The organism is Streptomyces sp. NRRL F-6492, assembly GCF_001280125.1.
Classification (GTDB): Bacteria; Actinomycetota; Actinomycetes; order Streptomycetales; family Streptomycetaceae; genus Streptomyces.
Genome location: NZ_LGEG01000002.1, coordinates 1 through 56,262 on the forward strand (window position 1 = coordinate 1; position 56,262 = coordinate 56,262).

53 protein-coding genes (1 of these 53 only partly in view) are annotated in these 56,262 nt (G+C 74.0%); 41 read left to right on the forward strand and 12 right to left on the reverse strand.

What is annotated here, in order from left to right; all coding sequences use genetic code 11:
• Window positions 1-290: 290 nt before the first annotated feature.
• Entirely contained in the window at window positions 291-1,127 is an 837-nt protein-coding gene (locus ADL08_RS01165) for an ABC transporter ATP-binding protein (protein ID WP_053640115.1), read from the forward strand.
• Here ADL08_RS01165 and ADL08_RS01170 read toward each other — a convergent pair.
• Entirely contained in the window at window positions 1,116-1,463 is a 348-nt protein-coding gene (locus ADL08_RS01170; RefSeq protein ID WP_053640116.1) for an SCP2 sterol-binding domain-containing protein, read from the reverse strand. The two genes, ADL08_RS01165 and ADL08_RS01170, sit on opposite strands and share 12 nt — an antisense overlap.
• 42 nt (window positions 1,464-1,505) lie before the next feature.
• On the opposite strand from ADL08_RS01170, the gene ADL08_RS37815 reads away from it, so the two are divergent.
• The 5 genes from ADL08_RS37815 (at window position 1,506) to ADL08_RS01195 (ending at window position 6,813) form a co-directional block, all read left to right on the forward strand.
• Window positions 1,506-1,889: a hypothetical protein gene (locus ADL08_RS37815; protein ID WP_078967907.1), complete on the forward strand. Its 384-nt coding sequence runs from the start codon at window positions 1,506-1,508 to the stop codon at window positions 1,887-1,889.
• Complete coding sequence (locus ADL08_RS01180; protein ID WP_053640117.1) at window positions 1,805-2,620, forward strand: TlyA family RNA methyltransferase; 816 nt, start codon at window positions 1,805-1,807, stop codon at window positions 2,618-2,620. Before ADL08_RS37815 ends, ADL08_RS01180 begins: the two co-directional genes overlap by 85 nt.
• Window positions 2,617-3,540, forward strand: coding sequence for an NAD kinase (locus tag ADL08_RS01185; RefSeq protein ID WP_053640118.1), 924 nt, complete (start codon window positions 2,617-2,619; stop codon window positions 3,538-3,540). The genes ADL08_RS01180 and ADL08_RS01185 overlap by 4 nt, the downstream gene beginning before the upstream one ends.
• A gap of 111 nt (window positions 3,541-3,651) precedes the next feature.
• Window positions 3,652-5,400, forward strand: coding sequence for a DNA repair protein RecN (recN, locus tag ADL08_RS01190; protein WP_053640119.1), 1,749 nt, complete (start codon window positions 3,652-3,654; stop codon window positions 5,398-5,400).
• Between the two features lie 333 nt (window positions 5,401-5,733).
• Window positions 5,734-6,813, forward strand: coding sequence for a glycosyltransferase family 4 protein (locus ADL08_RS01195; RefSeq protein ID WP_078967908.1), 1,080 nt, complete (start codon window positions 5,734-5,736; stop codon window positions 6,811-6,813).
• Window positions 6,814-6,820: 7 nt separating this feature from the next.
• Here the strand turns inward: ADL08_RS01195 and ADL08_RS01200 are convergent, their stop codons facing one another.
• The 3 genes from ADL08_RS01200 to ADL08_RS01210 all read right to left on the reverse strand — a co-directional run bounded on the left by ADL08_RS01200 (window position 6,821) and on the right by ADL08_RS01210 (window position 11,966).
• Entirely contained in the window at window positions 6,821-8,449 is a 1,629-nt protein-coding gene (locus ADL08_RS01200; RefSeq protein ID WP_053640120.1) for a PucR family transcriptional regulator, read from the reverse strand.
• A 172-nt stretch (window positions 8,450-8,621) separates the two neighbouring features.
• Complete coding sequence (locus ADL08_RS01205; RefSeq protein ID WP_053640121.1) at window positions 8,622-10,013, reverse strand: FAD-binding oxidoreductase; 1,392 nt, start codon at window positions 10,011-10,013, stop codon at window positions 8,622-8,624.
• 150 nt (window positions 10,014-10,163) lie between these two features.
• Window positions 10,164-11,966, reverse strand: a complete 1,803-nt coding sequence (locus tag ADL08_RS01210; RefSeq protein WP_053640122.1) for a glycoside hydrolase family 15 protein — start codon at window positions 11,964-11,966, stop codon at window positions 10,164-10,166.
• Window positions 11,967-12,479: 513 nt separating this feature from the next.
• Here ADL08_RS01210 and ADL08_RS01215 point away from each other — a divergent pair.
• From ADL08_RS01215 to ADL08_RS01280, 14 genes are all read left to right on the forward strand, one after another.
• Window positions 12,480-14,129, forward strand: a complete 1,650-nt coding sequence (locus ADL08_RS01215; RefSeq protein WP_053640123.1) for a CTP synthase — start codon at window positions 12,480-12,482, stop codon at window positions 14,127-14,129.
• Window positions 14,130-14,222: 93 nt separating this feature from the next.
• Window positions 14,223-14,849 (forward strand): NUDIX domain-containing protein, encoded by a 627-nt coding sequence (locus tag ADL08_RS01220; RefSeq protein ID WP_053640124.1) that lies wholly within the window; start codon window positions 14,223-14,225, stop codon window positions 14,847-14,849.
• A 202-nt stretch (window positions 14,850-15,051) separates the two neighbouring features.
• Complete coding sequence (locus tag ADL08_RS01225) at window positions 15,052-17,037, forward strand: tetratricopeptide repeat protein (RefSeq protein WP_053640125.1); 1,986 nt, start codon at window positions 15,052-15,054, stop codon at window positions 17,035-17,037.
• Window positions 17,038-17,185: 148 nt separating this feature from the next.
• Window positions 17,186-18,301, forward strand: a complete 1,116-nt coding sequence (gene ald, locus ADL08_RS01230) for an alanine dehydrogenase (RefSeq protein WP_053640126.1) — start codon at window positions 17,186-17,188, stop codon at window positions 18,299-18,301.
• A 449-nt stretch (window positions 18,302-18,750) separates the two neighbouring features.
• Window positions 18,751-19,776: a ParA family protein gene (locus tag ADL08_RS01235; protein WP_030212665.1), complete on the forward strand. Its 1,026-nt coding sequence runs from the start codon at window positions 18,751-18,753 to the stop codon at window positions 19,774-19,776.
• Window positions 19,761-20,258 carry a hypothetical protein gene (locus ADL08_RS01240; protein ID WP_199836926.1) on the forward strand — a complete coding sequence of 166 codons (498 nt, stop codon included), beginning with the start codon at window positions 19,761-19,763 and terminating at the stop codon, window positions 20,256-20,258. The genes ADL08_RS01235 and ADL08_RS01240 overlap by 16 nt, the downstream gene beginning before the upstream one ends.
• 45 nt (window positions 20,259-20,303) lie before the next feature.
• A complete protein-coding gene (locus tag ADL08_RS34965; protein ID WP_078967909.1) occupies window positions 20,304-21,572 on the forward strand; it encodes a segregation and condensation protein A in 1,269 nt (422 codons plus the stop codon).
• A complete protein-coding gene (gene scpB, locus ADL08_RS01250; protein ID WP_078967910.1) occupies window positions 21,569-22,186 on the forward strand; it encodes an SMC-Scp complex subunit ScpB in 618 nt (205 codons plus the stop codon). The genes ADL08_RS34965 and scpB overlap by 4 nt, the downstream gene beginning before the upstream one ends.
• Window positions 22,186-23,478 (forward strand): pseudouridine synthase, encoded by a 1,293-nt coding sequence (locus ADL08_RS01255; RefSeq protein WP_053640129.1) that lies wholly within the window; start codon window positions 22,186-22,188, stop codon window positions 23,476-23,478. The genes scpB and ADL08_RS01255 overlap by 1 nt, the downstream gene beginning before the upstream one ends.
• A gap of 132 nt (window positions 23,479-23,610) precedes the next feature.
• The gene (gene pnuC, locus ADL08_RS01260; RefSeq protein WP_053640130.1) at window positions 23,611-24,261 is read left to right on the forward strand and encodes a nicotinamide riboside transporter PnuC; all 651 of its coding nucleotides are present in this window, start codon (window positions 23,611-23,613) and stop codon (window positions 24,259-24,261) included.
• Window positions 24,258-25,337 (forward strand): AAA family ATPase, encoded by a 1,080-nt coding sequence (locus ADL08_RS01265; RefSeq protein WP_053640131.1) that lies wholly within the window; start codon window positions 24,258-24,260, stop codon window positions 25,335-25,337. Before pnuC ends, ADL08_RS01265 begins: the two co-directional genes overlap by 4 nt.
• Window positions 25,334-26,071: an NUDIX hydrolase gene (locus ADL08_RS01270; RefSeq protein WP_053640132.1), complete on the forward strand. Its 738-nt coding sequence runs from the start codon at window positions 25,334-25,336 to the stop codon at window positions 26,069-26,071. The genes ADL08_RS01265 and ADL08_RS01270 overlap by 4 nt, the downstream gene beginning before the upstream one ends.
• Entirely contained in the window at window positions 26,068-27,099 is a 1,032-nt protein-coding gene (locus ADL08_RS01275) for an ADP-ribosylglycohydrolase family protein (RefSeq protein WP_053640133.1), read from the forward strand. Before ADL08_RS01270 ends, ADL08_RS01275 begins: the two co-directional genes overlap by 4 nt.
• 3 nt (window positions 27,100-27,102) lie before the next feature.
• Window positions 27,103-27,738 (forward strand): S1 RNA-binding domain-containing protein, encoded by a 636-nt coding sequence (locus ADL08_RS01280; RefSeq protein WP_063885207.1) that lies wholly within the window; start codon window positions 27,103-27,105, stop codon window positions 27,736-27,738.
• Here the strand turns inward: ADL08_RS01280 and ADL08_RS01285 are convergent.
• Window positions 27,735-28,424, reverse strand: a complete 690-nt coding sequence (locus ADL08_RS01285) for a DNA polymerase beta superfamily protein (protein WP_053640134.1) — start codon at window positions 28,422-28,424, stop codon at window positions 27,735-27,737. The two genes, ADL08_RS01280 and ADL08_RS01285, sit on opposite strands and share 4 nt — an antisense overlap.
• Before the next feature lie 10 nt (window positions 28,425-28,434).
• Window positions 28,435-28,878 carry a Rieske (2Fe-2S) protein gene (locus tag ADL08_RS01290; protein ID WP_053640135.1) on the reverse strand — a complete coding sequence of 148 codons (444 nt, stop codon included), beginning with the start codon at window positions 28,876-28,878 and terminating at the stop codon, window positions 28,435-28,437.
• A gap of 233 nt (window positions 28,879-29,111) precedes the next feature.
• Between ADL08_RS01290 and aroH the strand changes: the two genes are divergently transcribed.
• The 5 genes from aroH (at window position 29,112) to der (ending at window position 33,550) form a co-directional block, all read left to right on the forward strand.
• Entirely contained in the window at window positions 29,112-29,474 is a 363-nt protein-coding gene (gene aroH / locus ADL08_RS01295) for a chorismate mutase (RefSeq protein ID WP_053640136.1), read from the forward strand.
• Window positions 29,471-30,559: a prephenate dehydrogenase gene (locus ADL08_RS01300; RefSeq protein ID WP_053640137.1), complete on the forward strand. Its 1,089-nt coding sequence runs from the start codon at window positions 29,471-29,473 to the stop codon at window positions 30,557-30,559. The genes aroH and ADL08_RS01300 overlap by 4 nt, the downstream gene beginning before the upstream one ends.
• A gap of 157 nt (window positions 30,560-30,716) precedes the next feature.
• Window positions 30,717-31,391, forward strand: coding sequence for a (d)CMP kinase (gene cmk / locus ADL08_RS01305; protein WP_053640138.1), 675 nt, complete (start codon window positions 30,717-30,719; stop codon window positions 31,389-31,391).
• Window positions 31,388-32,032 (forward strand): lysophospholipid acyltransferase family protein, encoded by a 645-nt coding sequence (locus ADL08_RS01310; protein WP_199836927.1) that lies wholly within the window; start codon window positions 31,388-31,390, stop codon window positions 32,030-32,032. The genes cmk and ADL08_RS01310 overlap by 4 nt, the downstream gene beginning before the upstream one ends.
• Before the next feature lie 69 nt (window positions 32,033-32,101).
• Window positions 32,102-33,550, forward strand: a complete 1,449-nt coding sequence (gene der, locus ADL08_RS01315) for a ribosome biogenesis GTPase Der (RefSeq protein ID WP_053640139.1) — start codon at window positions 32,102-32,104, stop codon at window positions 33,548-33,550.
• A 76-nt stretch (window positions 33,551-33,626) separates the two neighbouring features.
• On the opposite strand, the gene ADL08_RS39135 is transcribed toward der, so the two are convergent.
• Entirely contained in the window at window positions 33,627-33,908 is a 282-nt protein-coding gene (locus ADL08_RS39135) for a hypothetical protein (protein WP_107093245.1), read from the reverse strand.
• Between the two features lie 227 nt (window positions 33,909-34,135).
• Window positions 34,136-34,918 carry a hypothetical protein gene (locus tag ADL08_RS01320; protein ID WP_053640140.1) on the reverse strand — a complete coding sequence of 261 codons (783 nt, stop codon included), beginning with the start codon at window positions 34,916-34,918 and terminating at the stop codon, window positions 34,136-34,138.
• Between the two features lie 216 nt (window positions 34,919-35,134).
• Here ADL08_RS01320 and ADL08_RS01325 point away from each other — a divergent pair, with 216 nt between their 5' ends.
• The 4 genes from ADL08_RS01325 (at window position 35,135) to ADL08_RS01340 (ending at window position 38,667) form a co-directional block, all read left to right on the forward strand.
• Window positions 35,135-35,725 (forward strand): transglycosylase family protein, encoded by a 591-nt coding sequence (locus tag ADL08_RS01325; RefSeq protein ID WP_053640141.1) that lies wholly within the window; start codon window positions 35,135-35,137, stop codon window positions 35,723-35,725.
• A 124-nt stretch (window positions 35,726-35,849) separates the two neighbouring features.
• Window positions 35,850-37,124: a glycosyltransferase family 4 protein gene (locus ADL08_RS01330; RefSeq protein ID WP_053640142.1), complete on the forward strand. Its 1,275-nt coding sequence runs from the start codon at window positions 35,850-35,852 to the stop codon at window positions 37,122-37,124.
• Window positions 37,125-37,224: 100 nt separating this feature from the next.
• Window positions 37,225-38,193: a helix-turn-helix transcriptional regulator gene (locus ADL08_RS01335; protein ID WP_053640143.1), complete on the forward strand. Its 969-nt coding sequence runs from the start codon at window positions 37,225-37,227 to the stop codon at window positions 38,191-38,193.
• 258 nt (window positions 38,194-38,451) lie between these two features.
• A complete protein-coding gene (locus ADL08_RS01340; RefSeq protein WP_053640144.1) occupies window positions 38,452-38,667 on the forward strand; it encodes an I78 family peptidase inhibitor in 216 nt (71 codons plus the stop codon).
• Between the two features lie 79 nt (window positions 38,668-38,746).
• On the opposite strand, the gene ADL08_RS01345 is transcribed toward ADL08_RS01340, so the two are convergent.
• Window positions 38,747-39,631: a phosphatase PAP2 family protein gene (locus tag ADL08_RS01345; RefSeq protein ID WP_053640145.1), complete on the reverse strand. Its 885-nt coding sequence runs from the start codon at window positions 39,629-39,631 to the stop codon at window positions 38,747-38,749.
• 405 nt (window positions 39,632-40,036) lie between these two features.
• On the opposite strand from ADL08_RS01345, the gene ADL08_RS01350 reads away from it, so the two are divergent.
• On the forward strand, window positions 40,037-41,809 hold the full coding sequence (locus tag ADL08_RS01350) for an MFS transporter (RefSeq protein WP_053640146.1): 1,773 nt from the start codon (window positions 40,037-40,039) through the stop codon (window positions 41,807-41,809).
• Between the two features lie 37 nt (window positions 41,810-41,846).
• On the opposite strand, the gene ADL08_RS01355 is transcribed toward ADL08_RS01350, so the two are convergent.
• Window positions 41,847-42,278, reverse strand: coding sequence for a cell division protein SepF (locus ADL08_RS01355; protein WP_053640147.1), 432 nt, complete (start codon window positions 42,276-42,278; stop codon window positions 41,847-41,849).
• A gap of 370 nt (window positions 42,279-42,648) precedes the next feature.
• On the opposite strand from ADL08_RS01355, the gene ADL08_RS01360 reads away from it, so the two are divergent.
• Window positions 42,649-43,920, forward strand: coding sequence for a DUF5685 family protein (locus ADL08_RS01360; protein WP_078967911.1), 1,272 nt, complete (start codon window positions 42,649-42,651; stop codon window positions 43,918-43,920).
• A 37-nt stretch (window positions 43,921-43,957) separates the two neighbouring features.
• Here the strand turns inward: ADL08_RS01360 and ADL08_RS01365 are convergent, their stop codons facing one another.
• Window positions 43,958-44,926 carry an ABC transporter substrate-binding protein gene (locus ADL08_RS01365; RefSeq protein WP_053640148.1) on the reverse strand — a complete coding sequence of 323 codons (969 nt, stop codon included), beginning with the start codon at window positions 44,924-44,926 and terminating at the stop codon, window positions 43,958-43,960.
• Entirely contained in the window at window positions 44,923-45,420 is a 498-nt protein-coding gene (locus tag ADL08_RS01370; protein ID WP_053640149.1) for a GNAT family N-acetyltransferase, read from the reverse strand. The genes ADL08_RS01365 and ADL08_RS01370 overlap by 4 nt, the downstream gene beginning before the upstream one ends.
• Window positions 45,421-45,973: 553 nt before the next feature.
• On the opposite strand from ADL08_RS01370, the gene ADL08_RS01375 reads away from it, so the two are divergent.
• The 10 genes from ADL08_RS01375 to ADL08_RS01420 all read left to right on the forward strand — a co-directional run.
• A complete protein-coding gene (locus ADL08_RS01375) occupies window positions 45,974-46,831 on the forward strand; it encodes an amino acid ABC transporter permease (RefSeq protein ID WP_053640150.1) in 858 nt (285 codons plus the stop codon).
• Window positions 46,828-48,633, forward strand: coding sequence for an FAD/NAD(P)-binding protein (locus ADL08_RS01380; protein ID WP_053640151.1), 1,806 nt, complete (start codon window positions 46,828-46,830; stop codon window positions 48,631-48,633). The genes ADL08_RS01375 and ADL08_RS01380 overlap by 4 nt, the downstream gene beginning before the upstream one ends.
• 51 nt (window positions 48,634-48,684) lie before the next feature.
• Complete coding sequence (locus ADL08_RS01385; protein WP_053640152.1) at window positions 48,685-49,581, forward strand: amino acid ABC transporter permease; 897 nt, start codon at window positions 48,685-48,687, stop codon at window positions 49,579-49,581.
• On the forward strand, window positions 49,578-50,378 hold the full coding sequence (locus ADL08_RS01390; protein ID WP_053640153.1) for an amino acid ABC transporter ATP-binding protein: 801 nt from the start codon (window positions 49,578-49,580) through the stop codon (window positions 50,376-50,378). The genes ADL08_RS01385 and ADL08_RS01390 overlap by 4 nt, the downstream gene beginning before the upstream one ends.
• 44 nt (window positions 50,379-50,422) lie before the next feature.
• Complete coding sequence (locus ADL08_RS01395) at window positions 50,423-51,397, forward strand: ABC transporter substrate-binding protein (RefSeq protein WP_053640154.1); 975 nt, start codon at window positions 50,423-50,425, stop codon at window positions 51,395-51,397.
• A gap of 203 nt (window positions 51,398-51,600) precedes the next feature.
• A complete protein-coding gene (locus ADL08_RS01400; protein WP_053640155.1) occupies window positions 51,601-52,638 on the forward strand; it encodes an LLM class flavin-dependent oxidoreductase in 1,038 nt (345 codons plus the stop codon).
• A complete protein-coding gene (locus tag ADL08_RS01405; RefSeq protein ID WP_053640156.1) occupies window positions 52,635-53,942 on the forward strand; it encodes an NtaA/DmoA family FMN-dependent monooxygenase in 1,308 nt (435 codons plus the stop codon). The genes ADL08_RS01400 and ADL08_RS01405 overlap by 4 nt, the downstream gene beginning before the upstream one ends.
• A 6-nt stretch (window positions 53,943-53,948) precedes the next feature.
• Window positions 53,949-54,737 (forward strand): DUF1684 domain-containing protein, encoded by a 789-nt coding sequence (locus tag ADL08_RS01410; protein WP_053640157.1) that lies wholly within the window; start codon window positions 53,949-53,951, stop codon window positions 54,735-54,737.
• Between the two features lie 181 nt (window positions 54,738-54,918).
• The gene (locus tag ADL08_RS01415; protein ID WP_199836928.1) at window positions 54,919-55,821 is read left to right on the forward strand and encodes a S1 family peptidase; all 903 of its coding nucleotides are present in this window, start codon (window positions 54,919-54,921) and stop codon (window positions 55,819-55,821) included.
• Between the two features lie 266 nt (window positions 55,822-56,087).
• Window positions 56,088-56,262 carry the start of an esterase/lipase family protein gene (locus ADL08_RS01420; RefSeq protein ID WP_053640159.1) on the forward strand. 707 nt of this gene lie beyond the right edge of the window, so only the first 175 of its 882 coding nucleotides appear in the window; its start codon is at window positions 56,088-56,090; its stop codon lies off the right edge, out of view.

Sequence of the window (56,262 nt, forward strand, 5' to 3'; positions counted from 1 at the left end):
CCCCGGCCCGGCCGGTGGGGGTGGGGAAGGGCCCGGCAGATGGGAACGGTGAGGAGTCCGGCTGATGGGAACGGTGAGGGGTCCGGCTGATGGGAGCGGTGAGGGGTCCGGCCGGTGGGGGCGGTGAGGGGTCCGGCCGGTGGGGGCGGTGAGGGGTCCGGCCGGTGGGGGCGGTGAGGAGTCCGGCCGCCGGACGGCTCAAGAAGTTGGGTAGGCTAACCTAACTCCGCTTGGGTCGTGGTCGTCATCGTCCACCACGGTCACGGACGAGGACGACGGGAGTCGCGGGTATGGACGGTCGGCAGAAGCAGCGCCTGAGCGCGGAGGCGGTCACCCTGGCGTACGAGCAGCGGGTCATCGCCCGCGACCTGTCCGTCGAGATCCCCGACAACTCCTTCACCGTCATCGTCGGGCCGAACGCCTGCGGCAAGTCCACCCTGCTGCGCGCCCTCTCCCGGATGCTGAAGCCGGCCGAGGGGCACGTCCTGCTCGACGGGCAGTCGATCCAGAGCATGCCCGCCAAGAAGGTCGCCAAGACCCTCGGGCTGCTGCCCCAGACCTCCCTGGCCCCCGACGGCATCACCGTCTCCGACCTCGTCGCCCGCGGCCGCTACCCGCACCAGGGGCTGCTGCGGCAGTGGTCCCCGGAGGACGAGCGGATCACCCGGGAGTCGATGGAGGCGACCGGCGTCGCCGAGCTGGCCGGCCGGTACGTGGACGAGCTCTCCGGCGGTCAGCGCCAGCGCGTCTGGATCGCCATGGCGCTCGCCCAGCAGACCCCGCTGCTCCTGCTCGACGAGCCGACGACGTACCTCGACATCCAGCACCAGATCGACGTCCTCGACCTGTGCGCCGAGCTGCACGAGACGCAGGGGCGCACGCTCGTCGCCGTCCTGCACGACCTCAACCACGCGGCCCGGTACGCGACCCACCTCATAGCCGTCCGGGCCGGCGAGGTGGTCGCCGAGGGGCCGCCGTCCGAGGTCGTGACCGCCGAGCTGGTCGAGCGGGTCTTCGGGCTCCGCTGCCAGGTCATCGAGGACCCGGAGACGGGGACGCCGCTCGTCGTGCCCGCCGGGCGCAGGACGCGCACCGCCGCCGGGGCGCGGCCCGCGCTACAGAAGTGAGCGGAGCCGCAGGAGGTCGCGGAAGCCGGCCTCCAGTCTGACCCGGCCCGAGGCCCAGGCCTTCGCGAAGTTCAGCCGGCCGTCCACCATCGCCACCAGGTCGTCACCGGTCATCGCGAGCCGGATCTGCGCCTTGGCCGGCGGCGGGCCCTCCACCGTGGAGTCCACCCGGATCCGGCCGTCCGCGAGACGGCCCGTGAAGGTCGTGTCCAGGTCGGTGACGTGGCAGCTCAGGGTGCGGTCGAGCGCGGCCGCGCCGCGCACGCCGCCGTCGGCCCGCGCGAGATTGTCGGAAAGTCTGTCCAGTGCGCCGCGGCACTCCGTGATCGTCGCCATCGCCGTCGACGGTACCCCAGGGCTTCGCGGTAGCGTCGGGGCATGAGCGACGCGACGCCGGAACCGGTGGTGGACGACCAGACCGACGAAGCGGCCGGAGAGGCCTCCGGGGGAGCGTCCGGCGAGCCCGCCGCGGCCGCGCCGCTCGGGGTCGCCCGGGAGCTCACCGGCCACCCCGGCGTCGACGCCCGCCTCGCGCGCCTCACCGAGGTCGACGCCCTCCCGGCGGACGGGCACCCGGAGGTGTACGAGGATGTACACCGTGGCCTGCGCGACGAGCTGACCTCGCTCGACGCGCACCCCGCCCCCCCGTCCGTACGACAACAGGAGCTGAACAGAACGTGGCAGGAGTGGCACGCCGCCGCCTCGACGCCGAGCTGGTCCGGCGCAAGCTCGCGCGCTCGCGGGAGCACGCCGGCCAGCTGATCGCCGCGGGCCGGGTGACCGTCGGCAAGACCGTCGCCACCAAGTCCGCCACCCAGGTCGAGACCGCCGCGGCCATCGTCGTCGTCCAGGACGACTCCGACCCCGACTACGTCTCGCGCGGCGGCCACAAGCTCGCCGGGGCCTTCGAGGCCTTCGTACCGCGGGGGCTCGTGGTCGGGGGGCGGCGCGCCCTCGACGCCGGGGCCTCCACCGGCGGCTTCACCGACGTCCTGCTGCGGGCGGGCGCGGCCCACGTCGTCGCCGTCGACGTCGGCTACGGGCAGCTCGCCTGGTCGCTGCAGAGCGACGAGCGGGTCACCGTGAAGGACCGTACGAACGTACGCGAGTTGACATTGGACGCGCTCGACGGCGTTCCCGTCGACCTGGTCGTCGGGGACCTGTCCTTCATCCCGCTCGGCCTCGTCCTGCCCGCCCTCGCGTCCTGCACGGCGCCCGGCGCCGACCTCGTCCTCATGGTGAAACCGCAGTTCGAGGTGGGCAAGGAGCGGCTCGGCACGGGCGGAGTCGTCCGCTCCGCCGAACTCCGCGCCGACGCCGTGAAGAACGTGGCCCGGCGGGCCGCCGAGCTCGGACTCGGCGTCCTCGGCGTCACCGCCAGCCCGCTGCCCGGCCCCTCCGGCAACGTCGAGTACTTTCTGTGGCTGCGGGCAGGGGCGCCCGCGCTGGATCCGGCGGACGTCGACCGCGCCGTGGCGGAGGGACCTCGTTGAGCTCAACGGAAGCACCACCAGAGACCGCACCCCGCACCGTCTTCCTGCTCGCGCACACCGGCCGGCCGGCCGCCGTGCGCAGCGCCGAACTGGTCGTCCTGGGGCTGCTGCGCGCCGGGCTCGGCGTCCGCGTCCTGGAGGCCGAGGCGGCGGACCTGCCGCTGCCGTCCTCCGTGGAGAAGGTCCCGGAGGCCTGCTCGGAGGCGATCGACGACTGCGAACTCCTCGTCGTCCTCGGCGGCGACGGCACCCTGCTGCGCGGCGCGGAGTTCTCCCGCGCCTCCGGGGTGCCGATGCTCGGCGTCAACCTGGGGCGGGTCGGCTTCCTCGCGGAGGCCGAGCGCGACGACCTCGACAAGGTCGTCGACCGGGTCGTCACCCGGGCGTACGAGGTCGAGGAGCGGATGACCCTCGACGTCACCGTGTACCAGAACGGCGACGTCCTGCACCGGGACTGGGCGCTCAACGAGGCGGCCGTGCAGAAGGTGTCACCGGAGCGGATGCTGGAGGTCGTGCTCGCGATCGACGGACGGCCCGTGACCGGCTTCGGCTGCGACGGGGTGATCTGCGCGACACCGACGGGCTCCACCGCGTACGCCTTCTCGGCGGGCGGGCCGGTGATCTGGCCCGAGGTCGAGGCGCTGCTCATGGTCCCGATCGGGGCCCACGCCCTCTTCGCCAAGCCGCTGGTGACCACCCCCGAGTCGGTGCTCGCGGTCGAGGTCGAGCCGCACACCCCGCACGGGGTGCTGTGGTGCGACGGACGGCGGACGGTGGAGCTCCCGGCGGGCGCGCGGGTCGAGGTCCGGCGGGGCGCCGTCCCGGTCCGGCTCGCCCGGCTGCACCACGCCTCCTTCACGGACCGGCTCGTCGCCAAGTTCGCCCTCCCCGTGTCGGGCTGGCGGGGCGCCCCCCGCTGACCGGCCCCTCCCCGCCGACCGGCCCCTCCACGCCGCCTCCGGTGCGGGAACGAGCGGCGCGCCGGAGGGTTACGGCCGGGCCGATGTCGCATCGGACCAGGGAAACCTCGTATGGTCTGGGGCGTGCTGGAGGAGATGCGGATACGGTCGCTCGGGGTCATCGACGACGCTGTGGTCGAGTTGTCGCCCGGCTTCACCGCGGTGACCGGTGAGACCGGTGCGGGCAAGACCATGGTCGTGACCAGTCTGGGGCTGCTGCTCGGCGGACGGGCCGACCCGGCGCTCGTGCGGATCGGCGCGGCGTCGGCCGTCGTCGAGGGGCGGATCAGCGTGCCCCCGGGCGCGCCCGCCGCCGTGCGCGCCGAGGAGGCCGGGGCCGAGCTGGACGAGGGGGTGCTGCTCGTCAGCCGCACCGTCTCGGCCGAGGGGCGCTCGCGAGCCCACCTCGGCGGGCGTTCCGTGCCCGTCGGGCTGCTCGCCGAACTCGCCGACGAACTCGTCGCCGTCCACGGCCAGACCGACCAGCAGGGCCTGCTCAAGCCCGCCCGGCAGCGCGGCGCGCTCGACCGGTACGCGGGCGAGGCCGTCTCGGTGCCGCTCGTCGCCTACGGCGAGGCGTACCGGCGGCTGCGGGCCGTCACCACGGAGCTGGACGAGATCACCACCCGGGCCAGGGAACGCGCCCAGGAGGCCGATCTGCTGCGCTTCGGGCTCGACGAGGTCGAGGCCGTCGCCCCGCTGCCCGGCGAGGACGCCGAACTCGCCGCCGAGGCCGAGCGGCTCGGGCACGCCGAGGCCCTCGCCTCGGCCGCCGCGCTCGCGCACTCCGCGCTCGCGGGCTCGCCCGAGGACCCCGAGTCCGTCGACGCGACCACGCTCGTCGCGGGTGCGAGCCGGGCGCTGGAGGCCGTGCGCTCGCACGATCCGGCGCTCGCCGCGCTCGCCGACCGGATGGGGGAGATCTCCATCCTGCTCGCCGACGTGGCCACCGAGCTGGCCGGGTACGCCGACGACCTGGACGCCGACCCGCTGCGGCTCGCCGCCGTCGAGGAGCGGCGCGCGGCCCTCACCCAGCTCGTCCGCAAGTACGGGGACGGGGAGGGCGTCGGCGCGGTCCTGGCCTGGTCGGAGGAGAGCGCGGCCCGGCTCGGCGAGCTGGACAACGACGACGACCGCGTCGAGGAGCTGACCGCCGAGCGGGACCGGCTGCGCGACGAGCTGTCGGCGCTCGCGCAGCGGCTCACCGACGCGCGCACGGAGGCGGCGGACCGGTTCGCCGCCGCCGTCACCGCCGAACTCGCCTCGCTCGCCATGCCGCACGCGCGCGTGTCCTTCTCCCTCGCGCAGACCGAGGACCCCGAGGGGGTCGAGGTCGGCGGTCGGCGGGTCGCGTACGGCCCGTCCGGGGCCGACGAGGTCGAGCTGCTGCTCGCCCCGCACCCCGGCGCCCCGCCGCGGCCGATCGCCAAGGGCGCGTCCGGCGGTGAGCTGTCCCGGGTGATGCTGGCCGTCGAGGTCGTCTTCGCCGGGGTCGACCCGGTGCCCACGTACCTCTTCGACGAGGTCGACGCGGGCGTCGGCGGCAAGGCGGCCGTGGAGATCGGCCGCCGCCTCGCCAAGCTCGCCAGGACCGCGCAGGTCGTCGTCGTCACCCACCTCCCGCAGGTCGCGGCCTTCGCCGACCGCCAGCTGCTCGTGGAGAAGACCAACGACGGCTCCGTGACCCGTTCCGGCGTCACCGTCCTGGAGGGCGAGGAGCGGGTCCGCGAGCTGTCCCGGATGCTCGCGGGCCAGGAGGACTCCGAGACGGCCCGGGCCCACGCGGAGGAGCTCCTCGCGACGGCTCGGGCGGACGGCTGAGCGCGGCGGACCGTCCTGGTGGTCCCCCTCGTCGGTGGCGGCCGCGGGGGTGACCCCGGCCGCGCACGAGGGGCCGCGGAGGCTCCCGGGCGGCGCGCCCGGCGCGTCGGCCGTGCTCGCGGCCCCGACCGGGCGGCTCGTACGCGCGGCACGCGCGGCCGGGCACGGCGCCGCCCCGCAGGGGGGAGCGCGCGAATTCCTCACGCGCTCGCCCGTGTGAGTGAACCCGTGGGGCGGGCCCCGGCGTCGGGCGCCCTCCGTGCAGGGGAACGACTCCATTTCGGTGCCGGAACGTGCGTACGGTCGAAGGTCCGGACTGGCATCCTTGGGCGCGTGACACAGCTCCGTACGGTCCAAGTGCTGGGCGGCGGCAGCGCGGGCAGCAGCGCTCACGTCCGATCACTCGCCTCGGGGCTGGTGGCGAGGGGCGTGCGGGTGACCGTGTGCGCCCCTCCCGAACTCGACCACGCCTACGACTACCTCGGCGCCGGCGCGCGCTTCGTGCCCCTGCCGCGCCTCGGCGACCCCGCCGCCGTCACCGCGCTGCGCAACACCTGCATCGGCGCGGACGTCGTCCACGCGCACGGCCTCCAGGCCTCCGTACGGGCCGCGCTCGCGCTGTCCGGCGGGGCGCCGGCCCCGCTCGTGACGACCTGGCACACCCGGAGCCACGCGGAGGGCGCGCGGGGCGGGGTGCTCCGGCTCCTCGAACGCCGGACCGTACGGGCCGCGAGCGTCGTCCTCGCCACCTCCTCCGAGCTGGTCGACCGGGCCCGGCGGCGCGGCGCGCGCGACGCCCGGCTCGCCCCCGTCACCGTGCCCGCCGCCCACGGACCGGTCTGCCTCCACGACGGCAAGGCGCGCGCCGAACTCGGCGCCGTCGACCGCCCGTTGCTGATGGCCGTCGGCGCGCTCGAACGCGGCCGGGGCTACCGGACCCTGCTCGACGCGGCCCGGCGGTGGCGGGACCTCGACCCGCAGCCGCTCCTCGTGATCGCCGGCGAGGGGCGCGAGCGGGCCCTCCTCCAGCGGCGGATCACCGACGAGGACCTGCCGGTCCGGCTGGTCGGGAGCCGCGAGGACGTCGCCGAACTGCTCGCGGCGGCGGACGTCGCCGTCCTCCCGTCCCGCTGGGAGGCCCGCTCCCCGCTCGCCCAGGAGGCGCTCCGGCTCGGCGTGCCGCTCGTCGCGACGGCGGTCGGCGGAGTGCCGGAACTCGTCGGCGACGCCGCCGAACTGGTGCCGTACGGCGACTCCGCGGCCCTCGCGGCGGCGGTGCGGGGCCTGCTGGAGGACGCCGACCGGCGGATGGACCTGGCGGCCGCGGGCCGGGTCCAGGCCGGGACGTGGCCGACCGAGGACGACACGGTGGCCCACGTGCTCAGCGTGTACGACGAGCTGGTGGGCCGCTGAGGACGGGTCACGGCGTGTGGCGGCGGGCCCTGAGGGCGAGCGAGAGGGCCAGGACCGTCTGGGGGTCGTCCAGGTCCGTGCCCAGCAGCTCCGAGACGCGGGCAAGCCGGTTGTAGAGGGTCTGGCGGTTGAGGTGCAGTTCGCGGGCCGTCTCCGCCTTGCGGCCCGCGTGGGCCAGATACGTCTCCAGGGTGGGGAGCAGCGGCGGCCGGGAGGTGCGGTCGTGCTCCTGGAGGGGGCCGATCGCGCGGTCCACGAAGGCCGCGAGCACCGTGTCCCCGTGGAAGTGCAGCCGCCACAGGAGCAGGTCGATGTCCAGGCGCCGCGCGTCGTACCAGGGCAGGTCCGACAGGCCCTGCGCCGCCGTCGCCGTCTCCGCCGCGTGCCGCAGGCCCGCCGAGGCCGCCGCCCAGCCGCCCGCGACGCCCACCACGATCATCGGCGGCTGCGTGCCCGCGCGCTCCAGGCCGGCCCGCTCCACACCCGCCCGCAGGGCCGCCGCGACCCGGTCCGCGACCGCCGTGCGCTCGGTCTCCGAGCGCAGGCCGAGCAGGAGCGGGACCCGGCCCTCGACCGGGCGGACGCCGAGCAGCACGGGGACGCCGACGGAGGAGAGCTCCTCCAGGACCGCCCGGGCGAGCAGCGCCCAGTTCCCCGAGGGGGACAGCTCCGGGGCGAGGCGCATCACCACCGGCAGGAGCGGGCCGTCGCCCGGCTTGAAGCCGAGCACCCGGGCCTGCGCCGGGGCGTCCTCGGCGGTGATCCTGCCCTCCGCCAGGTCCGTCAGGAAGTCGCCCCGGCCGCGCGCGGCCAGCTCCTCCTCCTGCCGCGCCTGCATGAGGACGACCGCGAGGAGCCCGGCCGCCCGCTCGGCCGCCATCCGGTGGACGGGGGAGAGGGCGCCGGAGACCGCCAGGAGCACCAGTCGGGCCCGCACCGACCCCGTACCGGGGCCGCCGCCGGGGACGTCGACCAGGACCGTGCCGGTGGGCGGGCCCGACTCGCGGGCCGCCCGGCCGCCGCGCAGCCCGTCCCACACCTGGAGCGGGTCGGCGGGCGCGGACGCGGTGCCCGCCGCGTACAGGAGCTGTCCGTCGGGGGTCTCCAGGAAGACCGGGTTGGCGGCGAAGTCGGAGAGGATCCGCAGCACCTGCGGGACCCCGCCGCCGCCGAGCAGGGCCTCCGTGCACTGCCGGTGGACCTCCTCGGCCCGCCGCTGGAGGGCGTAGTGGCCGTTGACGATCTCGGTGTGGATCTCCTCCGTGACCGTCACGAACGGCACCTCGCGGTGCAGCTGCACCAGCGGCAGGCCCGCCGCCCGCGCGGTCTCCACGATCGTCGCCGGGAGGCGGGCGAAGCGCGGCCCCAGCTCCACCACGAGCGCCGCGATGCCCCGGTCGGCGAGCCGCCGCACGAAGGCCCGCTGCTCGGCCGGCCGGGTCCCGAGGCCGAGGCCCGTGGTGAGCAGCAGTTCGCCGCCCTTGAGCAGCGACGCGATGTTCGGCACCTCGCCCGCGTGCACCCAGCGCACCGTCCGGTGCAGCCGGTCCGCGCCGGCGACCACCTCCGGGAGCCCGCCGCGCAGGCCGGGGAGTTCGAGGGCCCGCTGCACGGTGATTCCGCCCTGGTTGTCCATGGGCCGGGACGCTACCCGCGTCCGTGTTCCGGCGACATCACCCCACGGTCACGGCACCGGACACTTCGTACACCGACCCGACAACTCGTCGTCCCCCGAGGGGCATTGCGCGATCATGTGTCGAGTGTGTCCTGCGTCACCCGCGGAGGGGGCCGGAACGGGCGGGCGGTCCTCAGGCCGCCGGAGCGATGTTGTGGTTGAAGCGGAACACGTTCTCGGGGTCGTACGCCGCCTTCACCGCGGCCAGTCGCCGCACGTTCTCCGCGCCGAAGCCCGCCGCCACCCGGTCCGTGCCCTCGGAGCCGATGAAGTTCAGGTAGACGGCGCCGATCGCCCACGGCCGCATGTCGGCCCGGACCTCCCGCACCCAGCGGATCACCCGCTCGTCGTCGGCCGGGTCCTCCCACACCCCGAAGGGATGGACGCCCCACGGAGCCGTGCGCCACGGCAGCGGGTGGTCGGAGGGCCCGGCCGCCACCCGCCCGCCCATCGGGAACACCAGGTGCTGGGTGCCGGTGGGCACCGGCATGTCCTCCTCGCGCGCGCAGAAGCGGTCCACGGCCTCGTCGGGGAAGGCGTCCAGGTACTCGGCCGACCAGTAGTTCCGCTGTCCCGGCGGGTCGTCCAGCATGCACTGGAAGTCGGCGTACGGGATCTCCGTCACCACCGTCGCCGCCGGGCCGAGCGCGAGCAGCGGCGCCACCGCCTCCCGCAGCTCCGCCTCCGGCCCGGCGTACGTGGTGAGCAGGGCGTAGACCGGCGTCCCCACCAGCTCCGGCGGCACGAAGTCCTCCGGCGGGGCCGTCAGGCAGAGCACCGCGCCGCCCGCCGCGTCGGGCGCCGGAGCGTCGAACACGTCCCGGTACGCGCGGACCGCCGCGGGCCCCGCCTCCGGGGTGAACAGCAGCAGCGCGAAGGAGAACTCCGGCAGTTCGTGCACCCGCAGCGTCAGCGAGGTCACCACCCCGAAGTTCCCGCCGCCGCCGTGCAGCGCCCAGAACAGCTCCGGGTTCTCCCCGGCGTCCGCGTGGACGTGCCGGCCCTCGGCGGTGACCAGCTCCGCGGAGAGCAGGTTGTCGCAGGCGAGGCCGAAGCGCCGCTCCAGCCAGCCCGAACCGCCGCCGAGCGTGAATCCGCCGACCCCGGTCGTGGACGCCCGCCCACCGGTCACCGCCAGGTGGAACGGCTGGCAGGCGCGGTCCAGGTGCGCCATGGTCGCCCCGCCCCCGACCCGCACCGTCATGCCCTCGGGGTCCGCGACCACCGCGTGCATCCGGCGCAGGTCCACCACCAGGCCGCCGTCGTTGAGCGCCGTGCCGGCGACGGCGTGGCCGCCGCCGCGCACCGCGACCGGCAGGCCGGCCTCCCGGCCGAAGAGCACCGCGTTGGAGACGTCCTCGGGGGTCGCGCACTGGGCGACGACGGCCGGGCGCCGGTCGATCATGCCGTTGAAGACGGTCCTCGCCGCGTCGTAGCCGGGGTCGTCCGGCACGAGGACCTCACCCGCCAGATCCTCCCGGAGACCGGCCAGGGCGCTGTCGGGGACGAGCGTTCGGGGAGCCATGGGATGCCCCCCTTCCTTGCGGGGGACAGGACCCTTTCATCGTAGGTCCGGCCCCCGGCCCGTGCGCCCCGGCCGGTCGTGCCCGGCCGCGTCGTATCCCGGCCGATCGCGCCCGGCCGCGTCGTGCCCCCCGGCCGCCCCCGTACGCCCTCAGCCGCCGTAGGCGCCGCTCGCCGTCAGCCGCAGGGCCGTGTCGATCAGCGGGACGTGGCTGAAGGCCTGCGGGAAGTTGCCCACCTGGCGCTGGAGCCGCGGGTCCCACTCCTCGGCGAGGAGGCCCAGGTCGTTGCGGAGCGCGAGCAGCTTCTCGAAGAGGGTGCGGGCCTCGTCGACCCGGCCGATCATCGCCAGGTCGTCGGCCAGCCAGAAGGAACACGCCAGGAACGCGCCCTCGTCGCCCTCCAGGCCGTCGACGCCGGCCTCCTCGCCGGCCGTGGGGTAGCGCAGCACGAAGCCGTCCTCCGTGGACAGCTCCCGCTGGATCGCCTCGATCGTGCCGATGACCCGCTTGTCGTCCGGCGGCAGGAACCCCATCTGCGGGATCAGCAGCAGCGAGGCGTCCAGCTCCTTGGAGCCGTACGACTGCGTGAAGGTGTTCCGCTCCTTGTCGTAGCCCTTCTCGCACACGTCCCGGTGGATCTCGTCGCGCAGCTCCCGCCAGCGCTCCAGCGGGCCGTCCGCGTCCCCGGACTCGATGAGCTTGATCGTGCGGTCTACGGCCACCCAGGCCATCACCTTGGAGTGCACGAAGTGCCGGCGCGGGCCGCGGACCTCCCAGATGCCCTCGTCGGGCTGGTCCCAGTTCTTCTCCAGGTACTCGATCAGCTTGAGCTGGAGCAGGGAGGCGTAGTCGTTGCGGGACAGGCCCGTCATGTGCGCCAGGTGCAGGGCCTCGGTGACCTCGCCGTAGACGTCCAGCTGGAGCTGGTTGGCGGCGCCGTTGCCGACGCGGACCGGGCCGGAGTTCTCGTACCCCGGCAGCCAGTCGAGCTCGGCCTCGCCCAGCTCGCGCTCGCCCGCGATGCCGTACATGATCTGGAGGTTCTCCGGGTCGCCCGCGACGGCGCGGAGCAGCCAGTCCCGCCAGGCGCGGGCCTCCTCGCGGTAGCCGGTGCGCAGCATCGAGGAGAGGGTGATCGCCGCGTCCCGCAGCCAGGTGTAGCGGTAGTCCCAGTTCCGCACGCCGCCGATCTCCTCGGGCAGCGAGGTGGTCGGGGCGGCGACGATCCCGCCGGTCGGCGCGTACGTCAGCGCCTTCAGGGTGATCAGGGAGCGGACCACGGCCTCCCGGTAGGGGCCGTGGTACGTGCAGTGGTCGACCCACTCGCGCCAGAAGCCGGTGGTCGCCTCCAGGGCGCCCTCGGGGTCCGGCAGCGCCGGGGGCTCCTTGTGGGAGGGCTGCCAGGAGATCGTGAGGGCGACCCGCTCCCCGGGGCCGACGGTGAACTCGGAGTACGTGGTGAGGTTCTCGCCGTGGGTCTCGGCGGCGGTGTCCAGCCACACCGAGTCGGGCCCGGCGACCGCGACCGTGCGGTCGCCGACCTTGTGCACCCAGGGCACGATCCGGCCGTAGCTGAACCGCATCCGCAGCGCGGACCGCATCGGGACCCGGCCGGAGACGCCCTCGACGATCCGGACGAGCTGCGGCGCCCCGTCGCGCGGGGGCATGAAGTCGATCACCCGGACCGTGCCGCGCGGGGTGTCCCACTCGGACTCCAGGACGAGCGAGTCGCCCCGGTAGCGGCGCCGGTCGGCGGGGGCCGGCTCGGTGTCCTCCGGACCCGCGGGGGCCACCCGCCAGAATCCGTGTTCCTCTGTGCCGAGGAGTCCCGCGAAGATCGCGTGCGAGTCGAAGCGGGGCAGGCAGAGCCAGTCCACGCTGCCGTCCCGGCAGACCAGGGCGGCGGTCTGCATGTCTCCGATGAGTGCGTAATCCTCGATGCGCCCGGCCACGTGCTTCACTCCAGTCGAACGGCCATGTCCGCCCCTCGGGGCGCTTGCTCCAGATGCCCGGCCGCATATGCCGGCCGGGGTCCGAGTGTGTCAGCCATCAGGGGGTCTGCGACAAGCCTCGGTCCGGGATGGGTCCCCGGGCGTTCGGCCCCGGGGGGACAGGCGGTGGCGTCGTCGGCCGGCCGGCTCGGCGGGCCATGTCCGAGCAGGATACGTCGCGCCCCGCGCCACCCGTTGGTCACACCAGTAACGTCGTTGCTCCAATCGAGTGAACACCCCTCTCCCCGTCCCGGACCTGCGGATCCCGCTCGCGTCGCCCTCCGTGAACGCCCGGCTTCCGCGTGTGGCCGGAAGCGGTCTCCCCGGGTCGCTGATACCCTGGTACCCCGTGGACCGGTGGGAAACGGCGACAGCCGAGGACCCCGCAACCGCAGCGACGGCACCCCCCGATTCTTCCGGAGGGGACGCCGGTACGCACCTCCAGAACGCGACCACGGGAGCCCCCTCTTGGCGATGCCGCCCAACACCACGACGACCAAGCACATCTTCGTCACCGGGGGTGTCGCCTCCTCCCTCGGCAAGGGCCTGACCGCCTCCAGCCTGGGTGCGCTCCTCAAGGCGCGGGGCCTGCGGGTCACGATGCAGAAGCTCGACCCGTACCTGAACGTCGACCCCGGCACCATGAACCCGTTCCAGCACGGCGAGGTGTTCGTCACCAACGACGGCGCCGAGACCGACCTGGACATCGGCCACTACGAGCGCTTCCTCGACGTCGACCTCGACGGCTCGGCCAACGTCACCACCGGCCAGGTCTACTCGCAGGTCATCGCCAAGGAGCGGCGCGGCGAGTACCTGGGCGACACCGTGCAGGTCATCCCGCACATCACCAACGAGATCAAGTCCCGGATCCGCCGCATGGCGACCGACGACGTCGACGTGGTCATCACCGAGGTCGGCGGCACCGTCGGCGACATCGAGTCCCTGCCCTTCCTGGAGACCGTCCGCCAGGTCCGCCACGAGGTCGGCCGCGACAACGTCTTCGTCGTGCACATCTCGCTGCTGCCCTACATCGGCCCGTCCGGCGAGCTGAAGACCAAGCCGACCCAGCACTCGGTCGCCGCCCTGCGCAACATCGGCATCCAGCCCGACGCGATCGTGCTGCGCGCCGACCGCGAGGTCCCCACCGCCATCAAGCGCAAGATCTCGCTGATGTGCGACGTCGACGAGGCCGCCGTGGTCGCCGCCATCGACGCCAAGTCGATCTACGACATCCCGAAGGTGCTGCACACCGAGGGCCTGGACGCCTACGTCGTCCGCAAGCTCGACCTGCCCTTCCGCGACGTGGACTGGACCGTCTGGGAGGACCTCCTGGACCGCGTCCACAACCCGGAGCACGAGGTCACCGTCGCGCTCGTCGGCAAGTACATCGACCTGCCCGACGCCTATCTGTCGGTCACCGAGGCCATGCGGGCCGGCGGCTTCGCCAACAAGGCCCGGGTCAAGGTCAAGTGGGTCACCTCCGACGAGTGCAAGACCCCGGCGGGCGCCGAGAAGCAGCTCGGCGACGTCGACGCGATCCTCGTCCCCGGCGGCTTCGGCGACCGCGGCGTGAGCGGCAAGGTCGGCGCGATCCAGTACGCCCGCGAGCACAAGGTCCCGCTGCTCGGCATCTGCCTCGGCCTCCAGTGCATCGTCATCGAGGCGGCCCGGAACCTGGCCGGCATCCCCGAGGCCAACTCCACCGAGTTCGACCCGGCCACCGCGCACCCCGTCGTCTCCACGATGGAGGAGCAGCTGGCGTACGTCGAGGGCGCGGGCGACCTGGGCGGAACGATGCGCCTGGGCCTCTACCCCGCGAAGCTCGCCGAGGGCTCGATCGTCCGCGAGGTCTACGGCGACGAGCCGTACGTCGAGGAGCGCCACCGCCACCGCTACGAGGTGAACAACGCGTACCGCGCGGAGCTGGAGAAGAAGGCCGGTCTGGTCTTCTCCGGCACCTCCCCGGACAACAAGCTCGTCGAGTACGTCGAGTACCCGCGCGAGATCCACCCCTACCTGGTCGCCACCCAGGCGCACCCGGAGCTCCGCTCCCGCCCGACCCGCCCGCACCCGCTCTTCGCGGGCCTGGTGAAGGCCGCGGTGGAGCGCAAGACGGGCAAGTAGGACGCAGGCGTTAACGTTGCCGGGGCGCGGGCCCTTCGGGTCCCGCGCCCCGGCTTTCGTGTGTGTGCGTGTTCGTGTACGGGAGGACAGCTGATGGAGTTGCAGGACACCCCGCAGGAGTGGCGGATCGCCGCGACGGCGACCCCCTTCCGGGGAAAGAAGACGAGTGTCCGCACGGACGACGTGGTCATGCCGGACGGCGAGGTCGCGCGCCGCGACTACCAGGTCCACCCCGGCTCGGTGGCCGTCCTGGCCCTGGACGAGGAGGACCGGGTCCTGCTGATCAAGCAGTACCGGCACCCGGTGCGGCAGAAGCTCTGGGAGATCCCGGCCGGGCTGCTCGACGTGCCCGGCGAGAACCCGCTGCACGCCGCCCGGCGCGAGCTGTACGAGGAGGCGCACGTCAAGGCCGGTGACTGGCGGGTCCTGACCGACGTCTACACCTCGCCGGGCGGCACCGACGAGGCCGTACGGATCTTCCTCGCGCGGGACCTCGCGGAGGCGGAGGGGGACCGCTTCGAGGTGTCCGAGGAGGAGGCCGACATGGAGACGGCGCGGGTGCCGCTCGCGGACCTCGTGCGCGGTGTCCTCGCGGGCGACCTGCACAACAACTGCCTGGTCCTGGGCATCCTCTCGCTGGCCGCCGCGCGCGCCGGCGACGGTCTGGACGCCCTCCGCCCGGCCGAGGCGCCCTGGCCGGCCCGCCCCTTCGGGGCGTAGGCCCCGGCCGGGCGGAGCGGGGCGGGAGGCAGGAGGCGGAGGGCGGATGCGATGCCCGGTGTGACCATCTGCTGATCCGATCGGGGGATGTGTCCGCCCTGCTCCGCCGGGTACGCGTCCCGCCCTGAACTACGCTCGGAAACGCCCGCCCGGAGCCCCTCCGGCGGGATCGGCTCGTGCGCAGTGGACGGGAGCGTGGCCCGTGACGGATCAGGCGGTGGCGGCAACCGGCAGCGGGCGGTTCTCCGGCCGCCAGCGCGAGTTGAAGGCCCTGCGCGCCGACATCGAACGGACCGGGCTCGACACCCTCACCGGCCGCAAGGCGCCCCGCGCCCGCGTCCTGCTCGTCGCCGGCAGACCGGGCTCCGGACGCACTGCCCTCGCCGAGGAGCTGGCCGCCGCGGTCGCCGACCGGTACCCCGACGGGATCTTCCGCGCCCGGCTCACCGAGCCCGGCGGCGAGCCCGTCCCCACCGGCCGGGCCGCCCAGGAGCTGCTGGCCGCCCTCGGGGTCGCCGAACCCCCCGGCGCCGCCGAGGACGAGCTGACCGAACTGGTCCGCGGCGCCTTCGCCGGGCGCCGGGCCGTCCTGATCCTCGACGACGCCGTGGACGCCGAGCAGGCGGACCCGCTGATCCCCGACGAGCCCGGCAGCCTGGTGATCGGGGTCGCCGCGGGGCCGCTCACCGGCATCCCCGACGTACGGCCCTGCACCCTCGGCGGACTCGACCCCAAGTCGGCCATCGAGCTGCTCACCTCCTTCACCGGCTCCGTCCGCGTCACCGTCGACCCGCAGGCCGCCGAGACCCTCGTCGAGGAGTGCGGGGGGCTGCCCGCCGCGGTCGTCCTCGCCGGCGGCTGGCTCTCCACCCACCCCAAGGCCTCCGTCGCCGACCTCGCCAAGCGGCTGCACGGCCTGAGCGGCGACCCCCTCACCCGGGCCTTCCTGCTCGCCCACGAGGGGCTGCCCGCCACCGCCGCCCGGATACTGCGGTTCCTCGCCCTCGCCCCGCTCGGCAGGGCCGACGCCCACACCGCCTCCGCCCTGGCCGGCTGCTCGGTCTCGGCGGCCGCCACCACCCTCGCCGACTTCGAGGCCCTGGGACTCGTCTCGGCCGTCGAGGACGGGCAGTACGAGGTGCGCGGCCATCTCGTCCCCCTCCTCCGCGCCCGCCTGGAGGAGCACGACCGGCCCGCCGAGGTGCAGCTCGCCCGGGCCCGGATGCTGGAGCGGACCGTACGGCTCCTGCAGTCCTGCCGCGCGGTCGCCGAGCCCGAGGGCTCGCCCGCCCGCAAGAAGCTGTCCGGGCTGCCGCGGGCCCTGCGCTTCCCGAACGCCGCCGCCGGGGCCGCCTGGCTGGAATCCCGGCGGCCGGTCCTGCTCGCCTCCGCCCGCCTCGCCGTCGCCGACGGGGAGATCGACACCCTGGCCCGCCGGCTGATCGCCTCCCTGGTCAGGGCGCTCGCCGCGCACCGGGGCGCCGAGGCCGCCGCCCCCGAGCTGTACGGACTGCACCGGCTCGTCCTGGACGTGGCCGAGCGGCGCGGACTGCACCGCGAGCGGGCCGCCGCCCTGCTCAACCTGGCCGACCTCGACGCCCGCACCGGCAGGACGAAGGAGGCTCTGCTGCGATATCGGTCGGCTTTGGATGCCGGACGCGCAGCAAATGACCCGTACGCGACCGGTCGGGCGATGGAATCCGTAGGTGGCTCCTATCAGGAGCTGGGGGACTGGCAGCGGGCCGGCGACTGGTACGGACGGGCCCTCGCCCAGCGCCTCGCCCGGGACGAGCGCGCCGACCAGGCCCGGCTGTACGCCCGCCTCGGCGCCGTGCAGACCTACGCCGGGCGGTACGGGGAGGCCCTGCGGAACTGGCGGGCCGCCGCCGCGGGCTACCGCAGGCTCTCCGATCTCCCGGGCTACGCGCGGGCGTTGAGCGAGGCGGCCCGGGTACAGGAATACGCGGGGCGGCCCGAGGAGTCCCTGCGGACCTGCGAGGAGGCGGTGGAGTGGGCCCGCCGGGCCCAGGACACCCGGCTCCAGGCGGCGCTCCGGCTCAGGCTCGCCGACACCCTCGACCGGCTCGGCGACCCGGCGGCGGCCCGGCTGCACCGGGCCGGAGCGGAGAGACTGCTGGAAACGGAACCATCCGCCTACGAAATCCGCAGTGGCTCCGTCGAAGATTAGTACTTTGAAAGGCTAGACAGCGGGAACTCCTTCATTAGACTGGTTCTGCCGCGTTCGAACGTGGTCTGCCCCGGTGTGCCGCGATGCATCCGGGTATGTATCGCAGTGCGCCAGTTATCCCTCCCTGATTCAAGGACCGTGATCGACGATGAAGGTCGGCATCCCCCGCGAGGTCAAGAACAACGAGTTCCGCGTGGCCATCACCCCCGCGGGTGTCCACGAGCTCGTCCGCCACGGCCACCAGGTCTTCGTCGAGCAGAACGCCGGCGTCGGCTCCTCGATCACGGACGTGGAGTACGTCGCCGCCGGCGCCGTCATCCTCCCCACCGCCGACGAGGTCTGGGCCATCGCCGACCTGCTGCTCAAGGTCAAGGAGCCGATCGCGGAGGAGTACCACCGCCTCCGCAAGGACCAGACCCTCTTCACCTACCTGCACCTCGCCGCCTCCCGCGAGTGCACCGACGCGCTGCTCGCCTCCGGCACCACCGCCATCGCGTACGAGACCGTCGAGACCGCCGGCCGCGCGCTCCCGCTGCTCGCCCCGATGTCCGAGGTCGCGGGCCGCCTCGCCCCGCAGGTCGGCGCCTACCACCTGATGCGCTCGGCCGGCGGCCGCGGCGTCCTGCCCGGCGGCGTCCCCGGCACCCACGCCGGCCGGGCCGTCGTCATCGGAGGCGGCGTCTCCGGCTGGAACGCCACCCAGATCGCCGTCGGCATGGGCTTCCACGTGACCCTGCTCGACAAGGACATCAACAAGCTCCGCGAGGCCGACAAGATCTTCGGCACCAAGGTGCAGACGATCGTGTCCAACGCCTTCGAGCTGGAGAAGGCCGTCGTCGAGGCCGACCTCGTCATCGGCGCCGTCCTCATCCCGGGCGCCAAGGCCCCGAAGCTGGTCACCAACGAGCTCGTCGCCAAGATGAAGCCCGGAAGTGTCCTTGTCGACATCGCGATCGACCAGGGCGGCTGCTTCGAGGACTCGCACCCGACCACCCACGCCGAGCCGACCTTCCGGGTCCACGACTCGGTCTTCTACTGCGTCGCCAACATGCCCGGCGCGGTCCCGAACACCTCCACCTACGCCCTCACCAACGCCACGCTGCCCTACATCGTGTCGCTGGCGAACAACGGCTGGGCCGAGGCCCTGCGCCGCGACGCCGCCCTCGCCCTGGGCCTCAACACCCATGACGGCAAGGTGGTTTACAAGGAGGTCGCCGAGGCGCACGGCCTCGAGCACGTCGAGCTGAACAGCCTCCTGGGCTGACCCCCGCGGCACCGCCGTCAACGCGTGCCGTCAATACCACGCACCCGGCCGGACCTTGTTCGACAAGGTCCGGCCGGCTGTGTCTCCGGCCACGCCGAAACGTTCGGGCAACTCGCGGCGAACGTAACTCTTTAACCGTTTCGCACACCCCCGAAACGCACGGATGCGTGGCCGCGCGCCCTTGACAGAGGGGTGTTCGGATGCCGACACATCGGGCCGGGTCCGGCGGATTGTGTTGCTGCGGACCGGTGACACGCCATAGAGTCGCCAACCGTCGGCATGGTGCCACGCTGACCTATCGATAAATGTTCCTGGTCACACCCAAGGAGGTAAGACGACTTGTGAATGAGTCGACATTTACTCCCGGGAGCGGTGCGCCGGGCGCCCCGATCGGCTCCGTCGCGGTGCGGACCTTCGCGACGCACCAGCCCATGACGACAGCCCACACGATGAAGACGATGGACGGCCTACACGTGAACGCCACGGCCGGCAACGAGATGGGCCGAGAGTCCACCCACTTCGCCGCCTACGACGAGGTGCCCGAGGGGCACTTCTACGACCCCGACGCCGAGTACGAGCCCGATCCGGAGTACGCGGCCACCCTCGCGCCCGACGCCGCACGCCAGCGCCGCGAGCGGATCGGCCCGACCGGACGGCCCCTGCCGTACTTCCCGATCCCGGGCCCGCTCACCGACCACGGACCCGCGAAGATCATCGCGATGTGCAACCAGAAGGGCGGCGTCGGCAAGACCACGTCGACCATCAACCTGGGCGCCGCGCTCGCCGAGTACGGGCGGCGGGTCCTGCTCGTCGACTTCGACCCGCAGGGAGCCCTGTCGGTCGGCCTCGGCGTGAACCCGATGGAGCTCGACCTCACCGTCTACAACCTGCTCATGGAGCGGGGCATGTCGGCGGACGAGGTCCTCCTCAAGACCGCCGTGCCCAACATGGACCTGCTGCCGAGCAACATCGACCTCTCGGCGGCCGAAGTCCAGCTCGTCAGCGAGGTCGCGCGCGAGTCCACGCTCCAGCGCGCCCTGAAGCCGCTGATGAACGACTACGACTACATCGTGATCGACTGTCAGCCCTCGCTCGGCCTGCTGACCGTGAACGCCCTGACGGCCGCTCACAAGGTCATCGTGCCGCTGGAGTGCGAGTTCTTCGCGCTGCGCGGCGTCGCCCTGCTGACCGAGACCATCGAGAAGGTCCAGGAGCGGCTCAACCCCGAGCTGGAGCTCGACGGCATCCTCGCCACGATGTACGACTCCCGGACCGTGCACAGCCGTGAGGTGCTCGCGCGCGTCGTCGAGGCCTTCGACGACCACGTGTACCACACGGTCATCGGGCGGACCGTGCGCTTCCCGGAGACCACGGTCGCCGGCGAGCCCATCACGACGTACGCCTCCAACTCCGTGGGCGCCGCCGCCTACCGCCAGCTCGCCAGGGAGGTGCTCGCCCGGTGTCACGCCGAGTGAGTCTGCCCGGCGCCGACGAACTCTTCCGTACGACCGGGGGCACGGCGCTCCAGGCGTCCTCACCCCGCCGGGCCGTTCCGGCACCGGCGGGTGAGAGCGACCCGGCCGCCGCCGAGGGCTCCGCGGAGCACACGGCGGCGGACTCCGAGGCGGCGGAACCGCGCGCCCGGACGTCCTCCGAGACCGAGAAGACGGCCCAGGCCGCCACCCCCGCCCAGGCCGCCGCCCCCCGGCGGCGCGGCGGTGGCCGCACCGCGAGCCGGCGGCCCAGCGGCCGCGAGCGCCACGACGAGAAGATCACGGTCTACGTCTCCGCCGAGGAGCTGATGGACCTGGAGCACGCCCGGCTCGTGCTGCGCGGCGAGCACGGCCTCGCCGTCGACCGGGGCCGGATCGTCCGGGAGGCCGTCGCGGTCGTCCTGGCGGACCTGGAGTCCCGCGGCGACGCGAGCATCCTCGTGCGCCGTCTGCGCGGCCGCTGACGGTAGCCTGCGGGCTGCCGCGCTCTCCGCTCCCCCTGGACCTCCATGCACCACGCCCCTGACGAAACGTCCCGCCCGCCCCGCCGCCGCGCTCTGGGCCGCGGCGGGGGCGCGGGGGCGGGGGCCGGCGCCCCCGGAACCCCGGTGACGGCCGGACGGGCCGCCGGTGCCCCCGGGACGGCCGTACCGGCTTCCGAGGCCGCCCGGGAACTCCCGCGACCCGCCGCCGAGCACCCCGCGCTCGCGGAGCCGGGCGCCGGTGAGGACCGCCCGGCCGCTGCCGGGGAGGCCGGCTCCGCGGCGGCGGGGACCGGGGGAGGGCCCCCGGTCTTCGGGGAGCGCCCGGAGGCCGCCCACGAGTCCCCGGCCGCCGCCGGGACGCCCTCGGCCGCCGGGAGCGGCGGCGCCGAGGGGGCCGGTGGCGATGCCGGACCGGGCCGCGCCGAGCCCGGACCGGCCGGTGGCGGGACCGGGGGAGACCCCGGCGGCGCCGGTCCCGGTGACGCCGGCGGGCGGTTCACCGTGCGGCTCGCGAACTTCGAGGGGCCCTTCGACCTGCTGCTCCAGCTGATCACCAAGCACAAGCTCGACGTCACCGAGGTCGCCCTCTCCCGGGTCACCGACGAGTTCATGGCGCACCTGCGCGCCCTCGGGCCGGACGGGGACCTCGACCAGACCACCGAGTTCCTGGTCGTCGCGGCCACCCTGCTCGACCTCAAGACCGCCCGGCTGCTGCCCGCCGCCGAGGTGGAGGACGAGGCCGACCTCGCCCTCCTGGAGGCCCGCGACCTGCTCTTCGCCCGGCTCCTCCAGTACCGCGCGTACAAGCGGGTCGCCGCGATCCTCGAAGGGCGGTGGGAGGACGAGGGCCGCCGCCACCCCCGTACCGTCGGACTCGAACCGCACCACGCCGAGCTGCTCCCCGAGGTCGTCCTCTCCATCGGCGCGGAGGGCCTCGCCGGGCTGGCCGTCAAGGCCATGCAGCCCCGGGCCGAGCCGCAGGTGTACGTCGAGCACATCCACGCCCCCCTCGTCAGCGTCCGCGAGCAGGCCGCCGTGGTCGCCGCCCTGCTGCGCGAGCGCGGCACGGCGGCCTTCCGGGAGCTGATCGAGGACGCCGGCGACACCCTCACCGTCGTCGCCCGCTTCCTCGCCCTCCTGGAGCTCTACCGGGAGCGGGCCGTCGCCCTCGACCAGGAGACCGCCCTGGGCGACCTCACGGTCTCCTGGACCGGCGGGGACGGCGAGACCCGGGTCACCGACGAGTTCGACCAGGAAACCGGACAGGAACAGGAAGCGGAGGCCCGCGCGTGAGCGACCCCGGCACCGACGTCGACACCGACCTCAAGCCCTCCCTCGAAGCCGTCCTCATGGTGGTCGACGAGCCCGCCACCGAGGCCCACCTCGCCGGGGTCCTCGGCCGCGCCCCCGGGGAGATCGCCGACGCCCTGCGCGAGCTGGCCGACGAGTACACCGCCCAGGGCCGCGGCTTCGAGCTGCGCCGGGTCGCCGGGGGCTGGCGCTACTACACCCGCCCCGCCTACGCCCCGGCCGTCGAGGCCTTCGTCCTGGAGGGCCGGCAGGCCCGGCTCACCCAGGCGGCCCTGGAGACCCTCGCGGTCGTCGCGTACCGCCAGCCGGTCAGCCGTTCCCGCGTCTCCGCGGTCCGCGGCGTCAACTGCGACGGCGTGATGCGGACCCTCCTCCAGCGGGGTCTGGTGGAGGAGGCGGGCGCGGAACCCGAAACAGGTGCGATCCTGTACAGGACGACGAACTACTTCCTGGAGCGGATGGGCCTGCGCGGCCTGGACGAACTCCCCGAGCTCGCGCCCTTCCTCCCCGAGGCGGAGGCGGTCGAGCCGGACTCCCTCGAAGGCGTTCCGTCGTTCGAACCCGACGCAGACGTAGACGACAAGACGGAACTTTGATGCGAAGCAGCAGCGGCAGGAACAGCAGCGGAAACAACGGCGGGAGCCGTGGTGGCAACAGCGGCGGCCGCGGCGGCAGCAGCGGTGGCGGCCGTGGCGGCAGCGGCGCCGGCGGTGGCGGCGGCTACCGGGGCTCCGGTGGCGGCGCCGGCGGCGGTGGCGGCTACCGGGGCGGCGGCAGCGGCTCCGGTGGCGGTGGCCACCGTGGCGGCGGCTCCGGTGGCGGCGGCTACCAGGGCGGCGGCTCCGGCGGCGGCTACCAGGGCGGCGGCCGTGACGACCAGAAGCGTCCGGGCAACCCCCGCCGGCCCCGTCCCGAGGAGCGCTCCTACGACGTGAGCCCGCCCGCCGACGCTCCGAAGAAGGGTCGCGGCTCCGCGGCCCGCGGCGGCGCCAAGGGCGGCCCCAAGGCCCCGCAGGGCGGCACCCCGCCCCGCCGCGGCCCGCACGGGCAGCGGCAGGCCCCGGCCCGCTCGCGCGAGCTCGACGCCAAGATCGAGCAGCGCAACCGGGACCGGTACGAGAACCGGCCCGAGATCAAGACCCCCAAGACCTTCCCCGGCGCCGAGCAGGAGGGCGAGCGGCTGCAGAAGGTCCTCGCCCGCGCCGGCATGGGCTCGCGCCGCGCCTGCGAGGAGCTCATCGAGCAGGCCCGCGTCGAGGTCAACGGCGAGATCGTCCTGGAGCAGGGCAAGCGCGTCGACCCGGAGAAGGACGAGATCAAGGTGGACGGCCTGACCGTCGCCACCCAGTCGCACCTCTTCTTCGCGCTGAACAAGCCCGCCGGCGTCGTCTCCACCATGGAGGACCCGGACGGCCGCCAGTGCCTCGGCGACTACGTCACCAACCGCGAGACCCGGCTCTTCCACGTCGGCCGGCTCGACACGGAGACCGAGGGCATCATCCTGCTCACCAACCACGGCGAGCTGGCCCACCGCCTCACGCACCCGAAGTACGGCGTGAAGAAGACGTACCTGGCCGCCATCACCGGCCCGCTGCCCCGCGAGGTCGGCCGGCGGCTCAAGGACGGCATCCAGCTGGAGGACGGCTACGCCCGCGCCGACCACTTCCGCGTGGTCGAGCAGACCGGCAAGAACTACCTGGTCGAGGTCACCCTGCACGAGGGCCGCAAGCACATCGTGCGCCGGATGCTGGCCGAGGCGGGCTTCCCGGTCGAGAAGCTGGTCCGCACCGCCTTCGGCCCGATCTCCCTGGGCGACCAGAAGTCGGGCTGGCTGCGCCGCCTGACCAACACGGAGGTCGGCATGCTGATGAAGGAAGTCGGCATGTAACGCCTCCCAGGCGTCCGTACGAAGGGGCCCGTGACCGTTCCGGCGGTCACGGGCCCCTTCGCGTCCGCGCCCGGCCCTTGTGGGCGCGGACCGCCACCCTTTATAGTCAGGGTGACTCTTAAGGAGGCGGGCGTGAGCCTCGCGACTTTGCTCGAACCCCTGCGACAGCCGCTCCTCACCGTCCTGGACACCCCGGTCAGCTGGACCGAGGTCCTGGGCTTCGGCAGCGGAGCGCTCTGCGTCTGGCTGGTGGCCCGCCAGCACGTGGCCAACTGGCCGATCGGCATCGCCAACAACCTCTTCTTCGTCCTGCTCTTCGCGCAGGCCGGCCTCTATGCCGACGCCGGCCTCCAGATCGTCTTCATCACCCTCGCCGCGTACGGCTGGTGGACCTGGACCCACGGGGGTGGACCGGGCTCCGACGCCCTGCCGGTGCGCCGCACCACGCGCACCGAATGGACGTGGCTGCTCGCGGCGGGGGTGGTGGGGACCCTCGCGCTCACCCTGCTGCTGGACCGCGCCACCGACTCGACCGTCCCCTTCTGGGACGCCCTGACCACCGCGCTCTCCCTCATGGCCACCTACGGCCAGTGCCGCAAGCGCCTGGAGTCCTGGTGGCTCTGGATCGCCGCCGACGTCGTCTACGTGCCGCTGTACGCGCACAAGGGCCTCTACCTGACCTCCCTGCTGTACGTCGGCTTCATGGCGCTCTGCGCGATCGGCCTGCGCGGCTGGACCCGGGACCTCGCGGGGACCCGGCGACCGGTGGGGGCGACGGCGTGAAGCGCTACGGCCACGGCCTCGTCCTCGGCAAGTTCTATCCGCCGCACGCCGGCCACCACCACCTCGTCCGCACCGCCCTCGACCGCTGCGACCGCCTCACCGTGCTCGTCTGCGCCTCCTCCGCCGAGTCCGTGCCCCTGGAGGAGCGCGTCGCCTGGATGCGCGAGGTCCACCCCGAGGCCCTCGTCGTCGGCGCCGTCGACGATCACCCCGTCGACCTCCACGACCCCGACGTGTGGGAGGCCCACATGCGCGTCTTCCGGGCCGCCGTGCCCGAACGCGTCGACGCCGTCTTCACCTCGGAGCCGTACGGCGGGGAACTCGGCCGCCGCTTCGGCGCCGACTCCGTCGCCGTCGACCCCGACCGCGTCCGCTTCCCCGTCTCCGGCACCGCCGTCCGCGCGGACCCCGCCGGCTGCTGGGACTTCCTGGAGGCCCCCGTGCGGGCCGCGCTCACCCGCCGGGTCGTCGTCCTCGGCGCCGAGTCCACCGGCACCACCACCATGGCCCTCGCCCTCGCCGACCACTACCGGCGGCGCGGCGGCGTCTGGGCCCGCACCCGGTACGTACCGGAGTACGGGCGCGAGTACAGCGAACTCAAGCTCGCCGAACTCCGGGCCGAACGCCCCGGCGCCACCTGGTCCGACGTCGTCTTCCGCTCCTCCGACTTCCCCGTCATCGCCCAGCGCCAGGCCGAACTGGAGGAGGAGGCCGCCCGCGACGGCTCGCCCGTCCTCGTCTGCGACACCGACGCCTTCGCCACCACCATCTGGCACGAGCGGTACATGGCCACCACCAGCGCCGACACCGGCGAGATCGCCGCCCGGGGCCGGCAGCACCTCTGGCTGCTCACCGACCACCGGGGCGTCGACTTCGAGGACGACGGGCTGCGCGACGGGGAGCACCTGCGGCCCTGGATGACCGCCCGCTTCCTCACCCAGCTCGCGCACTCCGGCCGCCGCACGGTCGTGCTCACCGGACCGCACGAGGAACGGCTCGCCACCGCCGTCGCCGCCGTGGACGCGCTGCTCGCCGAGGGCCCCCGCCTCACCGACCCCCTGCCGGAGCGCCGATGACCGCCCACCGGGCCCCCGAGGGCTACGACCCGTACGCCTTCGAACCGTTCGCCGTCACCGTCGACCTCGCCGTCCTCACGATCCGCGAGGAGCACCTCCACGTCCTGCTCGTCGAGCGCGCCCAGGAGCCCTACGCCGGGTCCTGGGCGCTGCCCGGCGGCTTCGTGCTGCCCCGCGAGTCCGCCGAGACCGCCGCCCGCCGCGAACTCGCCGAGGAGACCGGGCTCTCCGGGGCTACCGTCGCCGGACTCCACCTCGAACAGCTCCGCACCTACACCGAGCCGGACCGCGACCCGAGGATGCGGGTCGTCTCCGTCGCCTTCACCGCGCTCGTACCGGACCCGCCCGAGCCGCGCGGCGGCGGGGACGCGGCCCAGGCGCGGTGGATCCCGTACGGGACGCACGGGCCGCTCGCCTTCGACCACGACCGGATCCTCGCCGACGCCCACGAACGGGTCGGCGCCAAACTCGAGTACACCTGCCTCGCCACGGCCTTCTGCCCGCCCGAGTTCACCCTCGGCGAGCTGCGGCAGGTCTACGAGACGGTCTGGGGCGTCGAGCTCGACCGCCCCAACTTCCGGCGCAAGGTCCTCGCCACGCCCGGCTTCGTCCGGGCCGTGGAAGGGCCGCCGCGCCTTACCGGCGGACGGGGGAAACCGGCCGCCCTCTACCGGGCGGGCGGGGCCACGGCCCTCCACCCGCCCCTCCTGCGACCGGAAGGACGCTCCTCGTGAACCACCCCCGCACCGCGGTCAAGCGGGCCGCGACCGGATCCCTGATCGGGCTCGCGCTCGGCGACGCGCTGGGCTTTCCCACCGAGTTCAACGACGTGCCCTCGATCCTCGCGAAGTGCGGGCCCTGGCGGGAGATGGAACTCCCCGTCAGGAACGGGAAGGCGTACGTCACCGACGACACCCAGATGACCCTCGCCCTCGCCCGGGGCGTCCGCACCGCCATGGACCGGGGCGTCCTCGCCCCGCAGCGGCTCGTCGGGCCGCTGCGGGAGGAGTTCGTCGACTGGTACCACTCACCGGAGAACAACCGCGCGCCCGGCAACACCTGTCTGCGCGCCTGCCGACTCCTGGACGGCGACCGGCTCTGGCAGGACGCCAGCCAGATCCACTCCAAGGGCTGCGGCGCCAACATGCGGGTCGCGCCCATCGGCCTCGTCCCCGGGCTGAGCGACGAGCAGCGGGCGGGCGCCGCGCAGCTCCAGTCGGCGCTGACCCACGGCCACCCCACCGCGCTCGCCGCCTCCGACCTCACCGCCCGCGCCGTGTACCTGCTCGCCCAGGGCGTCGACCCGGCCGGGCTCGTCGGACAGCTGCGCTCGTACGCGTACGAGAACCGCTCCCGCTACCACGAGGAGTGGCTCGGGGACCTGTGGACCCGCTCCCAGGACCCCTCCGCCCGGCACTTCACCGAGCGCGGCTGGGACGAGTGCCTGGTGGTCCTGGAGCGCCTGGACGCCGTCCAGCGCACGGCCGACCCGGAGCTCGACCCCTGCGCGTACACCGGCGACGGCTGGATCGCGGAGGAAGCCCTCGCGACCGGGCTCCTCTGCTTCCTCCTCTTCCCCGGCGAGCCCCTCACCGCCCTGCGCCGGGCCGCCTGCACCCGCGGCGACTCCGACTCGATCGCCGCCCTCGCGGGCGCCTTCGCCGGTGCCCACCTCGGCGCGGACGCCTGGCCCGCGGAGTGGGCGGAGCGCGTCGAGTACCGGAGCGACCTGATCTCCTTCGGCGCCCTCTGGGACGCTTGAGCCATGACCCTCGTCCCGGACGAGCACCCCGAGTTGTGGGACTTCCTGAGCGCGCGACGCCTCGGTGAGGTCCTCTCCGGCACGGTCGCGGCCATCGAGCGGTTCGGCGTGTTCGTGGCACTCGACGACGGCCCCGGCCATCCCCTCTTCCCCGGCGTCGGGTTCGTCTCGGCCGCCGAACTGTCCTGGGAGCGCTTCGAGTCGTTCGAGGAAGTCGTCCGGGTCGGACAGCGCGTCTCGTGCGAGTTCCTCCAGTTCGACACGTACAACGGGGAGGCCAGGCTCTCCCTGAAGGCCATGCGGCCGGATCCGCTGCGCGCGTTCGCCGCGCACGTCGCGTGCGGCCGGGAACTGCGGGGAGAGGTCACCAAGCTGATTCCGTTCGGTGTCTTCGTCCGGGTCGCCGACGGCGTCGAGGGGCTGGTCCACATCGACGACCTCGCCCCGGCTCCGGGGGCCGGCCTCCAGGACGTCGTGGCGGTCGGCGACCGGATGACGGTCGTCGTCACGGACGTGGACCTCGTGCGGCGCAGGGTGCGCCTCTCGCCGGTCCGGACCGACCGGCAGGTCCGGGGCGTGTCCGGCGAATCAGGGTCGGCAGGTCGCGGCCCCGGCCAGGATCCACCGGACACGCCCTAGGGGGTGTCCGGCACCGACGCGCGGCGGGCGCGGGCCAGGAAGTCCTCCACGCGCGCGTGGTCCGGTTCGAGGGGCAGCGGGGACGCGTCGTGGGCCCGGTCGGCCTCCTCGTGGAGGCGGTTCATCCAGGACTCGACCTCCGGCCAGGGCACCTCGCCGCGCTTGACCGCGAGGAGGCGGTCCCGGTCCTCGCCGACGTCGACGCGCAGCTCGCCCGTGCGCAGCAGGTCCCGGCAGCTGGCCAGGAGCCGCAGCAGGTGCATGGCGTGCTTCCAGCGCGGCTGCCCGTACTGGCGGACGTCCGCGTCCAGCTTGCGGCGCTGGCCGCCCGCGTACCGGACGAAGGTCTGGTGCGCCCGGCGGGAGAGGAAGGCGCCGCGCAGCGAGATCAGCTCGCGGCCGAGGTCGTCGGCGTACTCGACGACGGGGGAGTGGAGGCACTCCAGGACGTTCGGATTGTTGCGCAGGGCCAGCTCGCAGAAGCGTTCCAGCTCCCAGCTGAACTGCTCCTCGCGCGGCCCCTCCACGTGCGCCGGGGGCTTGTCGAAGCGCCAGAAGAGCGGCGTCGGGGCGAGGTAGACGCCCCGCACGTCCGTGTCGCTGCCCTCGGTCGCCAGACCGAAGGCGCGCGAGCCCGTCACACAGGAGTAGATCGTGTGCTCGCGCACCAGCTCGTCCGGAGTCATGCCGGGCAGGTTACGCCAGGGTGATCGTCCCGTCCGAGACATTAATCCGCTCCGCCGGGAGCGGGCGGGTGGCCGGGCCCGTCACCACCGAGCCGTCCGCGACGCGGAACCTCGAACCGTGGCAGGGACAGTCGATGGTGCCGTCCGCGACCTTGTTCACCAGGCACCCCTGGTGCGTGCAGACCGCCGAGAACGCCCTGAACTCGCCGGCCGTCGGCTGCGTCACCACCACCTTCTCCTCCGGGAAGACCGCGCCGCCGCCGACCGGGACGTCCGAGGTCCTGGCCAGCGCCTCGCCGCCCCCTTCCGGCGCCCCGGAGGTCTCCGGCGCCTCGGGGGCGTCCGTGACCGTGTCGCCGTCCTCCCCGCCGCCGCCGTCCGAGCCGCAGCCCGCCGTCGTCAGGGCCGCGGCGGTGAACAGGACGGTACGGCGGCTCGTGCTCCTGGACGTCATGGCGCCAGCTTGGCCACGGCACCGGCGCCGGGTCCCGCGACACGCCTGCGCCCGTACCCCGGTCGGCGGAGCGCCCCGGCGCGCACGACACCGGCCCCGGTCCCCGTCCGGCAGCGGCGGGGGACGGGCCCCCCGGCGGCGCCCCCCCCGTCTCGGAGGGCGGGCGCCGCGACGTACCGCCCCCGCCGCTGACTAGGCTGAACGGAGCACTGACGCAGGCGAAGGAGCACGACGTGGCGGTACGAGCGGTCCGAGGCGCCGTCCAGCTGGAACGGGACGAGGCCGGGCACATGCGCGAGCGGGTCGAGGAGCTGCTCGCCGCCGTCCTCGAACGCAACGGCCTCACCACCGAGGACCTCATCAGCATCTGGTTCACGGCCACGCCCGATCTGCACAGCGACTTCCCCGCCGCCGCGGCCCGGCACGTCGGGATCGTCGACGTCCCCCTGATCTGCGCCCAGGAGCTCGACATCGAGGGCGCCATGCCCCGGGTCGTCCGGCTCCTCGCCCACGTCGACACCGAGCTGCCCAAGTCCCGGATCGCGCACGTCTACCTCGGCGCCGCGGCCGCCCTGCGCAAGGACATCGCCCAGTGAGAACAGCGCTCGTCATCGGAACCGGGCTGATCGGCACCTCCGCCGCCCTCGCCCTCGCCGGCCGGGGCGTCACCGTCCACCTGCGCGACCACGACCCGGCCCGTGCCCGCACCGCCGCCGCGCTCGGCGCCGGCACCGACGAGGCGCCCGAGGGCCCCGTGGACCTCGCCGTCGTCGCCGTGCCCCCCGCGCACGTGGCCACCACCCTCGCCGCGGCCATGGCGGCCGGCCTCGCCCGCGGCTACCTGGACGTCGCCAGCGTCAAGGGCGGACCGAAGCGGGAGCTGGAGGCCCTGGGCCTCGACCTCACCGCGTACATCGGCACCCACCCGATGTCCGGCAAGGAGCGCTCGGGCCCCCTCGCCGCCACCGCCGACCTCTTCGAGGGCCGCCCCTGGGTCCTCACCCCCACCCGGGACACCGACACCGAGGTCCTCAACCTCGCCCTGGAGCTCGTCGCCCTCTGCCGGGCCGTCCCCGTCGTCATGGACGCCGACGCCCACGACCGGGCCGTCGCCCTGGTCTCCCACACCCCCCAGCTGGTGTCGTCCATGGTCGCCGCCCGCCTGGAGGAGGCCGACGAGTCCGCCGTGCGCCTCTGCGGACAGGGCATCCGCGACGTCACCCGGATCGCCGCCTCCGACCCCCGCATGTGGGTCGAGATCCTCTCCGCCAACCCCGGGCCCGTCGCCGACGTCCTCTCCGGCGTCGCCGCCGACCTCGACGAGACCGTCCGCGCCCTGCGCTCCCTCCAGTCCGCCGACGAGGACGAGCGCAAGGACGGCGCCACCGGCGTCGAGGACGTCCTGCGCCGCGGCAACGCCGGCCGCTCCCGCGTCCCCGGCAAGCACGGCGCCGCCCCCGCCGCCTACGAGACCGTCGCCGTCCTCATCAGCGACCGGCCCGGCGAGCTGGCCCGGATCTTCGCCGACGCGGGCCGCGCGGGCGTCAACGTCGAGGACGTCCGCATCGAGCACGCGACCGGCCAGCAGGCCGGTCTGGTCCAGCTCATGGTGGAGCCCTCGGCGGCCCCGGCCCTCGGCGCGGCGCTCCAGGAGCGCGGCTGGGCCCTGCGCACGGGCTGACGCGGACCCGGGGACCGCTCCGGAGGCCCGGCGCCCGCGGGCCCCGGGCCTCCGGCACGGGCTGGGCCGAACGGGTGCGTGGGACTCGGTAACCTTGGGGGAGCCCGTCGCGACTCCGCCGGGTCCTGCCACCTCACCCCAGGAAGGTGTTCCCACCGTGGAATCCGTGATCGTCGCCATCGACGGGCCGTCCGGCACGGGCAAGTCGAGCACCTCGAAGGCGGTCGCCGCCAAGCTGGGGCTGAGCTACCTCGACACCGGCGCCCAGTACCGGGCGATCACCTGGTGGATGATCGGCAACGGCGTGGACGTCTCCGACGCCGGGGCCGTCGCCGACGCCGCCGCCAAGCCGGTGATCGTCTCCGGCACCGACCCGTCCCGGCCCACCATCACCGTGGACGGCGCCGACGCCTCCGGCCCCATCCGCACCGAAGAGGTCACCTCGAAGGTCAGCGCCGTCAGCGCCGTCCCCGAGGTCCGCGCGCTCATCACCGAGCTCCAGCGGACCATCGCCCGGGGCGCCGAGCACGGCATCGTCGTCGAGGGACGGGACATCGGCACCACCGTCCTGCCCGACGCCGACCTGAAGATCTTCCTCACCGCCTCGCCCGAGGCCCGCGCCGCCCGCCGCTCCGGCGAGATCAAGGGCGCCGACGTGCGGGCCACCCGGGAAGCCCTGGTCAAGCGGGACGCGGCCGACTCCAGCCGCAAGACCTCCCCGCTCGCCAAGGCCGACGACGCGGTCGAGGTCGACACCACCGACCTCACCCTCGACCAGGTGATCGAGTGCGTCGTCACCCTCGTGGACGAGAAGCGGGCGGTCGCCCGGTGACCGTGCCCTCCGCGAAGGGCGCCGCCGTCGGCCGCGGCATCGGCATCGGGCTGATGTACGGCCTGTGGAAGCCGCGCGTCCTCGGCGCCTGGCGGGTGCCGGCCTCCGGCCCCGTCATCCTCGCCGTCAACCACGCGCACAACATCGACGGCCCCATGCTCATGGGCACCGCCCCGCGCCCCGTGCACTTCCTCATCAAGAAGGAGGCGTTCGTCGGCCCGCTCGGCGGCTTCCTGGAGGGCATCGGACAGGTCAAGGTGGACCGGGACAGCACCGACCGCACCGCGATAGCCGGCGCCCTGGGCGTCCTGGAGCAGGGCGGCGTCCTCGGGATCTTCCCCGAGGGCACCCGGGGCGAGGGCGACTTCGCCTCGCTGCGCGCGGGCCTCGCGTACTTCGCGGTCCGCGCCGGCGCGCCGATCGTCCCGGTCGCCGTCCTGGGCAGCACCGACCGCCGGGGACGGCTGGTCAAGGCCCTGCCCCCGCTGCGCGGCCGCGTCGACGTCGTCTTCGGCGACGCCTTCGAGGCGGGCGACGGCAGCGGCCGGCGCACCCGCAGGGCGCTGGACGAGGCCACCGTACGGATCCAGGGGAAGCTCACCGCCCACCTGGAAAACGCCAGGCGCCTCACCGGGCGCTGAGCGAGACTCTCAGTAGTGGAACCCGTCGACCGGGAACCACCGACCACGAATGATCAAGGAACGGACTTCATGAACGACCAGCACGACCACGGGGCACTTGGCGACGCCGAGTACGCGGAGTTCATGGAGCTCGCCGCGGAAGAGGGCTTCGCCGCGGAGGAGATCGAGGGCGCGATCGAGGAGGCCGGGCACGGCCCGCTCCCCGTCCTCGCCGTCGTCGGCCGTCCGAACGTCGGCAAGTCGACCCTGGTGAACCGCATCATCGGCCGCCGCGAGGCCGTCGTCGAGGACAAGCCGGGCGTCACCCGCGACCGCGTCACCTACGAGGCCGAATGGGCCGGCCGCCGCTTCAAGGTCGTCGACACCGGCGGCTGGGAGCAGGACGTCCTCGGCATCGACGCCTCCGTCGCCGCCCAGGCCGAGTTCGCCATCGAGGCCGCCGACGCCTGCCTCTTCGTCGTGGACGCCACCGTCGGCGCCACCGACACCGACGAGGCCGTCGTCAAGCTGCTCCGCCGCGCCGGGAAGCCGGTCGTCCTCGCCGCCAACAAGGTCGACGGCCAGTCCGGCGAGGCCGACGCGGCCACGCTGTGGTCGCTGGGCCTCGGCGAGCCGTTCCCCGTCTCCTCGCTGCACGGCCGCGGCACCGGCGACCTCCTGGACGAGGTCCTGAGGAAGCTGCCCGAGGCCCCCGCGCAGCGCTTCGGCAACACCGTCGGCGGCCCGCGCCGCATCGCCCTCATCGGCCGCCCGAACGTCGGCAAGTCCTCCCTGCTCAACAAGGTGGCGAACGAGGACCGGGTCGTCGTCAACGAGCTGGCCGGCACCACCCGCGACCCGGTCGACGAGCTGATCGAGCTCGGCGGCGTGACGTGGAAGTTCGTCGACACCGCCGGCATCCGCAAGAAGGTCCACCTCCAGGAGGGCGCGGACTACTACGCCTCCCTGCGGACCGCGGCCGCCGTCGAGAAGGCGGAGGTGGCCGTCATCCTCATCGACACCACCGACAACATCTCGGTCCAGGACCAGCGCATCATCACGATGGCGGTCGAGTCGGGCCGCGCCATCGTCATCGCCTACAACAAGTGGGACGAGCTGGACGAGGAGCGCCGCTACTACCTGGAGCGCGAGATCGAGACCGAGATGCAGCAGGTCTCCTGGGCGCCCCGGGTCAACGTCTCCGCCAAGACCGGCCGCCACATGGAGAAGCTGGTCCCGGCCATCGAGACCGCCCTCGCCGGCTGGGAGACCCGCGTCCCCACCGGCCGGCTGAACGCCTTCCTCGGCGAGATCGTCGCCGCCCACCCGCACCCGATCCGCGGCGGCAAGCAGCCCCGCATCCTCTTCGGCACGCAGGCGGGCACCAAGCCGCCCCGGTTCGTCCTCTTCGCCTCGGGCTTCCTGGAGGCCGGCTACCGCCGCTTCATCGAGCGTCGCCTCCGCGAGGAGTTCGGCTTCGAGGGCACCCCGATCCACATCTCGGTGCGGGTCCGCGAGAAGCGCGGCCGCAAGAAGTAGCACCGCGCGCCGACGGCGCCGCGACACGGCCGGGGGCCGGTACCCGCTGCGGGTACCGGCCCCCGGCCGTTCGTTCCTAGAGTCCCCTGCGGGGCCCCGGCGGCAGCGCCGGCCGGGGGGACTGCGGGGGCGGCGGCGAGGGCGCCTGCGCCGACCACGCCGCGGGGGGCGCCGCGTGCCGGCGTCCCTGTCCCGACCCGCCCGCGCCCAGCGTCGTGCCGAAGGCCCGGAAGGCCAGTCCCTCCTCGCCGCTGCGATCGCCCGGCAAGGTGCGGAACGACCTGCGGTACTCCGAGTACAGCGCGTCGTAGATCGGCGTGGGCGAAGGGCCCGCCGCGACGTCCGACGCGGGGCGCATGGAGGGGATCTGACTCGGATGCGGCGGGGAGAAAGGGTCGTATGGGTGCACGTAGGTGCCAACGACCCCGCCGCCCGTCGGATGCGGGCGGCTCTCCGAAAGCGACGCCCGCCGCGGGCGCGGCACGGCCGGAGCCCCCGGCCCCGGAGCCCCCGGTCCGGGCGTCCCCCGCTCCGCCGGCACGCCGGCGACCCGCACCCACCCTAAGCCCGGCCGCGCGTCCCCGCTCACGTGCCGGCCAGCGGCATCGCGGCGGCCACCAGGCGCCCGTTCGCGGCGGCCTTCTCCAGGGCGTCGCGCAGCAGGTCCTCGCGCGGCTGCTGGCCGATCGAGCCCACCGGGGCGGCGAAGACCAGGACCGTGTGCGACTTGTTGGCCGCCGCGCGCCAGCCTTCGGTGACCTGGAGCGGCTGGTGCGCCTGCCACCAGGCGGCCTGCCCGGCGCCGCCCGGCCCCGGCTGGAGCACCGAGTGCAGCTGGCCCATGGCGACCAGGACCGACCAGCCCGGCAGCGTCATCGGCCTCGTGTCGAGGTCCATGACCTGCTGGAAGCCCTGCTCGGCCAGGAGCGGCAGGAACTCGTCGACGAGGCCGTCCGACCCCGGGCGGGCCACCGGGGCGGTCGGCTCCACCACCAGGGCCGGGTGCAGCTCGCCCTGGATCAGGACGAGTCCGCTGGTGACCCCGAGCACGGCCTGCTCGGGGTGGGAGGCGGAGAGCGCGTCGGCGGTGTCCGAGGCCGTGATGGAGGCGACGGCGCCCTGGAGCTGCTCCTCGGCGACCCGGACGACCTGCGACGGGATGCAGCTGGCGTGGGCGAACGCGAGGACCGCCGTCTCCTCGCCGACGAACAGCACCGTGCTGGTGCGCTCCTGCTCGGAGTCCCCCGGCGTGCGGCAGGAGGTGCAGTCGTAGCTGCCCGGGGCGTTGTCGCCGTCGAGCAGCCGGTCGGCTTCTTCGTCGCCGATCTCGGCGCGTACGTCCTCGCTGACGTCGAGCATGCGCGGCACGGGGGGCTCCCTGGACTCGGTACGGGCGGACGCCGGGCCGTCCCCGGTCGTCTCATGCCGAGTTCAACGGGTCAGGCTCGGCCGGGGTCACGCGCGGATGCGGGGCAAGTTGCCGCCGGCCCCCGCGGCGGGAGGGTGCCGCCGACCGGGTGGGGTGCCGGCGGAGTCCCGCGCGGCACGGGCCGGGGGCGCCGGGAGGCTGCCTAGCCTGCGTCGATGTCGAAGATCAGATTTTGGACAGCCGGTTCCCTCGCGGCCGCCTCCGCGGCCGCGCTCCTCGCCCTGGCCCCGGCACCCGCCCAGGCACAGGCCCGGGAGTCCGCCGCCGCGACCCGTACGGCCGTCACCGCGCCCGGCACGGCCGCCGCCTCCGTGCCCGCGTACGCCTGCGCCTCGGACCAGTGGCCGTGGGGCTGCGTCGCCGAGTGCGAGAGCAGCGGGCGCTGGCACGCCAACACCGGGAACGGCTTCTACGGCGGGCTCCAGTTCTGGCAGCCCACCTGGGTCGAGCACGGCGGCCTCGCCCACGCCCCGCGCGCCGACCTGGCGACCCGCGCGCAGCAGATCGCCGTCGCCGAGGAGGTGTTGCGCACCCAGGGGTGGGGCGCCTGGCCCGTCTGCTCCAAGCGGTACGGCCTGAGCGGGCGCGTCCACACCGTGCGGTCCGGCGACACCCTCAGCTCGATCGCCCGCCGCTTCGGGATCAAGGGCGGCTGGCAGGCGCTCTACACGGCGAACCGGAGCCTCGTCGGGGCCGATCCGAACCGGGTCGCCGTCGGCACCATGCTGCGCATCGCCCCGCTCTGACGGTCCCGCCCGGCCGGGCGCCGGGGACCCCGGTGTCCGCCGCCGGCCGTCCGTGCGCGCCGCCGCCTCCCCGGCAAGTACAGTCGGGCGACCGACCAACTGACCGGGGGGAACCGGCAGCGCGATGCGTATCTCCTTTCTGCTCCACAACGGCTACCACTACGGCGGCACGATCCGCACCACCTTCACGCTCGCCGAGGAACTGGCGGAGCGTCACGAGGTCGAGATCGTGTCGGTGTTCCGCCACCGCGACCGCCCCCTGCTCGGCCTGCCCGGCGGGGTGACCCTGCGTCACCTCGTCGACCTGCGCGAGAAGAGCCCCGGGTACGACGGGGACCACCCCGACTTCCACCGCCCGGCCCGGGTCTTCCCGCGCGGCGACGGACGCTGGAAGCAGTACAGCGCGCTCACCGACGCCCGGATCGGGGAGCACCTGCGGGGGGTGGAGACCGACGTCCTCGTCGCCACCCGCCCCGGGCTCAACGTCCACCTCGCCCGGCAGGCCCGGCGCGGGCCGGTCCTGATCGGCCAGGAGCACCTGACCCTGGAGGGCCACAGCCGCCGGCTGCGCCGGGACATCCGCCACGAGTACGCGCTCCTCGACGCCGTCACCGCGGTCACCGAGGCCGACGCCCGCGCCTACCGGAAGCTGGGGCTGTCCGGCGTACGGATCGAGGCCGTGCCCAACAGCGTGCCCGCGCCCTCGGTGCCGCCCGCCGACCCGGCGGCGAAGACGGTCGTCGCGGCCGGCCGGCTGACCCGGGTCAAGCGGTACGACGTGATGATCGACGCCTTCGCCCGGGTGGCCGGGGACCATCCCGAGTGGAAGCTGCGGATCTACGGCTCCGGGGACGCCGTCCAGGACCTCAGGGCGCCGCTCGCCCGGCGGATCGAGGAGCGGGGCCTGGGGGAGCGGGCCTTCCTCATGGGATCGGTCACCCCGCTGGAACCGGAGTGGGTCAAGGGCTCGATCGCCGCCGTGACCTCCCAGCGCGAGTCCTTCGGCATGACGATCGTGGAGGCGATGCGCTGCGGCCTCCCGGTGGTCTCCACCGACTGCCCGCACGGGCCGCGCGAGATCATCGAGGACGGGGTCGACGGGCGTCTCGTGCCGGTCGACGACGTGGCGGCGTTCGCGGGAGCGCTGCGGGAGCTGATCGAGGACGACGAGCTGAGGGCGAAGGCGGCGCGGGCGGCCCTCGCCGCCTCCGAGCGCTTCGACCCCGCCCGGATCGCCGCCCGGCACGAGGGGCTCTGGACGGAGCTCCTCGACCGGGGCGCGGGCCGCCGCACGCACTCCCCGGCGCGGGCGGCCCTCCACCGGGGCGTGGGCCGGGCCGTCGACGCCGTCTACGCCCAGAAGGCGAGGGCGGGCCGCCTGGTCCGCCGCTTCCGCTGACCCCGGCCGGGAGGGCCCGCCGTACCTCCGGGAGCGTCCCCGCCGGGCCGGTCCGTGATCGAGGACCGTGGCTGTCCGCGAGGGCTGTCAGACTCGGCGCATGTTGGAGACCTCCGCACGGCTGCTGCGTCTGCTCTCACTGCTCCAGGCCCACCGCGAGTGGTCCGGTGCCGATCTCGCCGACCGGCTCGGCGTCACCCCGCGCACCGTGCGGCGGGACGTCGACCGGCTGCGGGAGCTCGGCTACCCCGTGAACGCCAGCCCCGGCACCGGCGGCGGCTACCAGCTCGGGGCCGGGGCCGAGCTGCCGCCGCTGCTCCTCGACGACGAGGAGGCCGTGGCGGTCGCGGTCGGCCTGCGCGCCGCCGCCGGGCAGGGCGTCGAGGGCATCGGCGAGAGCTCCGTACGCGCCCTGGCCAAGCTGGAGCAGGTCCTGCCGGACCGGCTGCGGCGGCGGGTGGGGGCGCTGAACGCCTTCACGGTCCCGCTGCTGCGCCCTCCGGGCGAGCGGGTCGACCCGGCGGTCCTCACCGACATCGCCCACGCCTGCCGGGACGCCGAGCGGCTCCGCTTCGCCTACCGGGACCACGGCGGTTCGGCCACCCGCAGGAGCGTGGAGCCGCACCGCCTGGTCTGCACCGAGCGGCGCTGGTACCTGGTCGCCTGGGACCTGGACCGGGCCGACTGGCGCACGTTCCGGGTCGACCGGATCGAGCCCACCCCGCCGCACGGCCCCCGTTTCCCGCCCCGCGAACCGCCCGCCGAGGACCTGGCCGCCTATGTGGCGAAGGGCGTGTCCGGCGGCGCCTACTCCACGGAGGCGACGGTCCGGCTGCTCGTGCCGCTCGCCGAGGCGGCCGCGGCCGTCGGCCCGCTGGACGGCGTCCTGGAGGCCGACGGGGACGCGGCCTGTCTGCTGCGGACGGGGGCGCACGGCCTCGACGTCATGGTGATCCACGTGGCGATGCTGGGCTTCGACTTCGAGGTGGTCGAGCCGCCGGAGCTCGCCGGACGGGTCCGGGACCTCAGGGACCGGCTGTCCCGCACCCTCGACAGGACGGGCTCCTGACGGCGTAAGCATTCTGTGAGGAAACGGTGAGCGCCCCGCGCGGGCGCCGCCGGAACAATTCGGGAGGTTCGCTCGGTGAGAGGGAATGGCCTGTCTTCCGCCGGGCCTTCCGCTTCCCGGAAGGGAAGGCCCGGACGTTCCCCGGAAATCATCGGAGAAGTGGCGGGTAATCGACCTTCCGGGTGATGCGGCTCGCGGCAAACTTATGTCGAGAACTTGTGACACAAGCGTGACCGGCAAGGTACTAACGTGAGGCTCATGGCACCCACATCGCGCACTCCCGAACCGCCCCGCGACGCCCCCGAGTCCTATGTGGGCCTCGGCACGGAAGGCGCCGAACAGCTCGCCAGGACCCGGGGCTGGAGCGTCGTCCGCACCCTGCCGCCCGGCTCGATCATCACCATGGAGTACCTCTCCGGGCGCATCAACTTCGAGGTCCAGGACGGCACCGTCACCCGCTGCTGGCTCGGCTGACGCCCGGCCCGGCACACGAGGAAGGGCCCCGGCCGACCGGCCGGGGCCCTTCCTCGCGTACGGGGGGAGGCGCGGGGTCTCAGCCCCGGGTCGCCGGGGTGCGGCGGCCGCCGGCCACCCCCACGGGCTCCCGGACCGGCTCCTCGGGGCCGGGCGGGCGCGTCGGGAAGAACCCCGGCCGGGGCCCTCCGGACGCCACCGGCAGCGAGGGCACGAGCCGCCGCCGGTCCCGCAGCCGCTCCCGCACCCGGTCGCGCGCGGCGAGGATCCACGACTCCGCCACGGCCAGGACCGGCTCGCACCAGGGCAGCGCGAGCAGGACGAGGAGTCCGGCCGCCCAGCCGAGCAGCACGTCGCTCAGCCAGTGCGTGCCCAGGTAGACGGTGGTGAGGCCGACGCCGAGCGCGACCACGGCGGACAGCGCCGACAGATAGCGCCGGGCCCGCGGGGTGGTCGCCAGATAGGCCAGGATTCCCCAGGTCACGACCGCGTTGGCGGTGTGACCGGAGGGGAATATATCGCCACCCGCGAAGAGCTCGGCTGAGCCGACCTGCGTCGCGTAGTGGGGTCCGAGCCGGCCGAGTCCGAGCTTGACCGAGCCGACCGAGACGTTGAGCAGCAGAAGGGCGGCGCCGAGACACAGCAGGGGGCGCAGGGTGTGCTGGCGCCAGGAGCGCCAGCCCAGCCAGGCGGCCACCATGACGGCTGTGGGGCCGCGCTGACCGAGGACGACGTAGTAGTCGAGGAAGGCGTGCAGCTCCGGCCACTGCTGGTAGGGCCGGAACAGCATGATCTTCCAGTCGAGGGCCACCAGCCAGGTCGACAGCAGGACCGCCACGACGATGGCGAGATAGAACGCCGACGTCCCGCCGAAGAGGGCGAGACGCGTGCGGGTCATCCCCGGGACCTCTATCTTCGGCGGTTCCGGCTCCCGGTCCAGCCGGGCAAAGATGTCGGTACGCACCCAATCGACGTTACAGGGAGTGAGAAGCCGACCCCGTCAAACCGCTCCCTTCGTGATGACGATGTGATGTGGAACAGGTCTCAGTGGGCGGCTCATTACCGGCGTCCGTCCGGAAATCGGATGAGCTGCGGACCCATTGCCCGAAGGGCCATTCCGGAAGAATGTTTGAATGCCCGGGAATTGTTCCGAACGGGAGTCCGCGGGGAATTCCGTACGATCCGCGAACCGCCCCGAGTGGCGTACGCCACACCCGCAGCCCCGACGGGGTGAGAGGTGCACCACGCGCTCGACGCTTGAACTCGCGTACGCTGGCGGCTCACTCGCCCGTCGATGCCGGGCCGCTCCGGGGAGACAACCCCTGGTCGGGGCCCACCGAGCGCGAGAGCTTCACTGGGAGGTACGTACATGTCGCGGACGAACACGGCCCCAGCACGACCCCGTGCCGCCGCGGGCGGTGGTGCCAACCGCTGGGTCGTCCTCGTCGTCCTCTGCGTCAGCCTCCTCCTGGTCGCCCTGGACGCGACCATCCTCCACGTCGCGGTCCCCTCGCTCACCGAGGACCTGCGCCCCGGCTCCACCGAGCTGCTCTGGATCGTCGACGCCTACCCCCTGGTCTGCGCCTCGCTCCTCATTCTCTTCGGCACCCTCGGCGACCGGGTCGGGCGGCGCAGGGTCCTGCTGCTCGGTTACGCGCTGTTCGGCGTCGCCTCCGCGGTCGCCGCCCTGGCCACCGAGCCCTCCGTCCTCATCGCGGCCCGCGCGCTGCTCGGCGTCGGCGGCGCCATGATCATGCCCGCCACGCTCTCCATCCTCCGGGCGGTCTTCCCCGACCGGCGGGAGCGCGCCACCGCGATCGGGGTCTGGACGGCGGTCGCCGCGATCGGCGCCGCCACCGGACCGGTCCTCGGCGGCTTCCTCGTCGAGCACTACTGGTGGGGCTCCGTCTTCCTCATCAACATCCCGCTGATGGCGCTGATCCTGCCGCTCGGCCGCCGCCTCCTGCCCGAGTCCCGGGGCGCCGCCGACGGCCCCTGGGACGTCCTCGGCGCCCTCATGGCCGCGGCCGGAGTGCTCGGCTGCGTCCTCGGCGTCAAGCGCGCCGGGGCCGGCGAGCCGCTGCTCGCCCTGCCCACCGCGGGGCCGCTGCTGCTCGGCGCGGTGCTCCTCGTCCTCTTCGCGCGGCGGCAGAAGCGGCGCCCGCACCCCCTGATCGACACGGGCCTCTTCGCCCGCCCCGCCTTCACCACCTCGGTCGGCTGCATCGTCCTGGCCATGCTGGCCCTGGTCGGCCTGGAGCTCATCGCCGTCCAGTACCTCCAGCTGGTCCTCGGCCTCAGCCCCCTGGAGACCGGTCTCCGGCTCCTCCCGCTGACCTTCGCCGCCATGGCGGCCGGCGCCACCGGCTCGTACACCCTGCGCCGGATCGGGCCGCGCCGGATGGTCGGCTGGGGCTTCCTGCTCACGGCCGGCGCCGTGCTGCTGCTCGTCCTCATGGGGGAGCACGACCGGCCGCTGCTGCTCACGGTGGGCTTCGTGCTGCTCGGCTTCGGCCTGCAGACCACGCTCTTCTCGGCGTACGAGTCGATGCTCAGCGAGGCGCCGCAGAGGAGCGCGGGCGGCGCGGCGGCGATCGGGGAGACCTCGTACCAGCTCGGCGCGGGCATGGGCATCGCGCTGCTCGGCAGCGTGATGAACGCGGCGTACGCCCCCGGTCTCAGCGGGATCCCCGGGGTGCCGGAGGAGGCGGGCCGGGCCGCAGCGAACTCGCTCGGCGAGGCCTACAAGGTGGCCGACCAGCTCGGCGGCGCGGCCGGCGGCGCCCTGCACCAGGCCGCCCGGCAGTCCTTCGTGAACGGCCTGCACGTCACGCTCTTCGTGAGCGCCGCGCTGCTGCTCGCCGGCGCGCTGATGGCCCTGCGGCTGCCCCGGGCCATGGAGTGCCCGGTGGATCAGGAGGAGCTGGAGGACCTGGAGGACCTGGGGGTCGGGGAGGACTCGAAGGGCCCGGAGTGCTCCGGGTCCGTGGGGGCCGCGGGCGTGCGGACGGTCCCGGACGGTCCGGCCCGGAGCGCGGAGCACGCGGGCAGGGCGGAGTCGCCCGAGGCGGCCGGGCCGCGGGTGCCCGCGACCCGGGAAGCGATCGAGCCCGCCGGCTCGCGAGGACGTCCGGCGCACTGACCCGATCCGTCGGGAGGTGTCCGGCCGGCGGACCCGCTCAGCTCTGGTTGAAGAAGCCGTCCTGCGGGCGCCGGCCGCCGTCGCTGACGATCTGGGTGTCGGCGGGGGTCAGCAGGAAGACCCGCGTCGCCACGCGCTCGATCGAACCGCGCAGGCCGAAGGCGAGGCCCGCGGCGAAGTCGACCACGCGCTTGGCGTCGTCGGACTCCATCGCCGTCAGGTTCACGATGACCGGGACGCCGGCCCGGAAGAGCTCGCCGATGCCCCGGGCGTCCCGGAAGCCGTCCGGGGAGACGGTGGCGATCCGGCGGCCCCGCTCCTCGGCGGTGTCCGTGGCGACCCGGACCCGGGGGTCCGTCACCCAGGCGTCGCCGTTCTCGGCACCGTCGGCGTACTCGTCGTCGTAGTAACGCTCGTCGTTGTCCTCGACGAGTCCCAGCCAGGCACTCGCCTTGCGCACCGATCCCATCGACGCCTCCTTTCAACGCGGTCACTTGTGGTTCCGCATGTCCCCATCGTCGTCCATGATGCAGATCGCGCGCCAAGCGGATAAGCGCCGTGCAGGGGATTCGTGACGGTACTGGTGCAGAACGTGAGGGCCGTTTCCTGGCGATTCGTCAGGAAACTTGCGGTATGCGGGTCCTGGGGAGGGGCCATGCAGATGAAAATATGAAAGTCGTGCCGGAAGGGTGACGATGGGCGCGTACGGGTGAACGGACCCGCTCGCTACGATGCCGCGAGGCCGCTCGACGGCCCTTCGTGCGGCGCTCCGTACGACCTTGCGCACGCTTTCCGGGCGGCTTCCGGGCGGCTCGGACCCACGACTCACGGGGGAGTCCTTGTTCGGAATCGTCAGACCCTGCACGCACCGGCTCACCGACCACCTCAAGGTCGAGTGGACGGCCCACCTCTGCGGCCTCTGCCTGGCGCTCCGCGCCGACCACGGCCAGTTCGCCCGGGTCGTCACCAACTACGACGGGCTCATCGTCTCGGTCCTGACGGAGGCTCAGGCCGGCGCCGTGGCGAGCGGACGCCGCACCGCCGGGCCCTGCCCGCTGCGCGGCATGCGGACCGCGCCCGTGGCCCGGGGCGAGGGGGCCAGGCTCGCCGCCGCCGTCTCGCTCGTCCTCGCCTCGGCGAAGGTGCGGGACCACGTCGCCGACCGGGACGGCCTGTTGGCGCGCCGGCCCGTCGCCGCCGCCGCCCGCCGGGTCGCCCGCTCCTGGGACCGGGCCGGGGCCAGGACCGGCCGCGCCCTCGGCTTCGACACCGCCCTCCTCGTCGACGCCGTCGACCGCCAGACCGGCATCGAGGCCCTCGCCGGTCCCGGCACGCCCCTGCTCGCCGTCACCGAGCCGACCGAGACCGCGACCGCCGCCGCCTTCGCGCACACCGCCGTCCTCGCGGGCCGCCCGGAGAACGCCGGACCCCTCGCCGAGGCCGGCCGCCTCTTCGGCCGGCTCGCCCACCTCCTCGACGCCGTCGAGGACCAGGACGCCGACGCGGCGGGCGGCGCCTGGAACCCGCTCACCGCGACCGGCACCTCCCGCGAGGAGGCCCGCCGGCTCGCCGACGACGCCCTGCACGGCATACGCCTCGCCCTGAAGGACGCCCGGTTCACCGACGGCAAGCTGGTCCACGTCCTGCTCGCCCACGAGCTGCGCACCTCGGTGGACCGCGCCTTCGGCACGACGACCTGCTCGCACGGGGCGCACGGCGCCGGGCAGGGACCGGTGCCGGGGAACCCGTACGCCCCCCAGGGGCCGGGGCCCGGCAACCCGTTCGCGCCCGGACCCGGCGGCCCCGGCGGACCGGGCGGGCCCCACATTCCCGGTCCCGGCGGTCCCGGCGGCCCCGGCGGGCCGTTCCCGCCCGGGCCGCCCGGACGGCGCGGGCTGATCGCCGGATGCGCCCTCTGGGTCGGCCTCGCCTGCACCTGCCAGCTGTGCTGCGGGACCTACGAGGACCCCTGGAGCCGGCAGCGACGCGAAGGCCTCTGCGGCCAGTGCGACCCGAGCGGTTGCTGCGACTGCTGTGACTGCTGCGGCAACTGCGGAAACTGCTGCTCCTGCGGCGAGGGGGACGGCTGCGGCTGCGGCTGCGACTGCTGACGACCCGTCGGGAACTCCCCGCCGCCCCCCCGTACCGCTACTTCTTCGGCGCGGGGATCTCCGGCGGGGAGATCTGCGAGCGCTCGATGCCCGAGCCCGTCACCCCCCACTTCCTCAGGATCCGGTCGTACGTCCCGTCGGCCTTCAGACCGTTCACCGCGGCCTGGAAGGCCGGCGCGAGCGGCGTGCCCTTCTTGAAGGCGAAGCCGACGTCGAGGCGCCGGTACTCGTTGAGGAACTTCATGCCCTTCTGCTGCGTCACCGCGTACCGCAGGCCGTTGATCGTGCTCATCACGACGTCGCTGCGGCCCTGCTGGAGCGCCATCCAGACGGCCCCGACCTCGCTGTAGACATTGATCGCGTACGGCTTCTCACCCGCCTCCGCGCACCGCCCCTTGTTCTTCTCCAGGGTCCGCTCGAAGGTGGTCCCGGCGTCCACCGCCACCTTCAGGCCGCACAGCTGCGTGAGGTCGGTGATCTCCTTCAGCGGACTGTCGGCCCGCGCCGCGAAGCCCTGCCCGTCGTTGACGTACGTGACGAAGTCGATCGTCCTGCGCCGCTCCTCGGTCACGCCGAAGTTCCCGGTGCCCACGTCGTACTTGCCGCTGCCCAGGGCCGGCAGGATCGCCTCGAAGCCGACGGCCTCGCGCTTCAGCTCCAGGCCGAGCGCCTTCGCCACCGCCGCGGAGAAGTCGGCGTCCACCCCCACCACGGTCCTGCCGTCCGGCAGGTAGGCCGAGCTGGGCGGGGTGGCCACGGAGGAGGCCACCGTGAAGCCGCCCCGCTGCCGCACGTCGGCGGGCAGCAGCTTCGCCGCGGCCTCGTTCCTCTTCACCCCCGCCACCACGTCCTCGGTGGGGAGCGCGCCCTTCGCCGCGCCCGGGGCCCCGGCCGGCGCGGTCGCGGGATCGCCGCCCGCGCAGGCGGTGAGCCCGAGCGCGGCCGCGGTGATCAGGGCGAAGACCAGGGTGGTGCGGGCGGGACCGGAACTCGTGCGCGTGCTCATGGCTTCGGGTTCTCCAGGAATTTCTCGAACGGCAGCGGGCCGATCGTCTCGGGATCGGCGGACACGTCGAAGAGCGGCCGGTAGCCGCTCGCCAGGTAGAGGCCCCTGGCCTCCGGCTGGCGCGGCCCGGTCGTCAGATAGACGCGGGAGTAGCCGCGGGCGGCGGCCTCCCGTTCGAGCACGGTCAGGACGCGGCGGGCGAGCCCGCGCCTGCGGTGCGCCGAGTGGGTCCAGATCCGCTTCAGCTCGGCGGTGTGCTCGTCGTAACGGCGGTAGGCGCCGCCCGCCACGGGCAGGCCCTGGTCCAGGAGGAGCAGGAAGGCGCCGTGGGGAGGGGCGAACTCCTCCGCCGGATAGCGGCTCAGATCGTGCGCGGAGCCGTACCGGGTCGTGTATTCGTACGCCAGCTCGTCGAGGAGCGGGCGCGCCAACGGGTCGTCGGTCGTGGTCCGGCGCACGGACAGCGCGGACTCACGACTGGGCGTGAGAGGCATGCGTCTCTTTCGGGCGAAGAGATACAGGGAAAGGGAAGGGCGAGGGGAGGGGAAAGCTCAGTGCCGCGCAGGTGAAGGCGGTGCCGACGGCGTCGCGAGGGACACCGCGGGCGGATCAGGAAGCGGGGGAAGACGCAGAGGGTCGGCTCAACAGGAAGAGGACCACACGCGACCGAAGTCGATGTGGGAGCGCGTGACCAGCTGCTGCGAATGCATGGGCCCAGTGGAACAGGCATCCGTTTCCCCGTCAACCACGGCGAGACGAACGGCTCATATTCCGGACGGACTTGACAAGCCTCCGCTCGACGGCCGTAGCCTCACGGGGCGGACACCGGGCTGAGGGGCCCGGTCCCGCGCTCGCCGCCCGCCGTGCGTGTGAAGGCGCACCCCGTGTGAACGTCCGCACGTTCCCGAGGAGAACGCCCACCCGCGTTCCCCGCGAACGTCACGGCGTGTTCCCGTGAACACCCTTCGCGTTTCCCGTGAACACCGCCCCGGTTCCCGCGTGCACCCCCGTGTTCGATCCGCCCCCCGGCAGCCACGGAGCCTTCGCATGTCGACACCCCTCGCCACCCTCGCCAAGGAGGCCGCGGCCCCGCCGCCGGCCGCACCGGCCCTCCGGATCGTCCCCGCCCGCCGCGCCGGACAGTGGACCGCCGCCGGCGCCGTGATCGTCCTGCTCGCGCTCGGCCTCGTCTCGGTCGTCCGCAACAAGGCCTTCCAGTGGGACGTCGTCGCCCAGTACTTCACCTCCGCGTCCGTCCTGCGCGGCCTCGGCCTCACCCTGTGGCTGACCGCCCTCGTCATGGTCCTCGGCTTCGTCCTCGGCACCCTGCTCGCCGTCTTCAGGCTCTCCGCCAACCCCGTGCTGCGCGCGACCAGTTGGGGCTACATCTGGTTCTTCAGGTCCACCCCGATCCTGGTCCAGCTGCTCTTCTGGTTCAACATCGGCATGCTCTACCCGCAGATCCTCGGCGTGAACACGGTCAACCTGCTGGGCCCCATCGCCGTCGCCGTCATCGGCCTCACCCTGCACGAGGCCGCCTACGCGGCCGAGGTCGTCCGCGGCGGCATCCTCTCCGTCGACCGGGGCCAGATCGAGGCCGCCGAGTCCCTCGGCCTCGGCCGCCGGCGCCGACTCTCCCGGATCGTCCTCCCGCAGGCCATGCGCGCCATCGTCCCGCCGGCCGGGAACATGCTGATCGGCACCCTCAAGGGCACCTCGATCGTCTCCGTGATCGCCGTCCAGGACCTGCTCTACTCCACCCAGCTCGTCTACCACCGCACGTACGAGATCATCCCGCTGCTCCTCGTCGCCACCCTCTGGTACGTCGCCGTCACCTCGGTGCTCGGCGTCGGCCAGTACTACGTCGAGCGGCACTACGCCCGCGGCACGGGCGGTGCCCGATGAGCACCCGGCCCTCCCTCGTCGTCGTGGGCGCCGGGCCGCGGGGGACCGGCTTCCTCGAACGGCTCGCCGCCAGCCTGCCCGAGCTGTACGGCGACCGGCCCCTCGACGTCCACCTCGTCGACCCGCACCCGCCCGGCCCCGGCCGGATATGGCGCACCGAACAGTCCCCGCTGCTCTGGATGAACTCCCAGGCCGAGGACGTCACGATGTTCACCGACGAGACCGTGCACCTCGAAGGGCCCGTCCGGCCGGGACCCACCCTCGCCGAATGGGCCGGCATCGACGGCCGCACCTTCCCCACCCGCCCCCTCCAGGGCGCCTACCTGCGCTGGGCGTACGAGCGGGCCCGGGCCGCGCTGCCCGCCTCCGTCACCGTCCACGAGCACCGCGCGAGCGCGCTGCGGGTCGGCGGCCCCCGCGAGGGACGCCAGCGGGTCTGGCTGGAGGGCGCCGCCGTGCCCCTCCCCGCAGACCTGGTCGTCCTCACCGTCGGCCACCTCGAAGCCGAACCCGACCGGGAGCAGCGGACCCTCGCCGACTTCGCCGCCCGCCACGGCCTCGTCCACCTGCCGCCCGACTTCACCGCCGACACCGACCTGAGCGCCCTCCCCGCCGGCGAACCCGTCATCGTCCGCGGCTTCGGACTCGCCTTCGTCGACCTGATGGTGCTGCTCACCGAGGGCCGCGGCGGCCGGTACGAGGGCGAGGGCGACGACCTCGTGTACGTGCCCTCCGGCCGGGAGCCCGTCCTGCACGTCGGATCGCGCCGGGGCGTCCCGTACCACTCGAAGATCGGCTACGCCCTCGACGGCGAACGGCCCCCGCTGCCCCGCTTCTTCGGCCCCGAACAGACCGACGCCCTGCTCGCCCGCGGCGGCCCGATCGACTTCCGGCGCGACGTGTGGCCGCTCGTCGACAAGGAACTCGGCTGGGCCCACTACCACCGCCTCTTCTCCACCCACCCCGAGCGGACCGCGCTCCCCTGGAGCGACTTCGAGAAGGCCTACGAGGCGGCCGAGCCGCGCGGGGCCGACCTCGCCGCGCTCCTCGCCGCCGCCGTCCCCGACCCCGCCGACCGGCTCGACCTCGACGCCCTCGACCACCCCCTGGACGGCGCCCGCTTCGCCTCCGCCGAAGCCCTCCAGGACGGCCTGCGGGACTACATCGCCGCCGACCTCGCCCGCCGCCACGACCCCGCCCACAGCGCCGACGCCGCCGTCTTCGCCGGACTGCTCTCCGCCTACGGACAGCTCGTGCGGCTCGGCACGCGCCTGGACCCCGGCGGCTGGTGGCACGGCTTCTTCAGCTACCTCGCCTCCGGACCGCCCGGACCCCGGCTCCGCCAGCTCCTCGCGCTCTCCCGGGCCGGCGTCGTCCGCTTCCTCGGCCCCCGGACCGCCGTCGCGGCCGACGAGGAACGCGGCCTCTTCCGGGCCTCGTCCGACGCCGTACCGGGGGAGTGGACCGAGGCCCGCGCCCTGGTCGAGGCCCGGCTGCCCGACCCCACCCTGGAGCTGACCGGCAGCCCGCTGCTGCGCGCCCTGCACGAGGAGGGGGCCCGGGCCACCGCCAGCGGCCTCCTCGTCGTCGACCCCGTCGACGGCCGGATCCTGGAGCGCGACGGACGCCCGCACCCGCGCCGCTTCGCGCTCGGCCCGCACACCACCGCCCGCGCCGGCGGGGCCTTCACCCGGCCCCGCACCGGCGGGGTCGCCTTCGGGCAGAACGACGTCACCGCACGGGCCGCGCTCGCCTTCCTGCGCGACCTGGAGTGTCGTCTCCCGGCCCCGCTGAGCGCCTGACCGGCGCCCTCCCTCCCGTACCCCGCCCTGCCTTTCTCCCGAGGAACCGCCATGGCTCTCACCAGCGATCCACCGGCCGCCCCGCTCACCAAGGAACCGGCCGACCCCGCCCCACCGGCGGCCACCGACCTCGTGGTCGTCCCCGTCCGCCACCCCTGGCGCTGGGTGGCCGTCGCCGCCACCGCCGTCCTGCTCGTGCAGTTCGCCCACGGGCTCGTCACCAACCCCGGCTGGGAGTGGGACGTCTTCGCCGCGTTCTTCACCACCGAGACGATCCTCAAGGCCGTCTGGGTCACACTCCAGCTCACCTTCTACGGCACCGCCCTCGGCTTCGCGATCGGCATCGTGGTCGCCTTCATGCGCCTGTCGGCCAGCCCCTTCCTGCGCTCGGTCGCCTTCGGCTACATCTGGGCCTTCCGCTCCATCCCGCTCATCGTCCAGCTCCTCTTCTGGTTCAACCTCGCCTACCTCTACAAGGAGCTGAGCGTCGGCATCCCCTTCGGGCCGAGCTTCTTCTCCTTCGACACAATGGGCCTGGTCGGCGAGATGAGCGCCGCCGTCCTCGGACTCGCCCTGCACCAGGCGGCCTACGCGGCCGAGATCGTCCGAGGGGGCGTACTCGCCGTGGACGAGGGCCAGTTGCAGGCCGCGGCCTCCCTCGGCATACCCAAGCTCCGGCAGGCGCGCCGGATCGTCCTGCCGCAGGCGATGCGCTCCATCCTGCCCAACGCCGCCAACGAGGTCATCTCGCTCTTCAAGGGCACCTCGATCGTCTCGGTCATGGCGATCGGCGAACTCTTCTACCAGGTCCAGGTCGTCTACGGCCGCAACGGGCGGGTCGTCCCGCTCCTGATGGTCGCCACCGCCTGGTACATCCTGCTCACCACCGCGCTCTCCGTCGTCCAGCACTACGTCGAACGCCACTACGCGAAGGGGAGCACCCGATGAGCTCCGCCACCACCGCCGGGCCGGCCCCCGCCGACACCACCGCCAAGGTCGAGATCCGGGCCGTCCACAAGAGCTTCGGCCCCCTGCACGTCCTGCGCGGCATCGACCTCGACGTGCGGACCGGCGAGGTCACCGTCGTCCTCGGCCCCTCCGGCTCCGGCAAGTCCACCCTGCTGCGGACCATCAACCACCTGGAGAAGGTCGACGGCGGCACGGTCAGCGTGGACGGCGTCCTCGTCGGCTACCGGCGCTCCGGGAACAAGCTCTACGAGCTGCGCGAGCGCGAGATCCTCAAGCAGCGCACCCGGATCGGCTTCGTCTTCCAGAACTTCCACCTCTTCCCCCACCTGACCGTCCTGGAGAACATCGTCGAGGCCCCCGTCTCGGCCCTCAAGCGCCCCCGCAAGGAGGCCGGGGCCGCGGCCCGGAAGCTGCTCGAACGCGTCGGGCTCGCCGACAAGGCGGACGCGTATCCCAAGCAGCTCTCCGGCGGACAGCAGCAGCGGGTCGCCATCGCCCGCGCGCTCGCCCTCGAACCGGGCCTGCTCCTCTTCGACGAGCCGACCTCCGCGCTCGACCCCGAGCTGGTCGGCGAGGTCCTCGACGTCATCAAGGACCTGGCCGCCACCGGCACCACCATGATCGTCGTCACCCACGAGATCGGCTTCGCCCGCGAGGTCGCCGACACCGTGGTCTTCATGGACGAGGGCCGGATCGTCGAGCAGGGCCCGCCGGCCGAGGTGCTGGACAGCCCGCGCCACGAGCGCACCCGCGCCTTCCTCTCCAAGGTCCTCTGAACCACCGTCACCACCCTTTCCCCCGCGAAGACAGGAGCACCGTCATGAAGTCCCGCCGCGCCCTCCTCACCGCCCTCGCCTCGCTCACCGCCCTCGGCGTCCTCACCGCCTGCGGCTCGGGTGACGCCGCCCTCAACGAGACCAGGCCCGAGGGCAAGAAGGGTCACGGCATCAACCTGACCCCGGAGCAGAACCGCGTCCACACCGCCAAGGTCGACGCCATCGCCGCCAAGGTCCCCGCGGCCGTACGGGAGAGAGGCACGCTCGTCCTGGGCGTCTCCGCGTCCAGCAATCCGCCGCTCGCCTTCCGCGCCACCGACGACAAGACGCTGATCGGCGTCGAGATCGACCTCGCCACCCTGGTCGCCGACGCCCTCGGCCTGAAGCCCGAGTTCAACGCGGTCTCGTGGGAGAACCTCTTCGTCGGCCTGGACAGCGGCAAGTACGACGCCGTCTTCTCCAACGTCACGGTCACCGAGGAGCGCAAGGACAAGTACGACTTCGCCACCTACCGCCTGGACGACCTGGCCTTCGAGGCCAAGAAGGGCTCCGGCTGGACGGTGAAGGGGCCCGAGGACGTGGCCGGGAAGGCGATCGCGGTCGGCTCCGGCACCAACCAGGAGAAGATCCTCGTCGACTGGTCCGCGCAGAACGAGAAGGCCGGACGCGAGCCGGTCGACATCAAGTACTACCAGAACACCTCCGACTACTACCTGGCGCTCCAGTCCGGCCGGATCGACGCCTACCTCGGCCCCAACCCCGTCGCCGCCTACCACGTGCTCTCGTCGGGCCAGACGGAGGTCGTCGGCAAGTTCTCCGGGGCGGGCGCCGGGCTCCAGGGCAAGATCGCGGCCACCACGAAGAAGGACAGCGGGCTCGTCGCCGCCTACGCCGCCGCGCTCGACCACGTCATCCAGAACGGCACCTACGCCCAGGTCCTCAAGCGCTGGGGCCTCGACGGCGAGTCCGTCCCCACGTCGGAGATCAACCCGCCCGGCCTGCCCCGCACCAAGAACTGACCCGCACCACGAACCGGGCGGACCGGTCCCGCACCACGAACCGGGCGGACCGGTCCCGCACGGTCGGCCGGGCGGACCGGTCCCGCACGGTCGGCCGGGCGGACCGGTCCCGCCTCACCGGCCGGGCGGACCGGTCCCGCACCGCCCACCCCGTACCGGTCCGCCCGGCCCCGTACCGCGAGAACCCTCCCGAGAGAGACCGCATGACCAGCACCCGACCGCTCCACCTCGCTGCCGAGCTCGCCCCGGGCTCCGGACGGGCCGACCCGGGCCCGGACACCGCCGCGCGCACGGTCGCGCTCGCCCGCCTCGCCGAGGCCGCCGGGCTCGACTTCCTCACCCACGACGACTCCTTCACCCGGCCCGGCCTCGACGCGCTCGCCGTCCTCGCCCGGGTCGCCCCGGAGACCCGCTCGGTCGGCCTCGTGCCGACCGTGACCACCACCCACACCGAGCCCTTCCACGTCCAGGCCGCCGTCGCCACCCTCGACTGGGTGAGCCGGGGCCGGGCGGGCTGGCGGATCGGGGTCTCCCCGACCGGCGCCGAGGCCCGGCTCTTCGGCCGCCGCCCGGCCCCGCCCACCGCCGAGCTCTGGCAGGAGGCGGGCGAGGTCGCCGAGGTCTCCCGCAAGCTGTGGGACAGCTGGGAGGACGACGCCGAGATACGGGACGTGGCGACCGGACGGTTCGTCGACCGCCGCAAGCTGCACTACGTGAACTTCCAGGGCGCGACCTTCTCGGTCAAGGGCCCCTCGATCGTCCCCCGGCCCCCGCAGGGCAACCCGGTGACCGTCGTCGACGCCACCCGCCCCGCCGCCCGGGAGACCGCCGCCCACCACGCCGACGTGGCCCTGGTCGAGGCCGCCACCGCCGAGGAGGCCGCCGCGCTGCGCGCCGAACTGCACCGGGGCGCCCGCGCCCACGGCCGGGACCCCGGGCAGCTGCGCGTCCTGCTCTCGCTGACCGTCGACACCGACGCGTACGAGGGCGGGCCCGGGGCGCTCGCCGGGCTGATCGCGGACTGGCACGGGGGCGGGGCCGTCGACGGCTTCCACCTCGTGCCGGCCGTCCCGGAGCGGGACCTGGAGCGGTTCGCCGCCGTGACCGTCCCCCTGCTCGCCGACCGGGGCCTCTTCCGCACGTCCTACGAGGGCGCCACCCTCCGCGACCACCTGGGACTGGCCCGCCCCGAGAGCCAGTACGCCACCGGCCCGCACGTCACGACGGGAGCGGGCGCGTGAGCACTCCCCGGCCCCGCAAGCAGGTCCACCTCGGCGCGCACTTCCCCGGCGTCAACTCCACCACCGTCTGGGCCGATCCGCGCTCCGGCTCGCAGATCGACTTCTCCTCCTTCGAACACCTCGCCAGGACCGCCGAGCGCGGCCTCTTCGACTTCTTCTTCCTGGCCGAGGGGCTGCGGCTGCGCGAGCACGCGGGGCGCATCCACGACCTCGACGTCGTCGGCCGGCCCGAGTCGATCACCGTCCTGAACGCGCTGGCCGCCGTCACCGACCGGCTCGGCCTGGCCGCCACGGTCAACGCCACCTTCAACGAGCCCTACGACCTGGCCCGGCGCCTCGCCTCCCTCGACCACCTCAGCGCGGGCCGGGCCGCCTGGAACGTGGTCACCTCCTCGGACGCCTTCACCGGCGAGAACTTCCGGCGCGGCGGCTACCTGGACCGGGCCGACCGGTACGCCCGGGCCGCCGAGTTCCTCGCCACCGCCCGGGAGCTGTGGGACTCCTGGACCCCGGAGGGCGCCCAGGAGCCCTTCGCCCACAGGGGGCCGCAGTTCCGGATCGACGGCGGGTTCACCGTCCCGCGCTCCCCGCAGGGGCACCCGGTCGTCATCCAGGCCGGGGACTCGCCCGAGGGCCGGGAGTTCGCCGCCTCCGGCGCCGACGTGGTCTTCACCCGACACTCCACCCTGGAGGCGGGCCGGGAGTTCTACGCCGACGTCAAGGGGCGGCTCGCCCGGTACGGCAGGGAGCCCGGCGACCTGAAGATCATGCCGGGCGTGACGTACGTCCTCGGCGACACCGACGCCGACGCGCGGGAGAAGGCCGCCGGGATCCGCGCGCAGCAGGTCTCCCCGCAGAACGCGATCCTCGCCCTGGAGCAGGTCTGGGGCCGCGACCTCTCCGGCTACGACCCCGACGGGCCGCTGCCGGACGTCGACCCCGACCCGGACTCGGCGCTCGTGCAGGGCAGGGTGCGGGTCGCCGACCCGGTCGGCACGGCCCGGAGGTGGCGGGCGCTCTCCGAGGCCAAGGGCCTGTCGATCCGGCAGACCGTCATCGAGTCGACCGGCCGCCAGTCCTTCGTCGGCAGCCCGGAGACGGTCGCGGCGGCCCTGGAGGAGTTCGTCGCCACGGACGCCGCCGACGGTTTCATCCTCGTCCCGCACCTCACTCCCGGCGGCCTCGACGACTTCGTCGACCGGGTCGTCCCCCTGCTCCAGGAGCGCGGAGCCTTCCGCACGGAGTACGCCGGCACCACCTTGCGGTCCCACCTCGGGCTCCGCGAGCCCGTACGAAAGGGTTGAAGAAGAATGAGCACGGATCCACGGCAGGACTGGCGGGAGTGGCACGAGGCGCGCGAGGCCTCGGTCTCCTCGCCGTACGGCCTGCTCTCCCTCACGGGAAACCACTGGCTCTCCGATCACCCGGAGGGGCGAATTCCGGCCGTTCCGGGGGAGTGGCGGGCGGACGGCGACGAGGTGGTCCTGACGGCGACCGACGGGGACGGACTCACCGTCGACGGGAAGCCGTTCACCGGCACCGTCCGGCTCACCGCCGACCAGGGCCCGGCCGAGGACTCCCGGGTCGCGGCGGCGGAGCGGCGGATCGTGGTGCTGCGGCGCGAAGGCGAGTGGGCCGTGAGGGACTTCGACCCCGACGCGGAGACGCGCCGCGCCTTCCGGGGCATCGAGGTCACCCCGTACGACGAGCGCTGGGCGGTGCCCGGCGTCTTCCGTCCGTACGGGGAGACGCGCAGCGTGCGGGTCGAGAACGCCGACGGCCGGGAGCGGGGCCTCGGCCTCGCCGGCGAGCTGGTCTTCGAGCTGGACGGCGAGGAGCGCACGCTCCAGGTGGCCGTCGAGGAGGGCGGCTCCCTGTGGGCGGTCTTCGCGGACGCCACCAGCGGCCGGGACAGCCACCGCTTCCGCTTCCTGAAGCCCCCGGCCCCGGCGGCGGACGGCACGGTGACGGTGGACTTCAACCGGGCGCTGCTGCCGCCGTGCGCCTTCGCGGACCACTTCCTCTGCCCGTTCCCGCCGCCGGGGAACACGCTCGACGTCGCCGTCCCGGCGGGGGAGCGGCGGCTCGGGCGGGACTGACCGTCCAACCCCCTGGTGGTGCGCGGTAGTTGACGGCTGTACGGCCGAAAGGCGCCCTTGCGGCGTGAAGTCGTACGGCCGGAGACTCCCCCACAGCGCCGGCCTCCGGGCCGCGCCTCACGGGCCCGACCCCCCACGGCGGGCCCCCGATTCCCCTCGGGAGGAACGAGAAGTGAGGACCATGCGCACCACCCCCACGAGAACGATCCGGCTGCTCGCCGTCACCGCCGGTCTCGCCGCCGCCGCGGCGCTCGCCGTCCCCACCGCGAACGCCGGCACCACCGGCGCCACCGGGACCGCGGGCGCCTACGGTGCCGCCGCCCTCGCGGCGACCGGCGACGCCGTCCGCGCCGCCGACGTGGCCGGCACCGCCTGGCACGTCGACACCGCCACCGGCCGGCTCGTCGTCACCGCCGACTCCACCGTCGACGCGGCGGAGATCGCGAAGATCAAGGAGCGGGCCGGGGCCAACGCCGCCGCCATCAGGGTCGAACGGACCCCGGGCCGCTTCAGCAAGCTGATCTCCGGCGGCGACCCGATCTACGCCGACGCCGGCTGGCGCTGCTCGCTCGGCTTCAACGTCCGGGACGGCGCGGGCAACTACTTCTTCCTGACCGCCGGGCACTGCACCGACGGCGCCGGGACCTGGTACGCCAACTCCGCCAAGACCACCGTCCTCGGGACCACCGCCGGGTCCAGCTTCCCGGGCAACGACTACGGCCTGGTCCGCTACACCAACGGCTCCATCGCCAAGCCCGGCACCGTCGGCAGCGTGGACATCACGAGCGCCGGCAACGCCACGGTCGGCCTCTCGGTCACCCGCCGGGGCTCCACCACCGGCATCCACAGCGGCAGCGTGACGGGCCTCAACGCCACCGTGAACTACGGCGGCGGCGACATCGTCTCCGGCCTGATCCGCACGAACGTCTGCGCCGAGCCCGGCGACTCCGGCGGCCCGCTCTACTCGGGCAGCCGGGCCATCGGCCTCACCTCGGGCGGCAGCGGCAACTGCTCCTCGGGCGGCACGACCTTCTTCCAGCCCGTGACGGAGGCGCTGAGCGCGTACGGCGTGAGCGTGTTCTGACGACCCCGCCGGGGCGAGCGGCCCCGGTGCGAAGACGAGAAGGCCCCGGCGCTCCCGTGCCGGGGCCTTCCCGCGTCCCGGCCGTGTTTTCTTCCCCAACTCCCGCATTATCAGATGGTCATGACGGCGCATCACTTTTTACCAACGCGTAACTTCCCAGTCGAGGCTACCCGTGCGTAGCTTGGCTGAAGCGCATCCCCACTTGTGGTCCGGACCGCAGGGCGTAGCACCCCACCTTTCCCCTTGAGCCGCAAGGAGATCGCCCGATGCTGCCCTGGAAGCACGCCGTCAGAGCGCTGTCCGTCCTGCTGCTGACCGCCGCCGCCACCCTCGCCCCCACCGCCGCCTCCGCCGCCCCCGACCGGGCCGGAACCGTCGCCGCCGCCTCCAGCCGCGGCTGGAACGACTTCTCCTGCAAGCCCTCCGCCGCGCACCCGCGCC

Excerpts from the sequence above, each read along its gene's own strand:
- ADL08_RS01205 (WP_053640121.1), bottom strand. The coding sequence starts at position 10,013 with ATGGCTCCCCGAACGCTCGTCCCCGACAGCGCCCTGGCCGGTCTCCGG.
- der (WP_053640139.1), top strand. The coding sequence starts at position 32,102 with ATGAACGACCAGCACGACCACGGGGCACTTGGCGACGCCGAGTACGCG.
- ADL08_RS01330 (WP_053640142.1), top strand. The coding sequence starts at position 35,850 with ATGCGTATCTCCTTTCTGCTCCACAACGGCTACCACTACGGCGGCACG.
- ADL08_RS39135 (WP_107093245.1), bottom strand. The coding sequence starts at position 33,908 with ATGCGCCCCGCGTCGGACGTCGCGGCGGGCCCTTCGCCCACGCCGATC.
- ADL08_RS01385 (WP_053640152.1), top strand. The coding sequence starts at position 48,685 with ATGGCTCTCACCAGCGATCCACCGGCCGCCCCGCTCACCAAGGAACCG.
- ADL08_RS01355 (WP_053640147.1), bottom strand. The coding sequence starts at position 42,278 with ATGGGATCGGTGCGCAAGGCGAGTGCCTGGCTGGGACTCGTCGAGGAC.
- ADL08_RS34965 (WP_078967909.1), top strand. The coding sequence starts at position 20,304 with ATGCACCACGCCCCTGACGAAACGTCCCGCCCGCCCCGCCGCCGCGCT.
- ADL08_RS01410 (WP_053640157.1), top strand. The coding sequence starts at position 53,949 with ATGAGCACGGATCCACGGCAGGACTGGCGGGAGTGGCACGAGGCGCGC.
- ADL08_RS01400 (WP_053640155.1), top strand. The coding sequence starts at position 51,601 with ATGACCAGCACCCGACCGCTCCACCTCGCTGCCGAGCTCGCCCCGGGC.
- ADL08_RS01395 (WP_053640154.1), top strand. The coding sequence starts at position 50,423 with ATGAAGTCCCGCCGCGCCCTCCTCACCGCCCTCGCCTCGCTCACCGCC.
- ADL08_RS01365 (WP_053640148.1), bottom strand. The coding sequence starts at position 44,926 with ATGAGCACGCGCACGAGTTCCGGTCCCGCCCGCACCACCCTGGTCTTC.
- ADL08_RS01290 (WP_053640135.1), bottom strand. The coding sequence starts at position 28,878 with ATGACGTCCAGGAGCACGAGCCGCCGTACCGTCCTGTTCACCGCCGCG.
- ADL08_RS01380 (WP_053640151.1), top strand. The coding sequence starts at position 46,828 with ATGAGCACCCGGCCCTCCCTCGTCGTCGTGGGCGCCGGGCCGCGGGGG.
- ADL08_RS37815 (WP_078967907.1), top strand. The coding sequence starts at position 1,506 with ATGAGCGACGCGACGCCGGAACCGGTGGTGGACGACCAGACCGACGAA.
- ADL08_RS01255 (WP_053640129.1), top strand. The coding sequence starts at position 22,186 with ATGCGAAGCAGCAGCGGCAGGAACAGCAGCGGAAACAACGGCGGGAGC.
- ADL08_RS01350 (WP_053640146.1), top strand. The coding sequence starts at position 40,037 with ATGTCGCGGACGAACACGGCCCCAGCACGACCCCGTGCCGCCGCGGGC.
- ADL08_RS01415 (WP_199836928.1), top strand. The coding sequence starts at position 54,919 with ATGCGCACCACCCCCACGAGAACGATCCGGCTGCTCGCCGTCACCGCC.
- ADL08_RS01200 (WP_053640120.1), bottom strand. The coding sequence starts at position 8,449 with ATGGACAACCAGGGCGGAATCACCGTGCAGCGGGCCCTCGAACTCCCC.
- ADL08_RS01370 (WP_053640149.1), bottom strand. The coding sequence starts at position 45,420 with ATGCCTCTCACGCCCAGTCGTGAGTCCGCGCTGTCCGTGCGCCGGACC.
- ADL08_RS01325 (WP_053640141.1), top strand. The coding sequence starts at position 35,135 with ATGTCGAAGATCAGATTTTGGACAGCCGGTTCCCTCGCGGCCGCCTCC.
- ADL08_RS01165 (WP_053640115.1), top strand. The coding sequence starts at position 291 with ATGGACGGTCGGCAGAAGCAGCGCCTGAGCGCGGAGGCGGTCACCCTG.
- ADL08_RS01270 (WP_053640132.1), top strand. The coding sequence starts at position 25,334 with ATGACCGCCCACCGGGCCCCCGAGGGCTACGACCCGTACGCCTTCGAA.
- ADL08_RS01220 (WP_053640124.1), top strand. The coding sequence starts at position 14,223 with ATGGAGTTGCAGGACACCCCGCAGGAGTGGCGGATCGCCGCGACGGCG.
- ald (WP_053640126.1), top strand. The coding sequence starts at position 17,186 with ATGAAGGTCGGCATCCCCCGCGAGGTCAAGAACAACGAGTTCCGCGTG.
- ADL08_RS01235 (WP_030212665.1), top strand. The coding sequence starts at position 18,751 with ATGAAGACGATGGACGGCCTACACGTGAACGCCACGGCCGGCAACGAG.
- recN (WP_053640119.1), top strand. The coding sequence starts at position 3,652 with ATGGTCTGGGGCGTGCTGGAGGAGATGCGGATACGGTCGCTCGGGGTC.
- ADL08_RS01170 (WP_053640116.1), bottom strand. The coding sequence starts at position 1,463 with ATGGCGACGATCACGGAGTGCCGCGGCGCACTGGACAGACTTTCCGAC.
- ADL08_RS01335 (WP_053640143.1), top strand. The coding sequence starts at position 37,225 with ATGTTGGAGACCTCCGCACGGCTGCTGCGTCTGCTCTCACTGCTCCAG.
- ADL08_RS01390 (WP_053640153.1), top strand. The coding sequence starts at position 49,578 with ATGAGCTCCGCCACCACCGCCGGGCCGGCCCCCGCCGACACCACCGCC.
- ADL08_RS01285 (WP_053640134.1), bottom strand. The coding sequence starts at position 28,424 with ATGACTCCGGACGAGCTGGTGCGCGAGCACACGATCTACTCCTGTGTG.
- ADL08_RS01375 (WP_053640150.1), top strand. The coding sequence starts at position 45,974 with ATGTCGACACCCCTCGCCACCCTCGCCAAGGAGGCCGCGGCCCCGCCG.
- ADL08_RS01280 (WP_063885207.1), top strand. The coding sequence starts at position 27,103 with ATGACCCTCGTCCCGGACGAGCACCCCGAGTTGTGGGACTTCCTGAGC.
- ADL08_RS01340 (WP_053640144.1), top strand. The coding sequence starts at position 38,452 with ATGGCACCCACATCGCGCACTCCCGAACCGCCCCGCGACGCCCCCGAG.
- ADL08_RS01215 (WP_053640123.1), top strand. The coding sequence starts at position 12,480 with ATGCCGCCCAACACCACGACGACCAAGCACATCTTCGTCACCGGGGGT.